This window comes from Massilia aurea (assembly GCF_024753205.1).
Classification (GTDB): Bacteria; Pseudomonadota; Gammaproteobacteria; order Burkholderiales; family Burkholderiaceae_D; genus Telluria; species Telluria aurea.
This window is the reverse complement of sequence record NZ_JANUGZ010000001.1, coordinates 1,092,124-1,147,970: the sequence shown is the minus strand read 5'-3', so window position 1 is coordinate 1,147,970 and position 55,847 is coordinate 1,092,124. Positions and strand designations below refer to the sequence as shown.

58 protein-coding genes (1 of these 58 running past the window's edge) are annotated in these 55,847 nt (G+C 63.6%); 42 read left to right on the top strand and 16 right to left on the bottom strand.

Annotation, left to right across the window (positions count from 1 at the left end; all coding sequences use genetic code 11):
- The first annotated feature begins 138 nt into the window (after positions 1-138).
- The 13 genes from iscR (at position 139) to NX775_RS04855 (ending at position 10,763) form a co-directional block, all read left to right on the top strand.
- Complete coding sequence (gene iscR / locus NX775_RS04915; RefSeq protein ID WP_183555382.1) at positions 139-615, top strand: Fe-S cluster assembly transcriptional regulator IscR; 477 nt, start codon at positions 139-141, stop codon at positions 613-615.
- A gap of 19 nt (positions 616-634) precedes the next feature.
- A complete protein-coding gene (locus tag NX775_RS04910) occupies positions 635-1,891 on the top strand; it encodes an IscS subfamily cysteine desulfurase (protein WP_183555381.1) in 1,257 nt (418 codons plus the stop codon).
- A gap of 47 nt (positions 1,892-1,938) precedes the next feature.
- Positions 1,939-2,349 (top strand): Fe-S cluster assembly scaffold IscU, encoded by a 411-nt coding sequence (gene iscU / locus NX775_RS04905; protein ID WP_183555380.1) that lies wholly within the window; start codon positions 1,939-1,941, stop codon positions 2,347-2,349.
- Between the two features lie 35 nt (positions 2,350-2,384).
- The gene (gene iscA, locus NX775_RS04900) at positions 2,385-2,708 is read left to right on the top strand and encodes an iron-sulfur cluster assembly protein IscA (protein WP_183555379.1); all 324 of its coding nucleotides are present in this window, start codon (positions 2,385-2,387) and stop codon (positions 2,706-2,708) included.
- 6 nt (positions 2,709-2,714) lie between these two features.
- Complete coding sequence (hscB, locus tag NX775_RS04895; RefSeq protein ID WP_258834961.1) at positions 2,715-3,233, top strand: Fe-S protein assembly co-chaperone HscB; 519 nt, start codon at positions 2,715-2,717, stop codon at positions 3,231-3,233.
- 2 nt (positions 3,234-3,235) lie between these two features.
- Positions 3,236-3,742, top strand: coding sequence for a hypothetical protein (locus tag NX775_RS04890; protein ID WP_258834960.1), 507 nt, complete (start codon positions 3,236-3,238; stop codon positions 3,740-3,742).
- Positions 3,739-4,116 carry a hypothetical protein gene (locus NX775_RS04885; RefSeq protein WP_258834959.1) on the top strand — a complete coding sequence of 126 codons (378 nt, stop codon included), beginning with the start codon at positions 3,739-3,741 and terminating at the stop codon, positions 4,114-4,116. Before NX775_RS04890 ends, NX775_RS04885 begins: the two co-directional genes overlap by 4 nt.
- A gap of 8 nt (positions 4,117-4,124) precedes the next feature.
- Positions 4,125-6,014 carry a Fe-S protein assembly chaperone HscA gene (hscA, locus tag NX775_RS04880; protein ID WP_258834958.1) on the top strand — a complete coding sequence of 630 codons (1,890 nt, stop codon included), beginning with the start codon at positions 4,125-4,127 and terminating at the stop codon, positions 6,012-6,014.
- Between the two features lie 42 nt (positions 6,015-6,056).
- Positions 6,057-6,398, top strand: a complete 342-nt coding sequence (gene fdx / locus NX775_RS04875; RefSeq protein WP_258834957.1) for an ISC system 2Fe-2S type ferredoxin — start codon at positions 6,057-6,059, stop codon at positions 6,396-6,398.
- A 5-nt stretch (positions 6,399-6,403) separates the two neighbouring features.
- Positions 6,404-7,300 (top strand): class I SAM-dependent methyltransferase, encoded by an 897-nt coding sequence (locus NX775_RS04870; RefSeq protein WP_258834956.1) that lies wholly within the window; start codon positions 6,404-6,406, stop codon positions 7,298-7,300.
- A gap of 8 nt (positions 7,301-7,308) precedes the next feature.
- Complete coding sequence (gene ltaE, locus NX775_RS04865) at positions 7,309-8,343, top strand: low-specificity L-threonine aldolase (RefSeq protein WP_258834955.1); 1,035 nt, start codon at positions 7,309-7,311, stop codon at positions 8,341-8,343.
- Positions 8,340-9,029 (top strand): RNA pseudouridine synthase, encoded by a 690-nt coding sequence (locus NX775_RS04860; RefSeq protein WP_258834954.1) that lies wholly within the window; start codon positions 8,340-8,342, stop codon positions 9,027-9,029. Before ltaE ends, NX775_RS04860 begins: the two co-directional genes overlap by 4 nt.
- Before the next feature lie 93 nt (positions 9,030-9,122).
- Complete coding sequence (locus tag NX775_RS04855; protein WP_258834953.1) at positions 9,123-10,763, top strand: choice-of-anchor I family protein; 1,641 nt, start codon at positions 9,123-9,125, stop codon at positions 10,761-10,763.
- Here the strand turns inward: NX775_RS04855 and NX775_RS04850 are convergent.
- From NX775_RS04850 to NX775_RS04815, 8 genes are all read right to left on the bottom strand, one after another.
- The gene (locus tag NX775_RS04850; RefSeq protein WP_258834952.1) at positions 10,760-11,014 is read right to left on the bottom strand and encodes a hypothetical protein; all 255 of its coding nucleotides are present in this window, start codon (positions 11,012-11,014) and stop codon (positions 10,760-10,762) included. The genes NX775_RS04855 and NX775_RS04850 overlap by 4 nt on opposite strands.
- Entirely contained in the window at positions 11,011-11,772 is a 762-nt protein-coding gene (locus tag NX775_RS04845) for an SDR family oxidoreductase (protein WP_258834951.1), read from the bottom strand. The genes NX775_RS04850 and NX775_RS04845 overlap by 4 nt, the downstream gene beginning before the upstream one ends.
- 183 nt (positions 11,773-11,955) lie before the next feature.
- Positions 11,956-12,843, bottom strand: coding sequence for a hypothetical protein (locus NX775_RS04840; protein ID WP_258834950.1), 888 nt, complete (start codon positions 12,841-12,843; stop codon positions 11,956-11,958).
- 134 nt (positions 12,844-12,977) lie between these two features.
- Positions 12,978-13,826: a phosphodiester glycosidase family protein gene (locus NX775_RS04835; RefSeq protein ID WP_258834949.1), complete on the bottom strand. Its 849-nt coding sequence runs from the start codon at positions 13,824-13,826 to the stop codon at positions 12,978-12,980.
- Between the two features lie 230 nt (positions 13,827-14,056).
- Entirely contained in the window at positions 14,057-14,617 is a 561-nt protein-coding gene (locus tag NX775_RS04830) for an RDD family protein (protein ID WP_258834948.1), read from the bottom strand.
- Positions 14,604-15,395 carry a DUF3106 domain-containing protein gene (locus NX775_RS04825; RefSeq protein WP_258834947.1) on the bottom strand — a complete coding sequence of 264 codons (792 nt, stop codon included), beginning with the start codon at positions 15,393-15,395 and terminating at the stop codon, positions 14,604-14,606. The genes NX775_RS04830 and NX775_RS04825 overlap by 14 nt, the downstream gene beginning before the upstream one ends.
- Positions 15,392-15,793: a DUF3619 family protein gene (locus tag NX775_RS04820; protein ID WP_258834946.1), complete on the bottom strand. Its 402-nt coding sequence runs from the start codon at positions 15,791-15,793 to the stop codon at positions 15,392-15,394. Before NX775_RS04820 ends, NX775_RS04825 begins: the two co-directional genes overlap by 4 nt.
- Positions 15,790-16,362: an RNA polymerase sigma factor gene (locus tag NX775_RS04815; protein ID WP_183555366.1), complete on the bottom strand. Its 573-nt coding sequence runs from the start codon at positions 16,360-16,362 to the stop codon at positions 15,790-15,792. The genes NX775_RS04820 and NX775_RS04815 overlap by 4 nt, the downstream gene beginning before the upstream one ends.
- Before the next feature lie 221 nt (positions 16,363-16,583).
- Between NX775_RS04815 and NX775_RS04810 the strand changes: the two genes are divergently transcribed.
- From NX775_RS04810 to NX775_RS04795, 4 genes are read left to right on the top strand one after another with little or no spacing between them, the layout of a single operon-like run.
- Positions 16,584-17,459, top strand: a complete 876-nt coding sequence (locus NX775_RS04810) for a TauD/TfdA dioxygenase family protein (protein WP_258834945.1) — start codon at positions 16,584-16,586, stop codon at positions 17,457-17,459.
- 18 nt (positions 17,460-17,477) lie between these two features.
- Positions 17,478-18,482, top strand: a complete 1,005-nt coding sequence (locus NX775_RS04805) for an ABC transporter substrate-binding protein (RefSeq protein WP_258834944.1) — start codon at positions 17,478-17,480, stop codon at positions 18,480-18,482.
- Between the two features lies 1 nt (position 18,483).
- Positions 18,484-19,317: an ABC transporter ATP-binding protein gene (locus NX775_RS04800; protein WP_258834943.1), complete on the top strand. Its 834-nt coding sequence runs from the start codon at positions 18,484-18,486 to the stop codon at positions 19,315-19,317.
- Positions 19,314-20,174 carry an ABC transporter permease gene (locus tag NX775_RS04795; RefSeq protein ID WP_258834942.1) on the top strand — a complete coding sequence of 287 codons (861 nt, stop codon included), beginning with the start codon at positions 19,314-19,316 and terminating at the stop codon, positions 20,172-20,174. The genes NX775_RS04800 and NX775_RS04795 overlap by 4 nt, the downstream gene beginning before the upstream one ends.
- An 18-nt stretch (positions 20,175-20,192) precedes the next feature.
- Here NX775_RS04795 and NX775_RS04790 read toward each other — a convergent pair whose 3' ends face one another.
- Together NX775_RS04790 and NX775_RS04785 are read right to left on the bottom strand one after the other, a co-directional pair.
- On the bottom strand, positions 20,193-21,530 hold the full coding sequence (locus NX775_RS04790; protein ID WP_258834941.1) for a chemotaxis protein CheW: 1,338 nt from the start codon (positions 21,528-21,530) through the stop codon (positions 20,193-20,195).
- Between the two features lie 3 nt (positions 21,531-21,533).
- Positions 21,534-22,871 carry a methyl-accepting chemotaxis protein gene (locus NX775_RS04785; RefSeq protein ID WP_307732069.1) on the bottom strand — a complete coding sequence of 446 codons (1,338 nt, stop codon included), beginning with the start codon at positions 22,869-22,871 and terminating at the stop codon, positions 21,534-21,536.
- A 624-nt stretch (positions 22,872-23,495) separates the two neighbouring features.
- Between NX775_RS04785 and NX775_RS04780 the strand changes: the two genes are divergently transcribed.
- The 4 genes from NX775_RS04780 (at position 23,496) to NX775_RS04765 (ending at position 27,829) form a co-directional block, all read left to right on the top strand.
- A complete protein-coding gene (locus NX775_RS04780; protein ID WP_258834940.1) occupies positions 23,496-25,223 on the top strand; it encodes an acetolactate synthase 3 catalytic subunit in 1,728 nt (575 codons plus the stop codon).
- The gene (ilvN, locus tag NX775_RS04775; protein ID WP_183555358.1) at positions 25,224-25,715 is read left to right on the top strand and encodes an acetolactate synthase small subunit; all 492 of its coding nucleotides are present in this window, start codon (positions 25,224-25,226) and stop codon (positions 25,713-25,715) included.
- A gap of 49 nt (positions 25,716-25,764) precedes the next feature.
- Positions 25,765-26,781: a ketol-acid reductoisomerase gene (gene ilvC, locus NX775_RS04770; RefSeq protein ID WP_183555357.1), complete on the top strand. Its 1,017-nt coding sequence runs from the start codon at positions 25,765-25,767 to the stop codon at positions 26,779-26,781.
- Positions 26,782-27,058: 277 nt separating this feature from the next.
- Positions 27,059-27,829: an SIMPL domain-containing protein gene (locus tag NX775_RS04765; protein WP_258834939.1), complete on the top strand. Its 771-nt coding sequence runs from the start codon at positions 27,059-27,061 to the stop codon at positions 27,827-27,829.
- 37 nt (positions 27,830-27,866) lie between these two features.
- On the opposite strand, the gene NX775_RS04760 is transcribed toward NX775_RS04765, so the two are convergent.
- The gene (locus NX775_RS04760) at positions 27,867-28,841 is read right to left on the bottom strand and encodes an IS1595 family transposase (RefSeq protein ID WP_258834938.1); all 975 of its coding nucleotides are present in this window, start codon (positions 28,839-28,841) and stop codon (positions 27,867-27,869) included.
- Positions 28,842-29,046: 205 nt separating this feature from the next.
- On the opposite strand from NX775_RS04760, the gene pssA reads away from it, so the two are divergent.
- Positions 29,047-29,913 carry a CDP-diacylglycerol--serine O-phosphatidyltransferase gene (pssA, locus tag NX775_RS04755; protein WP_258834937.1) on the top strand — a complete coding sequence of 289 codons (867 nt, stop codon included), beginning with the start codon at positions 29,047-29,049 and terminating at the stop codon, positions 29,911-29,913.
- Positions 29,914-29,931: 18 nt separating this feature from the next.
- On the top strand, positions 29,932-30,822 hold the full coding sequence (locus NX775_RS04750; RefSeq protein ID WP_258834936.1) for an alpha/beta hydrolase: 891 nt from the start codon (positions 29,932-29,934) through the stop codon (positions 30,820-30,822).
- 20 nt (positions 30,823-30,842) lie between these two features.
- On the opposite strand, the gene bamE is transcribed toward NX775_RS04750, so the two are convergent.
- Positions 30,843-31,334: an outer membrane protein assembly factor BamE domain-containing protein gene (gene bamE, locus NX775_RS04745; protein WP_258834935.1), complete on the bottom strand. Its 492-nt coding sequence runs from the start codon at positions 31,332-31,334 to the stop codon at positions 30,843-30,845.
- A gap of 164 nt (positions 31,335-31,498) precedes the next feature.
- On the opposite strand from bamE, the gene rpsO reads away from it, so the two are divergent.
- The 3 genes from rpsO to NX775_RS04730 all read left to right on the top strand — a co-directional run bounded on the left by rpsO (position 31,499) and on the right by NX775_RS04730 (position 36,166).
- Positions 31,499-31,768, top strand: coding sequence for a 30S ribosomal protein S15 (gene rpsO / locus NX775_RS04740; RefSeq protein ID WP_183555352.1), 270 nt, complete (start codon positions 31,499-31,501; stop codon positions 31,766-31,768).
- Positions 31,769-31,946: 178 nt separating this feature from the next.
- On the top strand, positions 31,947-34,049 hold the full coding sequence (gene pnp, locus NX775_RS04735) for a polyribonucleotide nucleotidyltransferase (protein ID WP_258834934.1): 2,103 nt from the start codon (positions 31,947-31,949) through the stop codon (positions 34,047-34,049).
- Positions 34,050-34,318: 269 nt separating this feature from the next.
- On the top strand, positions 34,319-36,166 hold the full coding sequence (locus tag NX775_RS04730) for an ABC transporter ATP-binding protein/permease (RefSeq protein ID WP_258834933.1): 1,848 nt from the start codon (positions 34,319-34,321) through the stop codon (positions 36,164-36,166).
- 16 nt (positions 36,167-36,182) lie between these two features.
- On the opposite strand, the gene NX775_RS04725 is transcribed toward NX775_RS04730, so the two are convergent.
- Positions 36,183-37,013 carry an SDR family oxidoreductase gene (locus NX775_RS04725; protein WP_258834932.1) on the bottom strand — a complete coding sequence of 277 codons (831 nt, stop codon included), beginning with the start codon at positions 37,011-37,013 and terminating at the stop codon, positions 36,183-36,185.
- A 100-nt stretch (positions 37,014-37,113) separates the two neighbouring features.
- On the opposite strand from NX775_RS04725, the gene NX775_RS04720 reads away from it, so the two are divergent.
- From NX775_RS04720 to NX775_RS04670, 11 genes are all read left to right on the top strand, one after another.
- Entirely contained in the window at positions 37,114-38,058 is a 945-nt protein-coding gene (locus NX775_RS04720) for a LysR family transcriptional regulator (protein WP_258834931.1), read from the top strand.
- 33 nt (positions 38,059-38,091) lie between these two features.
- Positions 38,092-38,448 carry a hypothetical protein gene (locus NX775_RS04715; protein ID WP_258834930.1) on the top strand — a complete coding sequence of 119 codons (357 nt, stop codon included), beginning with the start codon at positions 38,092-38,094 and terminating at the stop codon, positions 38,446-38,448.
- An 82-nt stretch (positions 38,449-38,530) separates the two neighbouring features.
- On the top strand, positions 38,531-39,799 hold the full coding sequence (locus NX775_RS04710) for a TolC family protein (RefSeq protein ID WP_258834929.1): 1,269 nt from the start codon (positions 38,531-38,533) through the stop codon (positions 39,797-39,799).
- On the top strand, positions 39,796-40,986 hold the full coding sequence (locus NX775_RS04705; RefSeq protein WP_258834928.1) for an efflux RND transporter periplasmic adaptor subunit: 1,191 nt from the start codon (positions 39,796-39,798) through the stop codon (positions 40,984-40,986). The genes NX775_RS04710 and NX775_RS04705 overlap by 4 nt, the downstream gene beginning before the upstream one ends.
- The gene (locus NX775_RS04700; protein WP_258834927.1) at positions 40,976-44,152 is read left to right on the top strand and encodes an efflux RND transporter permease subunit; all 3,177 of its coding nucleotides are present in this window, start codon (positions 40,976-40,978) and stop codon (positions 44,150-44,152) included. The genes NX775_RS04705 and NX775_RS04700 overlap by 11 nt, the downstream gene beginning before the upstream one ends.
- Before the next feature lie 127 nt (positions 44,153-44,279).
- Positions 44,280-45,146, top strand: coding sequence for an STAS domain-containing protein (locus tag NX775_RS04695; RefSeq protein ID WP_258834926.1), 867 nt, complete (start codon positions 44,280-44,282; stop codon positions 45,144-45,146).
- Between the two features lie 10 nt (positions 45,147-45,156).
- The gene (locus NX775_RS04690) at positions 45,157-45,513 is read left to right on the top strand and encodes an STAS domain-containing protein (protein ID WP_183555342.1); all 357 of its coding nucleotides are present in this window, start codon (positions 45,157-45,159) and stop codon (positions 45,511-45,513) included.
- Positions 45,513-45,980: an anti-sigma regulatory factor gene (locus NX775_RS04685; RefSeq protein ID WP_183555341.1), complete on the top strand. Its 468-nt coding sequence runs from the start codon at positions 45,513-45,515 to the stop codon at positions 45,978-45,980. The genes NX775_RS04690 and NX775_RS04685 overlap by 1 nt, the downstream gene beginning before the upstream one ends.
- Positions 45,968-46,996, top strand: a complete 1,029-nt coding sequence (locus tag NX775_RS04680) for an ATP-binding SpoIIE family protein phosphatase (protein WP_258834925.1) — start codon at positions 45,968-45,970, stop codon at positions 46,994-46,996. Before NX775_RS04685 ends, NX775_RS04680 begins: the two co-directional genes overlap by 13 nt.
- Positions 46,993-48,369 (top strand): ATP-binding protein, encoded by a 1,377-nt coding sequence (locus tag NX775_RS04675; RefSeq protein WP_258834924.1) that lies wholly within the window; start codon positions 46,993-46,995, stop codon positions 48,367-48,369. The genes NX775_RS04680 and NX775_RS04675 overlap by 4 nt, the downstream gene beginning before the upstream one ends.
- Positions 48,366-50,261, top strand: coding sequence for an ATP-binding response regulator (locus tag NX775_RS04670; RefSeq protein ID WP_258834923.1), 1,896 nt, complete (start codon positions 48,366-48,368; stop codon positions 50,259-50,261). The genes NX775_RS04675 and NX775_RS04670 overlap by 4 nt, the downstream gene beginning before the upstream one ends.
- Before the next feature lie 12 nt (positions 50,262-50,273).
- On the opposite strand, the gene modC is transcribed toward NX775_RS04670, so the two are convergent.
- The 3 genes from modC to modA are packed head-to-tail and all read right to left on the bottom strand — an operon-like array spanning position 50,274 to position 52,778.
- Positions 50,274-51,350, bottom strand: a complete 1,077-nt coding sequence (gene modC, locus NX775_RS04665) for a molybdenum ABC transporter ATP-binding protein (RefSeq protein ID WP_258834922.1) — start codon at positions 51,348-51,350, stop codon at positions 50,274-50,276.
- The gene (gene modB / locus NX775_RS04660; protein ID WP_258834921.1) at positions 51,347-52,030 is read right to left on the bottom strand and encodes a molybdate ABC transporter permease subunit; all 684 of its coding nucleotides are present in this window, start codon (positions 52,028-52,030) and stop codon (positions 51,347-51,349) included. The genes modC and modB overlap by 4 nt, the downstream gene beginning before the upstream one ends.
- Positions 52,031-52,034: 4 nt before the next feature.
- The gene (gene modA / locus NX775_RS04655; RefSeq protein WP_258834920.1) at positions 52,035-52,778 is read right to left on the bottom strand and encodes a molybdate ABC transporter substrate-binding protein; all 744 of its coding nucleotides are present in this window, start codon (positions 52,776-52,778) and stop codon (positions 52,035-52,037) included.
- A gap of 61 nt (positions 52,779-52,839) precedes the next feature.
- Here modA and NX775_RS04650 point away from each other — a divergent pair, with 61 nt between their 5' ends.
- The 5 genes from NX775_RS04650 to NX775_RS04630 form a co-directional block, all read left to right on the top strand.
- Positions 52,840-53,646 carry a TOBE domain-containing protein gene (locus tag NX775_RS04650; RefSeq protein WP_258834919.1) on the top strand — a complete coding sequence of 269 codons (807 nt, stop codon included), beginning with the start codon at positions 52,840-52,842 and terminating at the stop codon, positions 53,644-53,646.
- 47 nt (positions 53,647-53,693) lie between these two features.
- Entirely contained in the window at positions 53,694-54,302 is a 609-nt protein-coding gene (locus NX775_RS04645) for a PH domain-containing protein (RefSeq protein ID WP_258834918.1), read from the top strand.
- A gap of 43 nt (positions 54,303-54,345) precedes the next feature.
- Positions 54,346-54,801, top strand: a complete 456-nt coding sequence (locus NX775_RS04640) for a hypothetical protein (protein WP_258834917.1) — start codon at positions 54,346-54,348, stop codon at positions 54,799-54,801.
- Between the two features lie 103 nt (positions 54,802-54,904).
- A complete protein-coding gene (locus tag NX775_RS04635; protein WP_258834916.1) occupies positions 54,905-55,234 on the top strand; it encodes a DNA-binding transcriptional response regulator in 330 nt (109 codons plus the stop codon).
- A gap of 117 nt (positions 55,235-55,351) precedes the next feature.
- Positions 55,352-55,847, top strand: the start of a protein-coding gene (locus NX775_RS04630; RefSeq protein ID WP_258834915.1) for a Gfo/Idh/MocA family protein. Its footprint extends 746 nt past the window's final position; 496 of the gene's 1,242 nt are visible here — the first part of the coding sequence; the start codon lies at positions 55,352-55,354; its stop codon lies beyond the right edge, outside the window.

Genomic DNA, 55,847 nt, shown 5'->3' with positions numbered 1-55,847 from the left:
CATTGCGATTTGCTATACTTGACTAAATCGTTCAACTAATCAGGTCTTTCCCCGCTCTCAGAGGGAAACGTGCTGCAGGATGCGGCGCCGACTTGGTACTTGGACAAGAGAAATATTTTATCATTCACCGGGGTTGAAATGCGTCTGACCACCAAAGGCCGTTTTGCTGTCACTGCGATGATCGACCTTGCCATGCGTCAAGGCAATGGTCCTGTCACGCTGTCGGGCATCAGCCAGCGCCAGGCCATTTCGCTGTCGTACCTCGAGCAGCTGTTTGGCAAGCTGCGCCGCCACGAGATCGTCGAATCGATCCGTGGTCCGGGCGGCGGTTACAGCCTGGCGCGCGCGGCGGGCAAGGTGACGGTGGCGGACATCATCATCGCTGTCGACGAGCCGCTCGATGCAACCCAGTGCGGCGGTAAAGAGAACTGCCATGGCGCCCATACCGACGGCGCCCGGTGCATGACCCACGAACTGTGGACCACGCTGAACGAAAAAATGGTCGACTACCTCGATTCGGTATCGTTGCAAGACCTGGTCGACCAGCAGCGCCAGAAAGAACAGAACGTCGTGCACGTGCACCGCGGCGCCCCCGCCGCAGTCGGACAAAACTAAAGTTACCGGAGTAAATCAGATGAACGCGCCAATGGACAAGACCACCGAGCAGAGCTTCGCGCCAGCTCCACATTTCCCGATCTACATGGATTACTCGGCCACGACGCCGGTCGATCCACGCGTCGCCGACAAGATGATTCCGTTCCTGCGCGAGCAGTTCGGTAATCCTGCGTCGCGCAGCCACGCCTACGGCTGGAACGCCGAAGCGGCCGTCGAAGAAGCACGCGGCCACGTTGCCGCGATCATCGGCGCCGATCCGCGCGAAATCGTCTGGACCTCCGGCGCGACCGAAAGCAACAACCTGGCGATCAAGGGCGCGGCCCAGTTCTACAAGACCAAGGGCAAGCACATCATCACGGTCAAGACCGAGCACAAGGCCGTGCTGGATACCGTGCGTGAACTCGAACGCGTCGGCTTCGAAGCGACCTACCTCGAGCCGCAAGCCAACGGCCTGATCACCGTCGAGCAGCTGGCAGCGGCGATCCGCCCTGACACCATCCTCGTGTCGGTCATGTTCGTGAACAACGAAATCGGCGTCGTGCAGCCGATCGCCGAAATCGGCGAACTGCTGCGCTCGAAGGGCATCATCTTCCATTGCGATGCGGCCCAGGCCGTCGGCAAGGTCGAGATCAACCTCGAAGTGCTGAAGGTCGACCTGATGACCTTCACCGCGCACAAGGCCTATGGCCCGAAAGGCATCGGCGCGCTGTACGTGCGTCGCAAGCCGCGCGTGCGCCTCGAAGCGCAGATGCACGGTGGCGGTCACGAGCGCGGCATGCGTTCGGGCACGTTGCCGACGCACCAGATCGTCGGCATGGGCGAAGCATTCCGCCTGGCCAAGGTCGAGATGGACAGCGAGCTGGCGCGCGTGCGCGCACTGCGCGATCGCCTGGCCCGTGGCCTGATGGAGATCGAAGAAGTCTATATCAACGGCGACATGGACCACCGCGTGCCGCATAACCTGAACGTCTCGTTCAATTATGTCGAAGGCGAGTCCCTGATCATGGCGATCAAGGACCTGGCCGTGTCGTCCGGTTCGGCCTGCACCTCGGCCAGCCTGGAACCATCGTACGTGCTGCGCGCCCTGGGCCGCAGCGACGAGCTGGCGCACAGCTCGATCCGCTTCTCGATTGGCCGCTTCACGACCGAAGAAGAAATTGATTTTGCCGTCAACCTGCTCAAGAGCAAAGTTGGCAAGCTGCGTGAACTGTCGCCGCTGTGGGACATGTTCAAGGACGGGATCGACATCAGCTCGATCCAGTGGGCTGCACACTGATCTGCTCATACCGAGCGCGCATTTTCTAAACATACTGGAGCATCACCATGGCATATTCGGACAAAGTACTGGACCACTACGAAAACCCACGCAACGTCGGCGCGTTCGACAAGGGCGACGATGACATCGGCACCGGCATGGTCGGCGCGCCGGCCTGCGGCGACGTCATGAAGCTGCAGATCAAGGTCAACGACCAGGGCCTGATCGAAGACGCAAAGTTCAAGACGTACGGCTGCGGTTCGGCCATCGCATCGAGCTCGCTGATCACCGAGTGGGTCAAGGGCAAGAGCCTGGACGAAGCACTGGCGATCAAGAACACGCAGATCGCCGAAGAGCTGGCACTGCCTCCGGTCAAGATCCACTGCTCGATCCTGGCAGAAGACGCGATCAAGGCCGCTGTGGCCGACTACAAGGCAAAGCACGCCGATAAAGCAGTTGCAGCAGTCGCAGCGGCGTAATTCCTGGTAATAGAACTGAGCTGGAGAAGCACAACATGGCAATCACCCTGACCGAAAAAGCTGCAAAGCACGTCAACCGTTACCTCGAACGCCGGGGCAAGGGCATTGGCTTGCGTTTCGGTGTGCGCACCACCGGCTGCTCCGGCCTGGCCTACAAGCTCGAGTACGTCGATGAAAGCGCGAACGAAGACAGCGTCTTTGAATCGCATGGCGTGCAGGTATTCGTTGACCCGAAAAGCCTGCCGTACATCGATGGCACCGAGCTCGATTTCGCCCGTGAAGGCCTCAATGAGGGCTTCCGCTTCAATAATCCGAACGTCAAGGACAATTGCGGCTGCGGCGAAAGCTTCCGCATCTGATCGCGCATGCAGAATCACTTCGAACTGTTTCAACTGCCGGCCCGTTTTGAGGTCGACCAGCATGCCCTGGATGCCGCCTACCGCGAGATCCAGGGCCGCGTCCATCCTGACCGGTTTGTCGGCAGCAGCGACGGCGAAAAACGCGTGGCCATGCAATGGGCCACGCGGGCCAACGACGCCTACCAGACCCTGCGCAACCCGCAAAAGCGCGCGCAGTATCTGTGCGAACTGAATGGCGTCGATCTGCAGACCGAATCGAATACCGCGATGCCTACTGCGTTCCTGATGCAGCAGATGGAATGGCGCGAAGAACTTGGCGATGCGCGTGCTGGCAAGGATGCTGCCGCGCTCGACGCCCTCGATGCGCAGGTACGCGCCGAACGCAAGCAGATGCTGGTCACCGTTGGCCAGCAGCTCGATGCGGGCGACTACGCCGCTGCCGCGCAGGGCGTGCGCTCGCTGATGTTCCTCGACAAGTTCGGCGAGGAGTTACACCGAATATTCGATGATATTCTTGAACGATAAACGTGTTGTCAATATTTTATGGTGGATGGAGCTGGTTTCAGCACTTCCTAACTCAAAATTCTGCTACTTTACATAACCTCGCGGAATTTGTAAAAGTCGTTGGCTCATTTGCCTCTTTTTATGCGGTCTATCGATTATCTAGGATTGAAAAACGGTATGTTTTCAAAGCAACCGTACCTTTAATTAGTAAAGATATTGAGAAGTCGCTGACTTTGCTGAACAAAGGGATGGCAGACTCCGAGTCATTCAATCCTACTATAAGCGAAGCAGTCCATAAGCTGCACGCTGATGCGATGAGTCTTCGGCGTAAGGTAAATGGGGATTCTAAAGCCTCGGTCGAGGAACTTCTCATCTCCATTCGCACGACTGGTCTTGGGCGACGTTTTTGGCATCGTGCCAATAAAAATCCATATGCGAAATCTGATCTCCTTAATATCTACGGAAAAGGGCAAGGTCTTTTGAGGTCATTGAAAAATGACCTTGGTGACATGAAATGGAGTAACAAATGAATGACGACAAGCTCGAACAGGCTGTATTTCAAATTTTCCAGATGACACACATGGGTAATTTGGCATGGTCTCGTAGGGACGCGCCAAGGTCCATTTGGGGCGGAACCGATTTGGTAATCTCGGCGTATTTTGAAACAGAGCTTAAAGGGCAGAGATTGGCTCTTTTCCAAGAGCGCTATCGCCAATATCACGGCGAGCTCGATAGCGAACGCTGGACAGAGCGCACTGTTCTTGCAATGCTCGATCGATATGATCAGGTTCAATTTGAGTTTCCTCAGTCCAGTCAAGTTTGGGATTTGCTAGAAACAGTCAAATATAAGACTTCAAACGTAGATGGTTTTCTTCAAAGTTTGCTTAAGCCACAAGGATTTTAATTGTAAGTATGGCACTCCTCCAAATCGCCGAACCCGGCATGTCCACCGCCCCGCACCAGCACCGCCTGGCCGTGGGCATCGACCTGGGCACCACCAATTCGCTCGTCGCTACCGTTCGCAGCGGCAGCCCTGAAGTGCTCAGCGACGAGGAGGGCCGCTCGCTGCTGCCGTCGATCGTGCGCTACTTGGACAACGGCCACGCCCACATCGGCCACAAGGCGCGCGCGCACCAGACCACCGACCCAAAGAACACAATCGTCTCGGTCAAGCGCTTCATGGGCCGTGGCCTCAAAGACATCACGCACGCAGAAAACCTGCCGTACGACTTCGTCGATGGCGAGGGCATGGTCCAGCTCAATACCGTCGCCGGCGTGAAAAGCCCCGTCGAAATCTCGGCCCAGATCCTGGCCACGCTGCGCCAGCGCGCCGAAGATTCGCTGGGCGACGACCTGGTTGGCGCCGTGATCACGGTGCCGGCCTATTTTGACGATGCACAGCGCCAGGCGACCAAGGATGCGGCCCAGCTAGCCGGCCTGAATGTCCTGCGCCTGCTGTCCGAGCCGACCGCGGCTGCCATTGCGTACGGCCTCGACCAGGGCAAGGAAGGCGTGTACGCCGTGTATGACCTGGGCGGCGGCACGTTCGACATCTCGATCCTCAAGCTCTCGAAAGGCGTGTTCGAAGTGCTGTCGACCGGCGGCGACTCAGCCCTGGGCGGCGACGATTTCGACCATCGCCTGTTCTGCTGGATCATGGAAAAAGCGCGCCTGGCGCCCCTGTCGGACCAGGACACCGCAACGCTGATGGTCAAGGCCCGCCAGGCCAAGGAACTCTTGTCGACGAACGAAGAAACGACGATCGAGGCGATCCTGAAATCGGGCGAGCTGGTGCAGGTGACGATTACGGCCGTCGAGTTCGTCGAGATCACGAAGCATCTGGTCGGCAAGACGATGAATGCGATCCGCAAGGCGATGCGCGATGCCGACACGAGCGTCGAAGACGTTGATGGCGTGGTCATGGTCGGCGGCGCGACGCGCATGCCGCACGTGCGCCGGGCGGTGTCGGAATTCTTCCAGACCATCCCGCATGCCAATATCGATCCGGACCGCGTGGTAGCGCTGGGCGCGGCGATCCAGGCCAATCTGCTGGCCGGCAACCGCGCCGACGGCGAAGACTGGCTGCTGCTGGACGTGACCCCGCTGTCGCTCGGCATCGAGACGATGGGTGGCCTGGTCGAGAAGATCATTCCGCGCAACTCGACGATTCCGGTCGCGCGCGCGCAGGAATTCACGACCTTCAAGGATGGCCAGACGGCGCTGGCGGTGCACGTGGTGCAGGGCGAGCGCGAGCTGGTGTCGGACTGCCGCTCGCTGGCGCGCTTCGAGCTGCGCGGCATCCCGCCGATGGCGGCCGGCGCGGCGCGCATCCGCGTGACCTACCAGGTCGACGCCGATGGCTTGCTGGCGGTAGCTGCGCGCGAAATGCGCTCGGGCGTCGAGGCATCGATCACGGTCAAGCCGTCGTACGGCCTGGCGGACGATCAGGTGGCGCGCATGCTGCAGGATTCGTACACGTCGGCCTCGAGCGACATGCAGATGCGCGCGCTGCGCGAAGAGCAGGTCGAGGCCGAGCGCATCCTGCTGGCGACGCAGTCGGCGCTGGACAGCGATACCGATCTGCTGTCGCCCGACGAGCAAGCCACGATTGCCGCGCAATTGCAAATGGTGCGCGACGCGGTGGCGATGTCGAACGACACGACGCTCGAACCGGGTTTGCGCCAGAACGTGGTGCACGATGCGGTCCAGGCGCTGGCGCATGGCACCGAAGAATTCGCGGCGCGCCGCATGGACAAGAGCGTGCGCAAGGCATTGTCGGGCAAGTCGCTGGACGAAATCTGATCTGCACACCGCAAACTACAACAATCAACCGAGGTAACCCAAGTGCCACAAATCGTCATCCTTCCCCATCCCGTGCTGTGCCCAGAAGGCGCCGTGCTTGAGGCGCCTAGCGGCAAATCGGTCTGCGACGTCCTGCTCGAAAACGACATCGACATCGAACACGCGTGCGACCGCGTCTGCGCCTGCACCACCTGCCACGTGATCGTGCGCGAAGGCTTCAATTCGCTGAACGAACAGCAAGAGCAGGAAGAAGACATGCTCGACAAGGCCTGGGGCCTGGAGCCCAATTCGCGCCTGTCGTGCCAGGCGATCGTCGCCGACGAAGACCTCGTTGTCGAGATCCCGAAATACACGATCAACCACGCCGCCGAAAAGAACCACTGATCTTCATGAAGCGTGTCGAGAACGTCAAGAAAGCCCCGGCTGTAACGGAGTTGCCACCCGAGGTTCGCCCGGGCCAGTCGATCGAGCTGCTGAAAGAGCTGCACATCCTGACCCGCGACGGCAAGTTGAACCAGGACAGCCGGCGCAAGCTCAAGCAGGTCTACCACCTGTACAACTTCATCGAGCCGCTGCTGCGCGACGTGCAGGGGGAGAAGGGCAGCGTGTCGCTGGTCGATCATGGCGCCGGCAAGTCGTACCTTGGCTTCATCCTGTACGACCTGTTCGTCAAAGCCCAGCAGGTTGAGGAAAACGGCGGTTCGCACATCTACGGCATCGAGACGCGCGAAGAACTGGTCACCAAATCGACCGAGCTGGCCGCGCGCCTGGGTTTCAAGGGCATGTCGTTCCTGCCGCTGTCGGTGGCCGAATCGACCACGTCGAGCGCGCTCCCTGAATCGATCGACATCGTCACCGCGCTGCATGCCTGCAATACCGCCACCGACGACGCCATCGACTTCGCGCTCAAGAAGAACGCGAAGCACATGGTGCTGGTGCCGTGCTGCCAGGCCGAAGTCGCCACCGTCCTGCGCAAGAACAAGGGCAAGGACGTGAAACGCAGCGCGCTGACCGAAATCTGGCGCCACCCGATCCACACGCGTGAATTCGGCAGCCAGATCACCAATGTGCTGCGCTGCCTGCAGCTCGAGGCGCATGGCTACCAGGTCACCGTGACCGAGCTGGTGGGCTGGGAGCACTCGATGAAGAACGAGCTGATCATCGCCACCTACAAGAACCTGCCGCGCCGCCGCCCGACCGAACGTCTGCACGAGGTACTGGGCGAACTGGGTCTGGCAGAGATGACCGAACGTTTCTACGCCCCACAAGCCGCCACCACGGAGTGACAACAAGCATGAGCGACAACACGCAAGGCTGGATCGACCTGCGCAGCGATACGGTGACGCAGCCGAGCGCCGCGATGCGCGCCACGATGGTGGCTGCCAACGTCGGCGACGATGTGTATGGCGACGACCCCACCGTCAACCGCCTGCAGGATTACGCGGCGGAGCTGTTCGGTTACGAGGCCGGCATGTTCGCCCCGAGCGGCACGCAGACCAATCTGATCGCGCTGATGACGCACTGCGGCCGCGGCGATGAATACCTGGTGGGCCAGGAAGCGCACACCTACAAGTACGAAGGCGGCGGCGCGGCAGTGCTGGGCAGTATCCAGCCGCAGCCGATCATCAATCAGCCGGACGGCTCGATCCTGCTGGCCGACATCGAGGCCTATATCAAGCCCGACGACATGCACTTCGCGCGTACCCGCCTGCTGGCGCTGGAAAACACGATCGGTGGCCGTGTGCTGAGTCAGGAGTACGTGGCCGCGGCCACGACACTCGCGCACGAGAAGGGCCTGGCCACGCACCTGGACGGCGCGCGCATCTGCAATGCCGCCGTCAAGCAGGGCATCAGCCTGGCGGACGCCGTCAAGGGCTTTGACACCGTCTCGGTCTGCCTGTCCAAGGGCCTGGGCGCGCCGGTCGGCTCGGTGTTGCTGGGCCCGAAGGCCTTCATCGAGCAGGGCAAGCGCTGGCGCAAGATGCTGGGTGGCGGCATGCGCCAGGCTGGCGTGATCGCCGCTGCCGCGCACTACGCGCTCGAACACAATGTCGCGCTGCTGGCGCAGGACCATGACAACGCCGCCGAACTGGCGCGCGGCCTGGCCCTGATCCCGGCGCTCACCGTCAGTACCCCGCAAACGAATATCTTCTGGATCGACGTGCCGGCTGGCGCCTGCGCACCGCTGCGCGCGGCGCTCGAACGGGCGCAGATCCGCGCCACGGTCGGCCCCAGAATGCGTCTCGTGACGCACCTCGATGTCTCCGCGCGCGATGTTCAGCGCACGGTCGACGTCTTCACCGCATTTTTTACTGATTGGCGTGCATGACAACTGAAGAAGCAATCCGCCTGGCCAAGCGCGTGGCCGACGTGGCAGGGTGCTCGCGCGCCGATGCCGAGCGTTATATCGCCGGCGGCTGGGTCAGCGTCGACGGCACCGTGGCCGAAGATCCCGCCACCCGCGTCACGCCGGAGCAAAAGGTCGAGCTGCTGCCCGGCGCGACGCCGGTTGAACCGGATCCGGTGACGATCCTGATGCACAAGCCGGCTGGTATCGAAATCGAAGCGGCGCTCGCGAGCATCACCGCCGAGAACCAGGTACTGGAACACGGGCGCGGCAAGCCGTTCCTGCGCCGGCACCTCTTCAAGACCACGGCTGCCACGCCGCTGGAAACCATGGCCTCGGGCCTGATCGTGTTCAGCCAGGATTTCCGCGTGATTCGCAAGCTGGTCGACGATGCATCGCGCAACGAGTCCGAATACGTCGTCGAGGTCGATGGCCAGATCGCCGACAATGGCATGGCCAAGCTTGGCCGCATGTTCAAGGCCAGCTGGCAAAGCGAGCAGCGCCTGCGCATCGCTGGCAAGAACATCCAGCGCGGCCAGATCGAGCGCCTGTGCGGCGACGTGGGCTTGCGCGTGACCGCACTGCGCCGCCTGCGCATCGGCCGCATCTCGATGGGCCCGATGCCGGCCGGCGGCTGGCGCTTCCTGCGCGACACCGACCAGTTCTGATACGGTGACGGGGGACGTGTTGATGACATGTCATGCTGCTGTCATCGGCGCGTCCTATGCTGGCGGTTTTTCATCCCTGGAAAACCGACCATCATGCTGCGCAGCTCCCGTCCTACCAACCGCTACCTTCCAATGATTGCCACGATTGCGCTGGCCTGCACGCTTGCTGCCTGCGGCGGCGACCATGACGACGAACCGACGCCCACCACGCTGACGTTGGAAAAAATCGGCAGCTACAACGGTGGCGCCGTCGGCGCAGCCGAGATCACTGCATACGATGCTGCCAGCAAGCGCCTGTTCGTCGTCAACGGCGCCAATGGCACCGTCGACGTGCTGGACCTGAGCGCACCGACTGCACCCAAGCTGCTGGGCACGATCAGCGTGGCGGGCCTCGGCAAGGCCGTCAACAGCGTCGCCGTGTACGACGGCCTGGTGGCGCTGGCGATCGAAGCGGCGGTCAAGACCGATCAGGGCACCGTGGCGTTCTACAATGCGGCCGACCTCAAGCTGATCAACAGCGTGAAGGTAGGCGCGTTGCCCGACATGCTGGTGTTCACGCCGGACGGCAGCAAGGTGCTGGTCGCCAATGAAGGCGAGCCAAGTGGCTATGGCGTGGCCGGGACGAGCGACCCCGAAGGCGCGGTCAGCATCATCACCGTGAATCGCGGCGGCGCCCCAAGCGTTGCCACCGCCGACTTCCGCAGCTTCAATGGCCAGGAAACGGCGCTGCGCGCGCAGGGCATCCGCATCTTTGGCCCCAAGGCCACGGCTGCGCAGGACTTCGAGCCGGAATACATCACCGTCAGCGAAGACGGCAAGACGGCCTGGGTCACGCTGCAGGAAAACAATGCGATCGCCATCGTTGACGTGGCCAGCGCAAAGGTCACATCGATCAAGCCGCTCGGCTTCAAGGACCACAATGTCGCCGGTTTCGGTCTGGACGCGTCGGACGAAGATGGCGGCACCAATACCAACAGCGGCACGCCGGCCACGAAGATCGGTCCGCAGCCTGTGAAAGGCATGTACCTGCCGGACGCGATTGCCGGCTACACGGTCGATGGCAAGCATTACCTGCTGACCGCGAATGAGGGCGATGCCCGCGCCGACTGGCCGGGCTTCAATGAAGAGACGCGCATCCGCGCACATTGCACGGCAGGGCTGGATCCGAGCGTGTTCCCGAACGCCGGTAGCGCGACGTTCGACTCGAACCTGGGCCGGCTGCGCGTGACGACGACGCCCAACGGTGGTGGCATGACCGGCAAGAACGCCGCCGGCCAATGCACCGAGCTGTACACGTTTGGCGGCCGTTCATTCTCGATCTGGGACACGGACATCAAGCGCGTCTACGACTCGGGCGACGAATTCGAGCGCCGCACCAGCACGCTGCCGAATGCGCGCTTCAACGCCAGCAACGACAACAACAATCTGGAAGACCGCAGCGCCTCGAAAGGCCCGGAGCCGGAAGGCGTCGTGGTCGGCAAATTCGGCGACAAGCAGTATGCGTTTGTCGGCCTGGAGCGCATCGGCGGCGTGATGGTCTACGACATCACGAAACCGGCGTCAGCGTCGTTCGTGACTTACCTGAACACGCGCGATGGCGACAAGGGCGACCTGGGACCGGAAGGCTTGACGTTCATCCCGGCGCACAAGTCGCCCAACGGCAAGCCGTTGCTGATCGTCGGTAACGAAGTCAGCGGAACGACTGCCGTCATGCAGGTCAATCTGACGTATTAATTGTCAGAGCGTTTGCCCAGCAAGGAGAGGCCGACGGCGGCCGCGATCAGCACGGCGCCCACGGCGAGCGTGTTGTCATTCGATGGCACGCGAGGCTGCACGTCGCGCCGCGGTCGAGCAGGGGCAGAGGCAGGGCGCTTCACCATGCCGCTGTGCACGCCGCTGGCGCCCTGCTGCGGCTCGTACAGCGCGCCCACCGTGTCTTCGGTGGGGTCAGCGCGTTTGGCCCAGGTTTCCATGAAGCGGTTCATGCCGGATGCCAGCAGGTCGGGCGCAGTTGCGTGAGCTTCTTGGTCACGTCGGGCGCGCCCAGCAGCGTGACTGAGCGCGGCTTGCGCACCAGGGCGACGACAGCGTTGGCCACTTTCTCGGGGGCCAGCACGCCTGGCGGATACGACAGCTTGGCACCCGTATAGTTGGCAGCGTGCTTGAAGCCCGGCGTGTCGACGAAGGACGGGTAGATGTCGCACACGTGGATGTCGCGTTTCTTGCCCAGTTCGGCGCGCAGCGCCTCGCTGAAGCCGCGTAGGCCAAATTTGCTGGCGCCGTAGGCCGCCGCGTACGGCGTGGCAACAAAGCCGCCCGACGAAATCATGTTGACCCAGATGCCGTAATCCTGTTCCAGGAAAATCGGGATCACGGCGTGCGCGTCGTTCATGTGCGTGATCAGGTTGGTCTCGATGACCTGGCGATGGTGCGCGATCGGCACGTCGGCGAACTTGCCGACGACGCCACTGCCCACATTGCTGAACCAGAGGTCGATCTGACCGAGAAGGTCGCGGGCGTCCTGCGCAAACGCGGCCACCGCGTCGGCATCGGTAGCGTCGACGACCAGCACGTCGGCATGGCCGCCGGCCTGGCGGCAGCGCCGGGCGATGTCGTCCAGGCCAGCCTTGCCACGCGCGCCGAGCACGAGGTGAGCGCCCTGGCGGGCGAAGGCGATGGCAGTGGCGGCGCCGATGCCGCTGGAGCCGCCCATGATGACGACGCGAAGATGTGATTGCTTCATGAAATCCCTTTCGGATTGATTGACAAGATTGTCTGGTAATCAATTATTAAGGGATTCGGTCAGCTACGTATTTCGTATTCCGCGAGACAATTTTTGTGTTCGCAACATGGGTGGCGCAGTCTGGAAAAATATCCACACTGACGGCCTCCGCGCAACACGACCAAGTGCTCGGCCTCCGGTCACTCACGGTTGAGTACGCGCAACTGCATAGAACGTGGAATAACTTGTATTTCTCCATCCAACAAAGTTTCTTGCTTTACATGGATAGATGGGATCGACGAACGTATTTTGCGTGATGGAGCGATCGGCGACGACCGCCCATGCACATGCCGAGGTGATTTCGATCAGATTCGGCGTCTCTGCCTTTGTTATATAGGGTCCTTCAACTCGCCAGGCTTTTGTTTTATCTGCTGATCTGTAGAGCCATGCCCTGAACGTCGTTCCATCTTTAAAGCCGTCGACTATTTTCTCCGTCCCACGTTCAGTAGTGCCTAATGAGAATTTGCCAGTGATTTTCGCTTTTTTGTTTTGACTAATCTGCATTTGCCCTTGTTTTCCGTCGATTTCGATGATCCACTCACCGGATAAATCGTATTGCTTGTTGCCTGTGCTATCCAGAAAGGGTGTCACGTAACCGGGTTCAGTTGGTAATATCGTGACAATAACCTTATTCGAACGATGTTCGCCGTACTTCGTTTTAAGGGTGATCGACATCGTGCTCTGGTATTCTTTTTCCGGGATCTGTTTTGGATAGAGAACGAAGCGTCCTTCGTTGAGCATTCGACTCTCCGCTATTTCCGCCGTATTGAATCCACTGGGCGTATCTTTGGACAGAACAAAAACGGAGCGATCGTAATCAAGCTTAAGGAAACCTTTTTCAACAGGAGTGGATGCATCAGGCGTCGCATGGATGAGGATTGATATCGGTTGCGACAGCGACATGATACAAGTGCCGCAATCGAGTGTGATATCGACCTTCTCCGGGTAGATCCAATGCAAAAAATCGTTTTTTAGTGGTTCAAAAAATGGCATGAACCAGACAAGCAGGCTAGCTCCGGTAATGCCGAACATTTAGGAGATTTTTTTGATGCTCGAACTCAGCCACCCGGCGATATTCGCCATAGTGGATTGGACTGACGGCGCTTTGCCGCCAGAATTGATTTGCCGTAGTCGTCCGGGGCGGGATCGATAGGGCATGATTTCTTCTACCGGGAGATGACCACTAAGTTGGGAACGTAGTTTTTTCCTGGGTCGCCATAGTGTAGCTTGAGTTGCGGTATGTAAATTTGCGAGCCCGGACCGCCATCCATCGCAATCGCAGTAACAGGTCGCTCACCTTGGGCGGACTCGATCGACGTCACCAGTTGCGCGAATTCGTACAGCGAAACTGCTCGCCCGAAACTCTCGAATGCACCAGCAACAAAAATTCTCCCTGATGGAAAGACACCGAAAGCTGTCCGGTTGAAGCGCTCTTTGTCATCCGAGTAGATGGCGACTTGAGAATCTTCGACGATGAGCGGTTTGCTCTGCACTGCCTGCAGAATGCCGGAGCTTACCTTGAATTTTCTTGCCTTCGTGATTTTTGCGTGCTCGCCCTTTTTTTGTAGAAGAATACCTCCCCCTGACCAGGCAATCTTTCGGTTCACGATTGTTCCGTCAGAAATCACCAGGCCCAAGGGAATGTAGCGCTTGTTGGCGTCGTAGCCAAAAAATCCACCATTAATTGAAAGCAAGGCATTGGCTGGGGTTTCTGATTTGTAAATCGAATAACTATCATCAAAGCGAAGCACCTCTTTTACCAGAATGTTTTTCTTTACGTTGTCGAATTCGACCCACGCAAATGTTAGTCCGGCACGGCTGCCGAGTGGGCTGGACGTCATTTCATGCACGGTGATTGTATGATCGCGCGTCTGCACGATACGCTCGGGTGCGGTGTTTACACCTAGTTTCTGCCAAGCTGAATTTGTTGCGGCGAAACTGATAGCACTGATCAAAAACAGGCTGTTAAGGATGAAAAAGCATTCTAGATAGTTTTTTTTAGTAAAAAGGTTCATGCGTCTTCCCTGGAAAGGTCTGAAAGCAGGCTATCTGGATGACGTACCTGTAGCCTCGGCGCATGGTGTGGCCGTTTCAGATTGGACAGCCTGTCGACTGTCAGGTTCCGAAAATGCACGAATTTTCAGCAGTGGTGAGCGACGACGTCGCATGGCGGATCGATTAACTGCTCACCAGATCGGAATCAATGGCACGACTTGAGGAGATGACCTGATTGGCAGAGACCAGGCTATGACGTCGGTGCGGATTTGCCCGAACGTCTTTTCGGCAAGCAAATCAAACGCGTCCCCATCAGCCGGTCATGCAGGAATTGCCGGTCGCTGTCGAACCACGCGGTCAACGCCCAGGCAACGATACCGATCGCGAGCGCGAGCGCGATCTGGCCGCGGGCATGCAGCCCGAACACCGCGCACACAATCAGCGCCGGCGCAAACCAGCCCCATGCCAGCAGATAGCGCACGATCGCCGTACGCCACGGCAGGCGTGCGTGCCCGGGCTGCACGACCTTGACGCGCCATGTCTTCATGGCCAGCGTGTGGCCGCTGTCGCGCCAGCACCAGGTGAAGTACAGGCCCGTGATCACGAACAGGTACACCTTCAGGCCGTGCTGGAAGAGGGGATCCTGGCGGTTGCCGGTAACGAGCAGATACAGCAGGACGGCCAGCATCTCGACCGCGAACAGAAGAAGGAATTCATAGACCATCACGGCAAGGCGCCGCTTGACTGTAGGCGTGGTGGCGATCGCCGGCGTGGCCCCGGGAGGCGCAACCGGCGGCTCAGTTGCCTGCATTGGCGGCCTGGGCATCGCGCGCTTGGCCACCCGGTGTGGCGACAGCGCCGCCGTTTATGGCGGCTGGTGACACCGCGGAATTCGGTGACGATGGCGCTGCCGGCGTCGTCACTGCAGGCGCGACCGGCCCTGGCATGACGGCAATGGCCGACGGCGGCGGCGTATCGGGCGTGCCGATCAGCACGCACTCGGCGCCCCGGCGCGTCGTGTTCGCCGCGCACGGCATCGGCACGACCAGCAGCGGCGTGTCGGGCAGCGCGATCGGCGCGCTCTTTTGCAGCGTGGCCGGCTTGCTGGCCAGCTTGCGCTTTTCCTCGGCCGACAGCTGCTTGTAGTTTTCCCAGTTGGCCGCCTTGTCGCCCTGCGCCAGCTTGTTGGTCTTGCTAAAGTTCTCGCGCGCCAGTTCACGCTGCTGGGGCGTGAGTTTCATCCATTGGCGCATGCGTTCCTGCACGCGTTGCTGTTCGGCCGGGGCCATCGAGGCAAAGCGCGCCGAGACCTCGATCCAGCGACGCTTGCGCGCGCCTTCCATGCGGTCCCATTCGGGGGCGAGCGGTGCAAGCGCCACCTGTTGCGCACTGCTCAGGTCGCGCCACAGCGGCTTGTCGGGGGCCTTGCGCAGCGGGCGCACGCTCGCGATTGTCTCAGTGGCTGCCGGCAGGATGGATGGTGTCTCGAGGCGATCGACGATCACCCAGGCCAGCGCAGCAGCGGCTACGACGCCGATGACGGTCTTCAGCACGGGGAAGCGCGATCTCGAGACGTTCTTCTTGGTCATTGCTGGCGCTGCTGCGACTCCAGATAGGCGTTGAAACCCGGGTCGAGATAGGCCGTCAGCGGCAGTTCGTCGGCCAGTACGGCGGCGTCGATGTCAGCCAGTGCCGCCAGTTGCTGCTGTTGTTCGTGCTGGTAGAAGCCCCCCATGCCAATCACCAGCGCCATGAGCGGCACGGCGATGGCCAGGCGCGCCACGGTCGGCCCGGCCAGGAACGCGCCTATGCCGCGCCAGCCAGAGCCAGAAGCAAAGCCGAAGCGGGCGGCGTCGGGTTTCTTGCGCGCCATGGCGGCAGCGCGTGCGGCGGCCAGCCGGTCGACGGTCGAAGCCGGCAGGTGGTCGAGCTGTTCGTCCAGCGCGTGGCGTATCTTGTACGCCAGATTGATGTCGTCGGTGTTCATAGTGTGATTCCCTTGGCCTGGAGCGCTGCCGCGAGGGCGTGGGTGGCGCGCGAGCAATGCGTTTTGACGCTGCCCTCGGAGCATCCCATTGCTGCCGCCGTCTCGGCGACGTCCATATCTTGCCAGTAACGCATGAGGAAGGCTTCCCGTTGACGCGTGGGGAGCTTTTGTACTTCGTCATCGATCAGGCGCAAGGTCTGGGTACGCTCGACCTGGTCCGCGCTCGACTCTGCGGCCGCCGAACCTTGCTCGGCCTCGAGTGAGGCGAGTATATCAAAGTCATCGTCGTCGTTTCCGTCGCCCCGCCCGAAGCCCGAGAACAGGCTGACCCAGGTATTGCGCACTTTTTCGCGGCGGAAGTAATCGAGAATCGTCGTCTGCAGGATGCGCTGGAACAGCATCGGCAGCTCGGCGGCCGGCTTGTCGCCGTATTTTTCGGCGAGCTTGATCATCGCGTCCTGCACGATGTCCAGCGCCGATTCGTCCTTGCGAACCGCATAGACCGCCTGCTTGAACGCGCGCCGTTCGACATTCTGCAGAAAGTCGTTAAGTTCTTTGTCTGTGGCCATGCAGGTTCAGGGGGAGGCGCGCAAGTGGGTCGTGCTTTAGGGAAAACTGTCGCATCCTAGCAAAAAACCACCCGGCCTGCATCGGAATCGCTCAGGGTGGACTCCCGCCATGCCAGTTGCATGGGGTGCAAAAAGTGCATGACGATAGCTGAAATCATTCGTTGTTGGGGCTGACAGGCGTGGCTATCGTAACAACACGATCATTCAGCCACGCCAACGCCATGCCACTCGATTCTGCCCGCCAGTCCTTTGCCATCCATCCGTTTCCCGGCGCGCCACTGGGCGCCGAAGTCATCGGTCTCGACCTGTCCCTGCCGCTGGCCACGTCCGATCTTGCGCGGCTGCACCGCGCGCACCTCGATTATCACGTGCTGGTGTTTCGCGACCAGCACATCACGCCCGCGCAGCAGGTGGACTTCAGCCGCCACTTCGGCGCCCTGCAGATCCACGTGTTGCGCAATTTCCAGCTGCCCGAGCAACCCGAGGTGCTCGTCATCTCTAATATCCAGCAGGACGGCAAGCCGGTCGGGCTGGGCGACGCCGGCCACTTCTGGCATTCCGACCTGTCCTATAAAGAGACGCCGAGCCTGGGCTCGATGCTCCATGCGCAGGAGTTGCCGGCCGAGGGCGGCGACACGCTGTTCGCCAACCAGCACACGGCGTGGGATGCGTTGCCCGATGACCTCAAGCGCGAAGTCGAAGGATTGCAGGCCGAGCACTGGTACCTGGCGCGCTATGAGGAACTGCGCCAGCGCAACCCGTACCGGCCGCAGCTGACCCAGGCGCAGATCGACGAAGTCAGGCCGGTCAGCCATCCGGTCGTGCGCACGCACCCCGAGACGGGGCGCCGCGCGCTGTTCGTCAGCGAGCATTTCACCACGCGCATCCTGGGCGTGTCCGAACAGCGCAGCCGCGAACTGCTCGACCTGCTGTTCGATTACGGCACGCGCGCCGCGCATGTCTACCGCCATCAATGGCAGCCACACGACATGGTGTTCTGGGACAACCGCTCGCTGATGCACCTGGCCGCCGGTTGCCCGGACCACCTGCGCCGCAAGCTGTACCGCACGACGATCGAAGGCGACGTGCCTTTCTGACCTAATTCCAGGAAACCCATGAATCTCAATACAAAGTTGTTGGCACTGGCTGCAGCGCTGACGTTGGCGCTGCCCTCAAAGGCGCAGGCCGAAGGCAAGATCCGCGTGGCCGAGCAGTTTGGCGTTGTGTATTTGCTGCTGAACGTGGCGCAAGACCAGAAGCTCATCGAAAAGCATGGCAGGAAGCAGGGGATCGATGTCGACGTGGACTGGGTCAAGCTGTCGGGCGGCGCCGTCGTCAACGATGCGCTGCTGTCCGGTTCCATCGACGTGGCCGGCGCCGGCGTCGGCCCGCTGATGACGATCTGGGATCGCACGAAGGGCCGCCAGAACGTGCGCGGCATCGCGTCACTGGGGAGCTTTCCGTATTACCTCGTCAGCACCAATCCGGCCGTGAAGACGATTGCCGACTTCAGCGCGAAAGACCGGATTGCATTGCCGGCCGTAACGGTATCGGTGCAGGCGCGCATCCTGCAGATGGCGGCAGCGAAACAGTGGGGCGTGGCCGGGTTCAAGAAGCTCGATCCGCTCACGCAGACGGTGCCGCATCCGGATGCGGCCGCTGCCCTCATCGCCGGCAAGACCGAGCTCAACGGACACTTCGCCGCGCCGCCGTTCCAGCAACTCGAGCTGGCGGGCAACCCTAATGCGCACGTCGTGCTCGATTCGTACCAGGTGCTGGGCGGGCCGTCGTCGGCCACGGTGCTGTATGCCACCGAGAAGTACGTGAAAGACAATCCGAAGACCTACCGCGCCTTGATTGATGCGCTGGCCGAGGCGGCCCAGTATATTGCGGCCAATCCGGAAGGCGCGGCCGATGCCTATCTGCGCGTGAACAAGGGGAGCGTCGACCGGGCACTGCTGCTTAAGGTCATCAAGGACCCGAAGACGCAGTTCAGCGTGGCGCCGCAAAACACGCTGGGACTGGCGCAGTTCCTGCACCAGGTCGGCGCCATCAAGAACAAGCCGGCATCGTGGCGCGATTACTTCTTCGCGCATCCGGCCATCGCCAACGGAAGCTGATATGCGCGCCATTGCCCCCTTCAACCTGGTGCCGCCGGAACCGCTGCTGCGCGCCCAACATGTCACGCTGGAATACGCCAGCGAGCGCGGCGTCGTGCGCGCGACCGACGATGTGAGCTTCGACGTCTACCGGGGCGACCGCTTCGTGCTACTGGGGCCGTCGGGCTGCGGCAAGTCGACGCTGCTCAAAGCCATCGGCGGCTTTATCGCGCCGCGCGCGGGCAGTCTGCACCTGGGCGGCACGCCCGTCACGGGGCCGGGCCCGGACCGCATCGTCGTGTTCCAGGAATTCGACCAGCTGCCGCCGTGGAAAACGGTGAAGCAGAACGTCTTGTTCCCGATGCTGGCCGGTGGTGTTGCGCGGGCCGAGGCCGAGGTGCGCGCCCGCCACTGGCTCGGCAAGGTCGGGCTGGCGCGGTTTGCCGACGCTTACCCGCACACGCTGTCGGGCGGCATGAAGGCGCGGGTGGCGATTGCCCGCGCACTGGCGATGCAGCCGGCCGTGCTGCTGATGGATGAACCATTCGCCGCGCTCGATGCGCTGACCCGGCGCAGCATGCAGGAAGAACTGCAGGCGCTGTGGGACGAGATCGGCTTCACGATGCTGTTCGTGACGCACTCGATCGAAGAGGCGCTGGTGGTGGGCAACCGCATCCTGCTGCTCTCGCCGCACCCGGGCCGCGTGCGCGCCGAACTCAATAGTCATCAGTTCAGCCTGGCCAGTGCGGGCAGCCACGAGTTTCAGGCTGCCACGCAGCGCATCCATGCGCTGCTGTTCGGTGCTGACGCCGATGGGCCCGCTGTGCAACCACAACCCGCACAGGTGCAACCATGAGCGCCGTGCACGAACCGCCGGTCCGGCCGGAATACGTCGCGCCGCAGCGTGCGGCGCCCGACCCCGCCCTGGTCAGCACTGGGTCGGTTGACCGCTTGAGCTGGCTAAACAAGCCTGCGATCCTGCTGGCGCTGGTCATCCTGTGGGAGTTGCTGGCGCGCTGGGTCGACAACGATTTACTGTTGCCAGGCGCGCTGCAGACGGCTCGCGCATTCATCGACGGCATCGCGTCGGGCGAGCTGATCGGTTATGTGACGGTGTCGCTGGCCATCCTCGTGCAGGGATTCCTGTTGGGTGTGGCGATCGCGTTCCTGCTGACCTGGCTGGCCGTGTCGAACCGCTTCGGGCGCGAGCTGATCGACACGCTGACGTCGATGTTCAATCCGCTGCCGGCCATCGCGCTGCTGCCGCTGGCGCTGCTGTGGTTCGGTCTGGGCAAGGGCAGCCTGCTGATGGTGCTGGTCCATTCAGTCGTGTGGCCGCTGACGCTCAATGCCAGTGCCGGCTTTCGCGCCGTGCCCGAGACGCTGCGCATGGCCGGGCGTAACTATGGCCTGGGCGGCTTGCGCATGGTCCTGCAGATCCTGGTGCAGGCGGCGCTGCCGTCGATCCTGTCGGGCCTGAAGATCGGCTGGGCCTTTGCCTGGCGCACGCTGATCGCGGCGGAGCTGGTCTTTGGCAGCACGTCGGGGCAGGGCGGCCTGGGCTGGTACATCTTCCAGAACCGCAACGAGCTGTTGACCGATAAGGTCTTCGCGGGCCTGGCCACGGTGATCCTGATTGGCCTGGCGATCGAGCGCTGCGTGTTCCAGACGCTGGAGCGCGTGACGGTGCGGCGCTGGGGCATGCAGCGCTGAAGCGCAAGGTGGCCGGGGTCAGCGCGCCGCTTGCAGCGCGCTTAGAGTCGCAATGCGGTAGGTGGCTTCCTGTCCACCATCGTCGGTCGTGATGAACGCAGTGCCGTTGGCGCCCATGTTGAACATGCGCCCGGCCCCGGCCGGAATCAGCGACTGCACGCGGCGCACGACGTGACCGGCCAGCCCCTGCGCGCCCTGCGCCACCAGTACCGTGCCATCCGCGCCATCCGCGCCGGGTGCCTCCCCACGCAGGTCGATCAGCGGGATCGCCGCGCCCTGCCAGGCCATGGTGGCGCCCAGCGGTCCATCCAGCGGCACGATCTGCTCGATTGCGGCGAGCGGCAGCGCCTGCAGGCCGGCGGCATCGAACACGACATAGGCTTCGGCATTGCTGGTGCTGGCGCTTGTGCTGGTGCTCGCGCTGGCCGTGACGCTGTCGCCGCGCGCCAGGGCCGCCTCGGGATGCCGCGCCAGCAGACGCGTGACGTCGACCAGCAGCACCGTGTCCCCGCTGGCGTCAATCGCATTCTCGCCAACGCCGTCCGTGCTGGGCACGCCGGGACCGAATTCCTCGAGCCGCAGCACGGCCTGCACCGGCACACCCAGCGCCAGGTCGGCGTGCTGCAACACGGCGAGCAGGGGCGCAGCAGCGACGCGCGTCTCGACGCCAGGCGCCTGGAACAGCGCTGTGCTGGCAATCAGCGCAAGCTGGCTGTCGTGCCAGCGGCACCAGGCGCTGCTGCCGATATGTGTCAGCGGCGGCAAGGCAAGCACTTCGGCCAGCGCGGCCGGCGGCACGCCGATCAGGCCGTGGCCGGTGTCGAGCAGCGCGTAGCAGGTGCGTTGCAGCGGGTCGGCCACGGGCGGGGCAGCGGACTCAGCGGGCGCAGCGGCCGTCGGCGCCGTGCTCCAGCACTGTGCCAGATCGGCCAGCCGGGTCACTTCCAGCAGGCTCAGAAGCATGCCATTCCCGCTTGGTGCGGCGCTGTGGAACACGTCGTCCGGATCGTCGCCGTGATGGAGGCGCTGCAGCGCCGCTGCCTCGACCTCGACCAGCTCCTCGAGCGCATCCACGCGCAGGCCGACGGTGCGGTCACCGTCGCGCAGCAACAGCAGTTGCGGGACGGCGCCCGCCGGCGCTGCGCCGACGTCGAGCCAGCGCGCCAGGTCGACCACCGGCACGGCCATGCCGTCGTGCTCGACCATGCCGAGCAGGGCGTGGGTGCGCAGGGGCAGGCGACTGAACGTCTCTGGCAATGGCAGCGCCTGGAGCACGGTTTCGATCCGTATGCCGATCCCGACTTCGCCAATCCGGATGCGCGCCAGCGTCAGCTGCGCGCTGCAGGTGGCCGGCATGGCCTAGCGCGCTCGCGCCACTGCCTCGAGCTCGGCCAGCAGGCGCGAAGCGTCGCGGGTGGAGTCGGCCTGATGGTGGGTGGCGCTGCCGATGCCGGCGATCGAACTGCTGGTGGCGGCGACCGACTCGAGGATGCGCTCGAACGCATCTTCCACATCGCCGGCCAGGCGGGTGCCTTCGTCGACGCGGCTGACCGTCTCGTTGATCAGCTTGGAAATCTCGCGCGCTGCCAGTGCCGACTTTTCGGCCAGCTTGCGCACCTCGTTGGCCACCACCGAAAAGCCGCGCCCATGCTCCCCCGCGCGCGCCGCCTCGATCGCAGCATTGAAGGCGAGTAAATGGGTCTGGCCGGCGATGCTGGTGATGGTGTCGATGATCTCGCGCACGTCGCCGGACGAGGTCTGGATGGCTTGCATGGCGCCCTTGGAGCGTTCCAGCAGGCGGCTGCCGCTGGCAGCACCGTCCTGGGTACGCGCCGCCATCGCGGCTGACTCACGCGCGCCGTCGGCGATCGTGGTGATCGAGCGGCCCAGGCCGTCCAGTGCGGTACCGATGGCGTCGATCTTGGCGCTCACCAGTTCTTCGCGCCGCACCTGGGCCGTCACGTCCATCGCGAACTTGACGACCTTGTACGGTTTGCCGGTGGCATCGAGGATCGGATTGTAGGTGGCCTGGATCCAGATGTCGGCGTCGTGCTTGCCACGGCGCTGGAAGCGTCCGGCCTGGAACCGGCCCTGGCCCAGGTCGGCCCAGAAGTGCCGATATTCGGCGCTTTTGGCCAGTTCCGGGTCGCAGAACAGTGTGTGGTGGGAGCCGACGATCTCGTCTTCGGTATAGCCCATGGTGCGCAAGAAATTCTCGTTGGCGGACAAGACATTGCCGCGCATATCGAATTCGATGACTGCCTGTGAGCGTCCGATCGCGTCGAGCTTGCCGCGCGATTCGGCGGCCAGCAGCTTCTGCTCGGTGATGTCGGTGGCGAACTTGACCACCTTGACCGGCTTGCCGTCGGCGTCGAAGATCGGGCTGTAGGTGGCCTGGATCCAGACCGGTGCGCCATCGCTGCGGATGCGCTTGAATTCGCCGGTGTGGAACTCGCCCTTGGCCAGGCTGTGCCAGAACATCTTGTATTCGGGCGAACGCTGGTAGGCAGGTTCACAGAACATCGCATGCTGGCGCCCGATGACCTGATCCTGCTCGTAACCGAGAGTGAGCAGGAAATTGCGGTTGGCGTGCAGGATACGGCCTTCGAGATCGAACTCGATCACCGCCTGTGCGCGGTCGATGGCCGTCATGGCGGCCATGGCCATTTCCTGGAGATTGTCGTTGGGCGCTTGCATAGCTGAATCCGGAACAGAAGGTGAGCAAAAAACTGGATCTTCAAAGAAATAATCTTAAGCGTTTTTTCTTTGAAGGTCGATTTCCATGTGGCAATAAACTGGATTGTACTGTGGTGCGCCGGATTTACAACACACGCACTGTGCGTGCACCAAAAACGAGCGGGTCAGAGCCTGCGCGCTGCGCCGCAGTGCGGTGGGTTGCCCCCAGCGCCTACCTGGCAGCCGCACCGTGCCAGCTATAGGCGCCAACAAGGTCGCATCTTGTCGAAAGACAAAGCTTGACCAGAATGGTGCGGCGCGGTATGGTGTTCCTCACGCTTTGCACCCTCAAAGCATCAACGTCATGCGGGAGTCGCCCACAACGCCCCGTCCGCCATGGCACGCTTTCATTTGTAGGCAGTTTGCTCCGACCCGTGCCACAAGCGCGAGAGATGCGTCCAACCGCTACAAACACTCAAGCCTAACGAGTTGCGCCCAGCGTCAATGCGTACGGTCCCTACGGCGACCCGAACCATCGACGTGCACGCAGAAAGAAGTGGAGCCTGAGGGTTGTAAGCGCAGCACGCATATCGCCAGGAACGAGCATCCGATCAATCAACCCTATGGGTTTTGAAAGGAATGGTTATGAGTTTCGATCCAACAGTCCCTATCACGGGCGCTGAAATCGTTGTCCGTTGTCTGGCAGAAGAGGGCGTCAAGCACGTTTTCGGTTATCCGGGCGGCGCGGTTCTGTATATCTACGACGCGATCTTCCAGCAAGATAAATTCCAGCACGTTCTCGTTCGCCACGAACAAGCCGCGGTGCATGCCGCCGATGCCTATTCGCGCAGCTCGAACACCGTGGGCGTCGCCCTCGTCACGTCCGGTCCGGGCGTCACCAATGCCGTCACCGGCTTGTCGACCGCCTATATGGATTCGATCCCGATGGTCGTGATCTCGGGCCAGGTGCCAAGTCACGCGATCGGCCAGGATGCATTCCAGGAATGCGACACCGTGGGCATCACCCGCCCGGTGGTCAAGCACAACTTCCTGGTCAAGGACGTGCGCGATCTGGCCTCGACCATCAAGAAAGCCTTCTTCATCGCCCGCACCGGCCGGCCCGGTCCCGTGCTGGTCGATATCCCGAAGGACATCACGGTTAACAAATGCCTGTTCGAGTACCCGCGCGAAGTCGACATGCGCTCGTACCGTCCGGTCGACAAGGGCCATGCCGGCCAGATCCGCAAAGCGGTCGCGCTGCTGCAGAACGCCGAGCGGCCGATGATCTATGCGGGCGGCGGCGTCATCCTGGCCAATGCCTCGAATGAGCTCAACCGCATGGTCGAGTCCACGGGCTTTCCGATCACGAATACGCTGATGGGCCTGGGCGCGTCGCGTTCGTCCGATCCGCACTTCGTCGGCATGCCGGGCATGCACGGCACCTATGAAGCGAACATGGCGATGCAGCACTGCGACGTGTTGATCGCCATTGGCGCGCGCTTCGACGACCGCGTGATCGGCAACCCGAAGCACTTTGCCTCGCATCCGCGCAAAATCATCCATATCGACATCGACCCGTCGTCGATTTCCAAGCGCGTGAAGGTGGATATCCCGATCGTCGGCAACGTCAAGGACGTGCTGATCGAACTGCTCACGCAGCTCGAGGCCGGCAATGGCCACGCGAATGCGCCTGCGCTGCAATCGTGGTGGAAGCAGATCGCCGAATGGCGTGGCCGCGATTGCCTGGCGTATGCGAGCTCCGACACGCTGATCAAGCCGCAGTCCGTGATCCAGCAGCTGCACAAGGTGACCGATGGCGACGCGTTCATCACGTCCGACGTCGGCCAGCACCAGATGTGGGCCGCGCAGTACTACCCGTTCGACAAGCCGCGCCGCTGGATCAATTCCGGTGGCCTGGGCACGATGGGTGTCGGGCTGCCATTCGCGATGGGCGTGCAGATGGCCAATCCGGATGCCACCGTAGCTTGTGTTACCGGCGAAGGCTCGATCCAGATGTGCATCCAGGAGCTTGCCACCTGCAAGCAATATCACCTGACGCCGAAGATCATCCTGCTCAATAACCGCTTTTTGGGCATGGTCCGCCAGTGGCAGCAGATCGATTACGGCTCGCGCTATTCCGAGTCGTACATGGATTCGCTGCCCGACTTCGAAAAGCTGGCCGAGGCCTATGGCCACGTCGGCATGCGCATCGAAAAGCCGGGCGATGTCGACGGCGCGCTGCGCGACGCATTCGCCATGAAAGACCGCCTGGTGTTCATGAACTTCATCACCGACCAGAGTGAAAACGTGTGGCCGATGGTCAAGGCGGGCCGCGGCCTGAACGAAATGCTGCTTGGCTCGGAGGACCTGTAAATGCGCCATATTATTTCTGTCCTGCTGGAGAACGAAGCCGGCGCGCTCTCGCGCGTGGTCGGCCTGTTCTCGGCGCGCGGCTACAACATCGAAACGCTGACCGTGGCGCCGACCGAAGACGCGACGCTGTCGCGCATGACGATCGTGACGTCCGGCTCGGACGACATCATCGAGCAGATCACGAAGCACCTGAACCGGCTGATCGAGGTCGTCAAGGTGGTCGACCTGACCGAAGGCCAGCACATCGAGCGCGAACTCATGCTGATCAAGGTGCGGGCGGTCGGCAAGGAGCGTGAAGAAATGAAGCGTACCGCCGATATCTTCCGGGGCCGCGTCATCGACGTCACCGAAAAGACCTACACGATCGAGCTGACCGGCGCCAAATCGAAGCTGGATGCCTTTATTGACGCCATCGACCGCGCCTCGATCCTCGAGACGGTGCGTACCGGCGGCTCGGGCATCGGCCGCGGCGAACGCATTCTGAAAGTTTGAGCAAAACGCTCAACATCACACAATTCAAATTAAATAACAGGATAAAAAAATGAACGTTTTCTACGACAAGGACTGCGACCTCTCCCTCATCAAGGGCAAGAACGTTGCCATCATCGGTTACGGCTCGCAAGGCCATGCGCACGCACAGAACCTGAGCGAATCGGGCGTCAATGTCACCGTCGGCCTGCGCCGCGGCGGCGCCTCGTGGGGCAAGGTCGAGCAAGCCGGCCTGAAAGTGGCGGAAGTCGATGAGGCAGTCAAGAACGCCGACGTCATCATGATCCTGCTGCCGGACGAAAACATCGCCGAAGTCTACAAGCAGAACATCGAGCCGAACGCGAAGCAGGGCGCCGTGCTGGCCTTCGCCCACGGTTTCAACGTGCACTACGGCCAGGTCGTTCCACGCGCCGACCTCGACGTCATCATGGTCGCGCCGAAAGCGCCGGGCCACACGGTGCGCGGCACCTACACGCAAGGTGGCGGCGTGCCGCACCTGATCGCCGTGTACCAGGACAAATCGGGCGCCGCCCGTGATATCGCCATGTCGTACGCAATGGCCAACGGCGGCGGCCGCGCCGGCATCATCGAAACCAACTTCCGCGAAGAAACCGAGACCGACCTGTTCGGCGAGCAGGCCGTGCTGTGCGGCGGCGCGGTCGAGCTGATCAAGGCGGGCTTCGAGACGCTGACCGAGGCCGGTTACGCGCCGGAGATGGCGTACTTCGAGTGCCTGCACGAACTCAAGCTGATCGTCGACCTGATCTATGAAGGCGGCATCGCCAACATGAACTACTCGATCTCGAACAACGCGGAATACGGCGAATACGTGACCGGCCCGCGCGTCGTGACCGAAGACACCAAGAACGCGATGCGCCAGTGCCTGAAGGACATCCAGACCGGCGAATACGCCAAGAGCTTCATCCTGGAAAACAAGGCCGGCGCACCGACCCTGATCTCGCGCCGTCGCCTGACTGCCGAGCATCCGATCGAGGAAGTCGGCGCGAAGCTGCGCGCGATGATGCCGTGGATTGCGAAGAACAAGCTGGTGGATCAGTCGAAGAACTAAGCTCGTGGCCAGACCATCGCGTGCGGTGGTGTGGCGTTGGCGATCGACGCGTGGACGGCAGAGCCATCCACCCTACGAACATGTGTGCCGTGAAAAACCGGTCGCGCGCACCTCGTAGGGTGGACGGGTTCTCCCGTCCACGCGTTCGTCTGACGGTGCTAACACGTTTCAAAAGCTACTCATTTGCAACTGTCCATTACAAAATACCGATGTTTTCCCTGTGCAAGGTATCGTATAACCAAGTCGGACATACGTCGCAACTCACAGGAGAACAACAATGGCATTCACCAAATCCCTCGTCGCTGCCGCCCTCGTGCTGGCCTTCAGCGCTGCCCAGGCGCAGACCGCGCCGTCGACCGCGACCACCGGCACCATGGTCATCGTCCCCGCCTTTGGCGAAGTCAAGCACGCGAATGACGAAGCGACGATCACGTTCGCCGTCGAAGAGCACGACAAGGACAAGAACGCCGCCGCCGACCGCGTCAATCGCAAGATGAAAGAGGGCACCGAGATCGTGCGCCGCGCCGATCCGAAAGCCGAACTGAAAACGCAGGGCTATTACACGTACCCGGTGTATCCGGAAGTGCAGCCACAGCCGGTCGGCCGCGTGGTCGCGCCCGTCAAGCCGGTGCCGATCGCCTGGCGTGTTGGCCAGTACCTGGAAGTCAAGACCACGAACCTGGCCGCGCTGCCGAAAACGGCTGCTGCCGCGCAGAAGGTCCTGCAGATCAATAACATCAACTTCGGCCTGACCCCGGCGACCGAGAAGCGCCTTGACGACCAGCGCATCGCCGCCACGTATCAGAACCTGAACGAGCGCATCGTCTCGATCGCCAAGGCAATGGGCCGCCAGCCGGGCGACGCCGTGCTCGATACGGTCGACTTCGAAGGCTCGGGCAATTATGCGGGCGACGCCCAGGCCGCGCCGGCCATGATGATGCGTTCGAGCGCCAAGCGCGAGATGGATGATGGCATGGCTGAACCGAGCTTCGAGCCAGGCGAAACCACGCTGCAAATGCGTCTGGTGGGCAAGGTCAAGTTCAAGTAATCGCGCCATCCGGCACGGTCGTGTTCAAGTGGCGCAGTCAGCGTTGTCTGTTGATGACGCCGATTGCGATGCAAAACAATTGTTCAGCTGAACTGATCCGCCCGCCATCCAGTGCCCAGCGCCACCCCAGGTAGTTGGGCAGATAGCGCGATGCCACCCCGCGAAAGCCCAGTAGCCAGGCCTTGAAGCGACCGTGGTAGGCGTTCACGTTCTGTACGTGGATGGCGCGGCTACCCGAATGCCTGACGCGCACGCCGGCGCGCAGATTGACTGTCTCGTGCGCAATTCTGTGCTTGCGTGCAAAGGCCCGGTACGCGGCGTGGCTGTCGCTGACCAGGAGTGCCTGCGGATCAAGTCTGGGCAGCAAATCGCGTTCGAGTTGCGCGGCCGTCAGTGCGCCACGGCCAGTGACGGCATCGATGGTGCGGCCATTCCGGTCGCGTGCTACCAGGATGCAATCGAGATGGCGGGAAATGCCCCGCATGGGCGCGCGGCCGCCCCGTCGGCGTGGCGGGCGGTCGAGCGTGCGTGATCCTTTTTGCGATTCGAGCAGGAATGTCTCGTCGGCCTCCACGATGCCGTTGAGCGATGCAGGCCGGTCGAGCTTGACCCAATCGAGAAAGCGGTGACGCCACCGGAATGCCGTGTTGCGGTGTACGCCGACCCGGTCTGCGCCCTTGCGTACAGACAGTGAATCGATCAGCACCTGCGAATACGCGAGCCATTTGGCCTTGTGCCTGAGTCGCGCCAGCGGCGTGCCGCTCAGGTCGTTGAACGTGCGGCCACAGGCGCAGCAGCGAAAGCGCTGCAGGTCGTTGGCAAACCCGTGCCGATTGCAGCGTTGGTTGCCACAACTGGGGCAGCAGCGTGCTGGCGCTCTGGCCTCCGCGATCAGTGCAACCACCTGGTCGAGACCAGCTGCGGGATGCAGGGCGTCGAGCACTTGCCGGCCCTGTGGCGGATTCAGCGCTGACAACCTGGCAAACCAGTTCTTGAAACGGGGCGCTTTCATGCGCGACTCCTGATGCTGGCGACAGGCGTTGGACCACGAAACCGCTCATCAGTTCACGGCTCGGCTCTATTTAATGTTGACTGCGCCGTTCAAGTAGGCGACATGCAATTGCCAGCCGGGTTAGCGTAGTGTTTCGCTAACACGGGTCCCGCCTCTATAATGGTTGGGAACAGTCGCTCGGCGGCTCACTTGAATACGATTGCTTATGCCAACTTTTCCACGAAGAAGAAAGCCAGGGACCCCGCCCAAAGGTCCACGATTCTCCCGCCTGAAAAAGCGTTTCGCGCCCCGTACGCAAGGACGGGCTGCCGGTGAGCGCAGCCGCGGCATCTACCTGCTGCCCAATGCCTTCACCACCGCCGCGCTGTTCTGTGGGTTCTACGCCATCGTCATGGCGATGAACCAGCGTTTCGACCAGGCTTGCTGGGCCGTGTTCATCGCGATGATCCTCGACGGCCTGGACGGGCGCATCGCCCGCCTGACCAATACCCAATCCGAATTCGGCGCCCAGTACGACAGCCTGGCCGACATGGTTTCGTTCGGCGCCGCGCCGGCGCTGGTGATGTACGAATGGTCGCTCAACGGCCTTGGCAAGGTCGGCTGGGTCGCCGCCTTCATCTACTGCGCCTGCGCCGCCTTGCGCCTGGCACGCTTCAATACCAATATCGAAGTGGTCGACAAGCGCTTCTTCCAGGGCTTGCCCAGCCCGGCTGCAGCGGCGCTGGTGATCGGCTTCATCATGATGATGATCGATCCCGATATCAGCGTCATCCCGCGCAAGGTCGAGTGGGTGTCGTGGGGCATCACGGTCTTCGCCGGCCTGACGATGGTGTCGAACGTGCCGTTCTACAGCTTCAAGGACATCAACTTCCGCAAGTCGGTGCCGTTCATCGCCGTGTTCCTGATCGCGCTGGTGCTGGCGCTGCTGGCGATCGATCCGCCCAAGGTACTGTGGCCGATCTTCGTGATCTACGGCCTGTCGGGTTACGCCGTGTACGTGTGGCAGCGTGCGAAGGGCAAGCGGGTCAGCATCATCCCGCTCGACGACGCCGACGACGACCTCCACCGCTGATCACAGGCTGCCCGAACCATGAGAGCTCCTTACTTCGCGGCCTGCGCCGCCACCGTCCTGCTGCTGTCGGGGCTGCTCGCGGCCTGCTCGCCGCTGTCGCTGGTCAACGCGGTCTCACCGAGCGGTGCCACGCGCACGGTGGCCTCGGCTGCCTATGGCACCAATCCACGTCACGTACTCGACATCTACCGGCCCGAAAACTGGACCGGCCCGGCGCCCGTCATCGTGTTCTACTACGGCGGCAACTGGGTCAATGGCGAGCGGGGCGACTATGCCTTCGTCGGCCGCGCGCTGGCGGCGCGTGGTTTCGTGGTGGTCATTCCCGACTACCGCCTGTATCCGCAGGTACGCTACCCAGATTTCCTGACCGACAGCGCCGAAGCACTGGCCTGGACGTCGCGCCGGATCAAGGCCTATGGCGGCGATCCGAAGCGCATCTACGCGATGGGCCACAGCGCCGGCGCGTACAACGCGGCGATGCTGGCGCTCGATCCGCGCTGGTTGCGGGCACAGGGCACGGCGCCGAGCATCCTGCGCGGCTGGATCGGCATGGCCGGCCCCTACAACTTCCTGCCCGTGGAAAATGAAACGACGCGCCCGGTGTTCCTGTACCCGAATACGCCGCGCGATTCGCAGCCGATCAACCACGTGACGGTCAATGCGCCGCCCGCGCTGTTGATCGCGGCGCGCAACGATTCGACGGTCGATCCCGAGCGCAACACGGGCGCGCTGGCGGACCGGCTGCGCGCGACCGGCGTGCCGGTCCGCGAAGTGAGTTTTACCGGCGTGAACCACGTCACGCTGCTCGCAACGCTATCGAGCTCGCTGCGCCGCCTGGCACCGTCGCTCGATGCGATCGAAGACTTCGTGCACAGCGACGGCGGGCGCAAGCTGCCGCCGGCGCGCTAACCCGCCTCATACCGCAGCCCCTACCAGGAGCTGCGGTCCCTCGGTTCGTACATCGGGTCAGGCCCGTTCATCATCTGGCGCACGACGCCTCCCTCGTCGAAGTGCACGTGCATCAGCGAGTTCCAGACGCCGGCCTCCTTGTAGCGGTACGACCAGACCTCGTAGTTCTGCATCGCCACACGCGAGCGTTCGGCAGGGCGCCCGATCGTGCGCAAGACCTGCTCCTTGGTCGCTTGGTCGACCTTGAGCGTGGCAAATTTTTCACCAGTGAGCACCTGCTCGTAGGCCGTCAAGCGGCCATCGGGGTCAAGGCGTGCCATCCACGTGTATTGACCCATCGGCCCCGTCGCGTATTCGAGCGAGCGCGCCGCGCCATTGCCATCGACATAGATGGACGTCGGCTTGCCGAGCTTGGCCTGGACCACGTCGGCCGTTTCGCCCGGCAACGGGGCAGGGCGCGTGGCGCACGCTGCCAGCAACAGCGTGGCAGCCAGCGTTGTTATTTTCATCATCCGGTGCATTATTTTGTCCTTTACTTGGCGGCAGGGCGGGCAAACGCTGGTCGGTACCCGCGTTTTGCACTATACTTGCCGGTCTGTCCGAATCCGGGCAGGCATTTTAATCAATCACGGTGCGCTGGGTTGCGACTCTTGCACCGCATGTGAAAGGTAACATCATGACCGTAGAAACTCTGAACAAAGCCGCGATTATCGCGGACAACGCACGCGGCGAAAAAGACACCGGTTCGCCAGAAGTGCAAGTTGCACTGCTGACCGCACGCATCAACGACCTGAACGGCCACTTCAAGGCCCACCAGAAAGATCACCACTCGCGTCGTGGTCTGATCATGATGGTCAACCGTCGTAAGAGCCTGCTGTCGTACCTGAAGAACAAGGATCTGAACCGTTACCGCGACCTGATCGCCAAACTGGGCCTGCGTAAGTAATTCGTTTGCGCCAGACGGTTTAAGTCTGAAGATGCCTGCGCCAGTTCTCTGTCGCGGGCATTTTTCGTTTTTGAGCGGTTTGTTTGTTGTTGCAAGGCTGTTCTGCTCGTGAACGGCCCGTGGTGAGAGGTGAACGACAGCACCTGAAAATCTGTCGGCAAAATGAAAGGGATACCCCATGTTTAACAAAGTTACGAAAACCTTCCAGTACGGTCAACACACTGTCACCCTGGAGACGGGCGAAATCGCGCGCCAGGCAAGCGGCGCCGTCGTGGTGTCGGTCGAAGATACCGTCGTGCTGGCAACCGTGGTCGCACGCAAGGATGCCAAGCCGGGCCAGGACTTCTTCCCGCTGACCGTCGACTACCTCGAGAAAACGTATGCTGCGGGTAAAATCCCGGGCGGTTTCTTCAAGCGCGAAGGCCGTCCTTCCGAAAAAGAAACGCTCACCTCGCGTCTGATCGACCGTCCAATCCGTCCGCTGTTCCCGGAAGGCTACCTGAACGAAGTCCAGGTCATCATCCACGTGCTGTCGGTCAACCCTGAAATCGATCCGGACATCCCTGCGATGATCGGCGCTTCGGCTGCCCTGTGCATCGCCGGTATCCCGTTCAGTGGCCCGATCGGCGCAGCGCGCGTCGGCTACGCGAATGGCCAGTACATCCTGAACCCGACCACCACCGAGCTGAAGACGTCGCAGATGGACCTGGTCGTGGCCGGTACCGAAACCGCCGTCCTGATGGTCGAGTCGGAAGCCAAGCAACTGTCCGAAGAAATCATGCTGGGCGCCGTCGTGTTCGGCCATGACCAGATGAAAGTCGTGATCGATGCGATCCACGACCTGGTCGCCGAAGGCGGCAAGCCGGAAGTCGAATGGGCGCCGGCGCCAAAGAACGAAGAGCTGATCGCCCGTATCGGCGAACTGGCCGGCGCGAAAGTGCGCGATGCGTACCAGACCCGCGAAAAATCGGCGCGTCAGCAAAAGCTGAAGTCGCTGTCGTCCGAAGTGATGGCTGACCTGAGCGCCGCTGGCGTCACGGCCGATGCTGGCGACGTCGGCAACATCCTGTTCGACATGGAAGCCAAGGTCGTGCGTTCGCAGATCCTGGAAGGCGAGCCACGCATCGACGGTCGCGACACCCGCACCGTGCGTCCGATCTCGATCCGTTCGAGCGTGCTGCCACGTACCCACGGTTCGGCCCTGTTCACCCGCGGTGAAACGCAGGCGCTGGTCGTTGCTACGCTGGGCACTGCACGCGACAGCCAGAAGATCGATGCACTGATGGGCGAGTACACCGATTCGTTCATGATGCACTACAACATGCCTCCGTTCGCCACCGGCGAAACCGGCCGCGTCGGTACGCCGAAGCGCCGCGAAGTCGGCCACGGCCGTCTGGCCAAGCGCGCGCTGATCGCTGCGCTGCCGGATCCGGAAGACTTCAGCTACTCGGTGCGCCTGGTCTCGGAAATCACCGAGTCGAACGGTTCGTCGTCGATGGCCTCCGTCTGCGGCGGCTGCCTGGCACTGATGGACGCCGGCGTGCCGATGAAATCGCACGTGGCCGGTATCGCCATGGGCCTGATCAAGGAAGGCGGCAAGTTCGCCGTGCTGTCGGACATCCTGGGCGATGAAGATCACCTGGGCGACATGGACTTCAAGGTGGCCGGTACCGCAGCAGGCATCACCGCGCTGCAGATGGACATCAAGATCCAGGGCATCACCAAGGAAATCATGCAGGTGGCACTGGCGCAAGCCAAAGAAGGCCGTCACCACATCCTGGGCGAAATGCAGAAGGCCATGCCAACCGTGAAGACCGAACTGTCGGACTTCGCGCCACGCCTGATCACCATCCGCATCAATCCAGAGAAGATCCGTGACGTCATCGGCAAGGGCGGCGCCGTCATCCGCGCGCTGACCGAAGAGACCGGCACCCAGATCGACATCAGCGACGAAGGCGTGGTCACGATCGCGTCGGTCGACGCTGCTGCCGGCCAGGAAGCCAAGCGCCGCATCGAAGAGCTGACCGCATCGGTCGAAGTGGGCAAGACCTACGACGGCACCGTGCTGAAACTGCTGGACTTCGGCGCGATCGTCCAAGTCATGCCAGGCAAGGATGGCCTGCTGCACATCTCGCAGATCGCCAACGAGCGTGTCAACGCTGTTGCCGACTACCTGAAAGAAGGCCAGCAAGTGCGCGTCAAGGTCCTCGAGACCGACGAGCGCGGTCGTCTGAAGCTGTCGATGAAGGCGGCTGATCCGGTCGAAGGCGCAGCGGTGTAATCACGCTGCAGGCAACGGAAGCGGTTCGCCGCTTCCGCGCTAAAAAAGAACCGCCAGTGCGTGAGCCTGGCGGTTTTTTTATTGCATGATTATGTCTGTTTCCGCACTGAATAGTTTTACACGCAACCGTATGCTGGGCGCGTGAATTGGGTAAATACAATTCACGGGCCTGCAGACATGGGCGCCTAACCTGCCATGTCTGCAAGAATTATCGTAATACCGGACGAGCCGCCGCGGTCGGACGTCCCAGAAACAGGCATTGCAGAATCATGACGGCCCAGAAACAGACGCACGACGACGGAATGACCCGCGACATTCCTGGCAACACGAAGAAAAAGCGCAGAGGGCCGCCCTTGTCGGTGGCTGCATGGAAACAGTTCGTCAGCGTCGCCAAGCCGTACTGGCTGGGCGACGAGCGCAAGCGGGCCTGGCTGCTGCTGGCGCTGTTGATCGTGTTGATGCTGGTGGAAACCAAGCTCGCCGTGATGCTGAACGACCAGGCCGGCGAGCTGACCTCGGCGCTGGCCGGCAAGGACCGGAACCGCTTCTGGGGCGCGGTCCAGGCATGCCTGATCGTGCTCGCGTTCGCCGTGCCGATCTACGCGTTCTACTACTACATGCGCGACCTGTTCGCGAACAAGTGGCGGCGCTGGCTGACGCGGCGCTTCCTCGATGGTTACGTGGGTGGCCGCAAATACTACGAGCTGGGCTCGAACCAGGAGATCGACAACCCCGACCAGCGCATCTGCGAGGATGTGAACACGTTCACCGGCCGCTCGGTGCACTTCATGCTGATCTTCCTGGGTTCGCTGATGCAGCTGGTGGCCTTCAGCGCCGTGCTGTGGTCCATTTCTCACGTGCTGGTGGCGGTGCTGGTAGCCTACGCCGTGCTGGGTACAATGATCGCGCTGCTCGTCTTCGGCAATCCGCTGATTCACCTGAATTTCTGGCAGTTGCGACGCGAAGCCGATTTCCGGTTCAGCCTGATTCGCCTGCGCGAGAATGCCGAGTCGATCGCCTTCTATGGTGGCGAAGCGCAGGAGCGCGCGCACATCGACAGCAAGTTCAACAAGGTCATCCATAATTTTTCGCGCCTGATCAAGAAGCAGCGCGCGCTCAACCTGTTTCAGCGCACCTTCAGCCAGCTCACGCTGGTGCTGCCGTTCGTGATCCTGGCCGATGCCGTCCTGTCGGGCGAGCTCGAAGTGGGGCGTGCGGTGCAGGCGGCCGGCGCGTTCACGGCAGTGCTGACAGCGGTCGGCGTCATCGTCGACAACTTCGAGAGCCTGAGCCGTTTCGTCGCCGGCATTGGCCGCCTGCAGACCTTGTCAATGCATGTGATGCCCGAGCCGCCGGCTGGCAATCCGTGCGACGTGCAGGCCCGCATCACGCGTACCCCTGGCGACCGTCTTGCACTCGAGTCGCTGACCTTGTGTCCGCCACAATCCGACCGCGTGCTGATCAAGGATCTGACACTGTCGCTGAGGCCGGGCGACGCGCTGCTGATCAACGGCGACAGCGGCTGCGGCAAGAGCTCGCTGCTGCGCGCCATTGCCGGGCTCTGGCACAAGGGCAGCGGGGTGATTCATCATCCGCCGCGCGAGGATTTCTTCTTTTTGCCACAGCAGCCGTATCTGCAACCGGGCACGCTGCGCAGCCAGCTGATTTATCCAAGCACCCGCACGTCGCTGAGCGACGAGCAATTGACCGCCATCCTCGAGCAGGTGCACCTGCCGTATCTGGCCGAGCGCGTCGGAGGTCTGGACGCCACGCTCGACTGGGAAAAGCTGTTGTCAATCGGCGAGCAGCAGCGCCTGGCGTTCGGCCGCGTGCTGGTGCACGAGCCAGCCATCGTGATCCTGGACGAAGCCACCAGCGCGCTCGACTCTGCCAACGAGTCGTCGCTGTACAAGCGCCTGCGCGACAAGGGCACGACGCTGGTCAGCGTCGCGCACCGCGCCGGCGTGCTGCGCCACCATACCCATGTGCTGTGGCTGACGGGTGACGGCGGCTGGGAAGTGCATGCGGCGGCCGATTATCAGTTCGATGTGCCGGTGCCTGCGCGCAGCGGTGCGCAGCCTGTACCGCAGTCGCGCGCGAGCTTGCTGGTGGATTAAGCGGCCAACCCATCCTTTACGTTTTCAGGTCCGCGTTCAATGCGATGTCCTGTTGCGCTTCGAGCCTGGCTAACCGGTCCGTCAGCGCTGCGTGGATTGACCGGTAGGCAGTCGACCCCAGCGCGATGCGGCGCGGCGCCGGCGACTGGTCGGCCGAGTCGATCATGGTTCGCACCATCTGTACCGGGTCGCCGCTCAACCTGAAGCTGCCGTCGGCCAGCGCGCGCCGCACCGCGCCCGATGGCGTTGCGTCGTAGTCCGCCATGGCCGGCGCAGTATCCATTCCAGCGGCAAAATTGGTGGGCGTCGGCCCCGGCTCGGCCAGCGTGAATTCGATGCCGAACGGCGCGACCTCTTGCGCGACCGCTTCGACAAAGCCTTCGATGCCCCATTTGGTTGCGTGATACACGCTGAAGTTCGGGTAGGCGATCTGCCCGCCCTCGGATGACACCTGGATCACGCGGCCACCGCCCTGCTTGCGCAGCCAGGGCAGGGCGCTGCGAATGAGCTGGATCGAGCCCAGCAGATTCGTGTCGAGCTGGCGCCGCACCTGCGCGGCTGTGAGTTCTTCGGCCGCGCCGAACAGTCCGTAGGCGGCATTGCTGACGATGACGTCGATCCGTCCCAGCTCGGTGAAGGCGCGGGCCAGCACGGCATCGATCGCCGCATCGTCGGTGACGTCCAGTTGGGCCACCCATAGCTGCTGCGGATAGCGCGCCTGCAGGTCGGCGAGCGCCGACGGTGTGCGCAATGTGGCCGCGACGCGGTCGCCGCGCGCCAGTAGTTGTTCGGTCATGATGCGGCCAAAGCCGCTGGACGTGCCGGTGATGAACCAGGTGCGTTGCATGCTGTTCTCCTGTCAGGGTAAATGGAGCCACCACGATAGCGAACTACTCTGCTGCTATCATCGGATGAATCTCGCATGCATTCGTGAAGGATCGCCAACAATGCCCCAGCCCGACCTCGATGATCTGCGCGCCTTTGTCGCCATTGTCAACCGCCGTAGCTTTCGCAAGGCAGCCGATGAACTGGGCGTATCGCCATCGACGCTGAGCCACATGATGCGCGTGATGGAAGAAAAGCTCGGCGTGCGCCTGCTCCATCGCACCACGCGCAGCGTCGCGCCGACCGAGGCGGGCGAGGGGTTCCTGCGCCGCATCGAGCCGGTCCTGCGCGAACTGGGCGCGGCCTGCGAGGCCGTCAACGGTGTCGGTCAGCAGCCCGGCGGCCTGCTGCGCATCAACACGGCCGAGCCGACCGCGCACTGGTTGCTTCAGCATGCGGTTCCCGTGTTCCAGGCGCGCTACCCGGCCGTTTCGCTGGACCTGTTCGTCGACAACGGCCTGGTGGACATCGTCGCCGGCGGCTTCGATGCCGGCGTGCGCCTGGCCGAAGCGGTGCCGCAGGACATGCACCTGGCGCGCTTTGGTGCGCCGGTGCGTTTCATGCCGATGGCCTCGCCCGCCTACCTGAAAGAGTATGGTATCCCGGTCGTCCCGGACGACCTGCTCGGCCACCGCTGCATCCGCATGCGCATGCAAAGCGGGAAGATCTACCGCTGGGAGTTCACGCGCCACGGCCAGGCGATGGCGCTCGACGTGCCAGGCACGCTCATCCTGAACCAGGTCGGCCTGATGGTCGACGCGGCGCTGGCCGGCCAGGGCATCGCCTACGTGCCGGACACCAGTGCACGCGACCATCTGGCCGCCGGCCGCCTGATGCCCCTGCTGCATGAGTGGTGCGCACCGTCGAGCGAGCTGGCCTTGTACTATCCCGGCCACCGCCATGTGCCTGCTGCATTGCGCGCGTTCATCGATGTGCTGCAGGAAGTCTTCCAGCCGGAAGCGGGCCAAAAACGGGACGGCAGACGCCGGGCCGTCGATAGTGCTTGACCCTCCAGCGGCTACAGGGTATTTAATACACCAATGCGCCGTCTTTTCCTCATCCTGCTGCTGTTTGCCATGCCTTTCCAGGCCGCCTGGGCGGCGGGTGCTGCCTATTGCACGCACAATGAAAAGACGATGCACCCGGGCCACCACACCCACAAGCATGCTTCGTCGACCACGTCGTCATCCACGGCTGCAAGCCAGGACGACGCCAGCCCGGCCGACCCCTGCAACGACTGCGACGCCTGCCACCACTTGTCGGCCAGTGCGGTCCTGTCGTCACAACCCAATCTGCCCCTGCCCAAGGGGGCGCCGCACCTGCGCGGCGAAACACGGCGCTACGTCTCGCACGTGCCCGACCTGATTCCGCCACCCGACCGCCTGCTGCGCATCTAGCGCGGCGAACCTCCATCGCCGGCCCGCCACGCGCGGCCGCCCGATTGCCTTCGCCGGACATTCACCCGTTCGGAGCACCATCATGAAACACCGTTTGACACCGCCGCTGGCGGCGTTCGCCTTGGCCAGCGCGCTGGCCTCCATTGGCCTGCCACCTGCAGTCCATGCCGCGCCCATCTCAACCAGCATGCAGCCCTTGACGCTCGACGCCGCCATCGCGCTGGCCCTGCGTTTGAACCCGACGCTGCGCGCGGCCGGCCATGAGGTCGCCGCGCAACAGGGCTCACTAGCCCAGGCCGGGGCGCGCCCGAATCCCGAACTCGAGCTGCTGCGCGAGGGCACGCGGGGCGACAGCCGCACGACCACCGCGCTGTTGACCATTCCGGTGGAGCTGGGCGGCAAGCGGGCCGCGCGCATCGATGCGGCGCGCCAGGAAGGCCAGCTGGCGGCGCTGGCGCTGAACGCCGAGCAGGCGCGCGTGCGCGCTGACGTGATTGCTGCGTTCCACGACGTCGTGGCTGCGCTGGCGCGCGAACGCATGTCGCAGGAACTGGTGCATCTCGCGGGCCGCGCGCTGGAGGCTGCTGGCAAGCGGGTCGATGCCGGCACCTTGTCGCCCGTCGAGCAGACCCGCGCCCGCGTGGCGCAGGGGGGAGCGCGCATCGAGGCGCTGCAGGCGGCGCGCGCGCTGGAAGCCTCGCGGATCCAGCTCGCAGCGCTATGGGCGGGTGACGCGCGCGGACTCGTGGTCGTCGAGCCGGACACCGTCACGCTGCCCGTGCTGCTGCCGCTCGACCGCTTGCTGGCGCAACTGGACGCCGCGCCCGGCATGCGCCAGGCCGGCGCACACCTGAAGCACCGCCAGGCGCTGGCCCGGCTCGAACAGGCGCGCCGCACGCCGGACGTGAGCATGATCGTCGGCGCCCAGCGCGAAGGGCCGGATGCCCGCAACCGCACCGTGCTGGGCCTGTCGGTGCCGCTGCCGCTGTTCAATCGCAACGACGGCGCCGTCCTCGATGCGCTGCGCCGCGTCGACAAGGCGCAGGACGAACAGGCCGCGCAAGCTGCCCGCCTGCGCGCCGAACTGGGTCAGGCCCATGCGCGCCTTGCTACAGCGCTGGCCGAATGCGCGCTGATCGCGACCGACATCCTGCCCGGTGCGCAGGACGCGCAGCGCGCTGCTAGCCGCGGCTTCGAGCTTGGCAAGTTCGGCCTGATCGACGTGCTCGACGCCCAGCGCGTGCTGGCGCAATCCACCTACCAATACCTCAATGCCGTCGCCGAGAGCCATCGCGCGCAGGCCGATATCGCACGCCTGCTGGGACAAGCAGCCGTGCAGGAGAACCCATGAACAAGCAGCAAACCCGCATCATCGTCATCATGCTGGCCATCGCGCTGGCGCTTGCCGCCTTTGTCATGCTGCGCGACCGCGCGCAGCCGGCAGGCGATGAGCATGACGAACACGCCGAACAGGGCGAGCACGCCGAAGAAAAAGAAGGGGCGCACGCCGACGACGGCGTCATTCACTTCACGCCGAACCAGATCACCGTGGCCGGCATCACGGTTGCCACAGCTGGCCCGAAGCACCTGGACACCTTCATCCGCATGCCGGGCCAGATTGCGCTGAACGAAGACCGCACCGCCCACGTGACGCCGCGCGCGGCCGGCTCGGTGCGCGACGTCAGCGCCGACCTGGGACAGCAGGTGCGCAAAGACCAGGTACTGGCCAGCATCGCCAGCGCCGACATCGCCGGCCAGCGCGGCGCGCTGACGGCGGCGCAAAAGCGCGTCGACTATGCGCGCAGGATTGTTGCGACCGAGCGCACGCTGTGGGAAGAAAAGATCACGGCGCGCCAGGATCTGCTGAAAGCCGAGCAGGAACTGGTCGAGGCCGAAGTCGCGCGCGACACCGTGCGCCAGCAGTTGCAGGCGCTGGGCGCCGCCGGTGGCGGCGGCTCGAACCTGCTCGCCATCCGCGCCCCGTTCGACGGCATCATCGTCGAAAAGCACATCACGCTGGGCGAAGTGGTGGGCGCCGATACGCGCGTGTTCACGCTGACCGATCTGTCGACCGTATGGGCCGATGTGGTGGTGCCAGCGCGCGACCTGGACATCGTGCGCGTCGGCACGAGCGCCGTGATCCGGTCGATTGCCTCGGATACGACGGCGCCCGGCAAAGTGAGTTTTGTCAGTTCGCTGGTGGGCGAGGCGTCGCGTTCGGCCAAGGCGCGCGTGGTGCTGGCCAATCCGGGCGCTGCGTGGCGGCCAGGCCTGGCCGTAAACGTCGACATCGTCACTGGTTCGAGCGACGTGCCGGTGGCCGTCGCGCGCGAAGCGATCCAGACCGTCGATACCCGGCAGGTGGTCTACAAGCGCGTCAAGGAAGGCTTCATCGCGCAGCCTGTCAGCACCGGGCGTGCGGACGGCCGCTTCATCGAGATCACGGCCGGCCTGAATCCCGGCGACACCTACGCCGCCAGCGGCAGCTTCACGATCAAAGCCGAACAGGGCAAGGGTGAGGCCAGCCATGAACACTGACCTGCAAGCTTCCACCTGGTTCGACCGCCTCATTGCGCTCAGTATCGAACGGCGCTGGCTCGTGCTGCTGGCCGTGCTGGCGATGGCCGCCATCGGCATCTACAACTACGGCCGCCTGCCGATCGACGCCGTGCCCGACGTGACCAACGTCCAGGTGCAGATCAACACGGCAGTGCCAGGCTACTCGCCGCTCGAGGTCGAGCAGCGCATCACCTACCCGGTCGAGGCGGTGCTGGCCGGTCTGCCGCACCTGGAAACCTACCGCTCGCTGTCGCGCTACGGCCTGTCGCAGGTGACGGTGGTGTTCGACGAGGGCACCGACATCCACTTTGCGCGCCAGCTCGTGAGCCAGCGCCTGCAGGATGCGCGCGAGAATCTGCCGGCCGGCGTGGTGCCGGCGCTGGGCCCGATCGCCACGGGCCTGAGTGAAATCTACCAGTGGACCGTCGAGAGCGAGCCGGGGGCGAAAAAGCCCGATGGCACGCCCTACACGCCGACCGACCTGCGCGAGATCCAGGACTGGATCATCAAGCCGCAACTGCGCACGGTGCCGGGCGTGACCGACATCAATTCCATCGGCGGCTTCGACAAGGAATACCTGGTGGCCCCGAACACGGCCACGCTGTCGTCGTACGGGCTGGAACTGATCGACATCGTGCATGCGCTCGAGCGCAACAACAGCAATGTCGGCGCCGGCTACATCGAGCGCGAGGGCGAGCAGTACCTGGTGCGCGCACCGGGCCAGGCCGCGTCGATCGATGACATCGGCAATATCGTCGTCACCAGCGTCAACGGGATTCCCGTGCGCGTGCGCGATGTCGCCGAAGTGGGCATCGGGCGCGAGCTGCGCACTGGCGCGGCGACGGAGAACGGCGTCGAGGTGGTGCTGGGCACCGTCGTCATGCTGATCGGCGAGAACAGCCGCAAGGTGGCGCAGGCGGTCGACGCGCGCATGCTCGAGATCAACCGCAGTCTGCCGAAGGGCGTCAAGGCGGTCACCGTGTATGACCGCACGGTGCTGGTCGAGAAGGCGATTGCCACCGTGCGCAAGAACCTCGTCGAGGGCGCGATCCTCGTCATCGCCGTGCTGTTTTTCTTTCTGGGTAATCTGCGCGCGGCGTTGCTGACCGCGCTGGTGATTCCGCTGGCGATGCTGTTTACGTTCTCCGGCATGGTGGCCGGCGGCGTCAGCGCCAATCTGCTCAGCCTCGGTGCGCTCGATTTCGGCATCATCGTCGACGGCGCCGTCGTCATCGTCGAGAACTGCGTGCGCCGGCTGGCTGGCGCCCAGCACCGGCTCGGGCGCCTCCTGAGCCGCGAAGAGCGCTTTGCCGAAGTCTTCGCCGCCGCGCGCGAAGCCAGGCGGCCCCTGATCTATGGCCAGTTGATCATCATGATCGTGTATCTGCCGATCTTTGCGCTCACCGGCATCGAGGGCAAGATGTTCCACCCGATGGCGTTCACGGTGGTGTTCGCGCTGCTGGGCGCGATGATCCTGTCGGTGACGTTCGTGCCGGCCGCCGTGGCGCTGTTCATCGGCCGCAAGGTCGACGAAAAGGACAGCCGCGTCATGCTGGCCGCGCGCCGCTGGTACGCGCCCGCACTCGATTACGCGCTGGCCAACCGCGCCGTGGTGCTGGTGTTTGCTGGCCTGGTGATCGCGCTGGCGGTGCTGATGGCCACGCGCCTGGGCACCGAATTCGCACCGAATCTCGACGAGGGCGACATGGCCGTGCTGACGGTGCGTGTGCCGGGCACGAGCCTGACCCAGTCGGTCAGGATGCAGCAGCAGATCGAGACGACGCTGATGCGCGAGGTGCCCGAGATCGCGCGCGTGTTTGCGCGCATCGGCACAGCCGAAATCGCGTCCGACCCGATGCCGCCCAGCGTGGCCGACAGCTTCATCATCTTCAAGCCCGAATCCGCGTGGCCCAAGCCGAGGCGTTCGCGCGCCGCTGTGCAAGAGGCGATCCGCACGGCGCTCGAACGCCTGCCCGGCAACAGCTACGAATTCAGCCAGCCGATCCAGCTGCGCGTGAACGAGCTGATTTCGGGCGTGCGCAGCGACGTCGCCGTCAAGCTGTTCGGCGACGACCTGGCGGTGCTGGAAGCGACCGCCGGCCAGATTGCGGCCAGCCTGCGCACGGTGCCTGGCGCCGCCGAGGTGCAGGTCGAGGCGACGTCCGGCCTGCCGATCCTGCAGATCCGGGTCGACCGCGAGCGCGCCGCGCGCATGGGCCTGAACATCGGTGACGTGCAGGAAATGATCGCGACCGCCACCGCCGGGCGCGTGGCCGGCACGCTGTTCGAAGGTGACCGCCGCTTCGACATCGTCGTGCGCCTGCCGGAAGACAGGCGCTCCGACATCGACGCGCTGCGCCGGCTGCCGGTGGCCTTGCCTGGCACGAAGGAGGGCGGGCACAGCTTCATCACGCTGGGTGAAATCGCGACCTTCGACGTCGCACCGGGCCCGAACCAGCTCAGTCGCGAAGAGGGCAAGCGCCGCGTGGTCATCACCGCCAACGTGCGCGGGCGCGACATCGGCTCGTTCGTCGCGGCGGCGCAGGCGCGTATCGCGCAAGATGTTCGCATTGCGCCCGGCTACTGGACGGCCTGGGGCGGCCAGTTCGAGAACCTGACAGCCGCCGCCGAGCGTCTGCGCCTGATCGTGCCGGCCTCGCTGCTGCTGGTGTTCGTGCTGCTGTACCTGGTCTTCAACAACCTGCGCGATGGCCTGCTGGTGTTCACCGGCATTCCGTTCGCGCTGGCCGGCGGCGTGGCCGCGCTGTGGGCGCGCGGCATCCCGCTGTCGATGTCGGCGGCGGTGGGCTTCATCGCGCTCTCCGGTGTGGCGGTGCTCAATGGCCTGGTGCTGATCGCGTTCATCCGCAGCCTGCGCGAGGAGGGGGTGGCGCTACCCGAGGCAGTGCGCGATGGCGCCCTGGCGCGCCTGCGGCCGGTGCTGATGACGGCGCTGGTGGCGTCGCTGGGCTTCGTGCCGATGGCGCTGGCGACGGGCACCGGCGCCGAGGTCCAGCGCCCGCTCGCCACGGTGGTCATCGGCGGGGTGTTGTCGTCGACCGTGCTGACCCTGTTATTGCTGCCTGTGCTGTATGAATGGGCCCATCGCGCAAGAGTGCGCGGGGTGCGCAAAAATATCCTCTAGCCAACAGAACAAGGAGGATTGTCTACATCGGAAATGGTATAGTTGGATTTTTACCAGCACTCTGCCACAGCAGCCCGGAATGAGCGGGATATTGTGCGGCGCCACCTAATATTTGAGGACACGACAGATGAGCATGAACGAATATGCGGACCGGATCAGCCAGGCGATTCTTGCAGAAGAATCGGGTATTGGCGCAGAATGGCTCGCCCAGCTGGAGTCGATCACGGTGCGCAGCAGCGGCGCGGCGCGCGAGCAGTTGCGCGCCCATTGCCAGCAGCTGCTCAAAGCGTTCGCTGTCGCGACCCGCAGCGGTGAACTCGAGAACATCGAGCACCGTTCGTGGGACGAAGTGCGTGACCTGCTCAGCGAAATCTCGGCCACCCGCGCCAAGGCTGGCTCCACCCCGGCCGAAACGGCAACGCTCGTGTTCTCGCTCAAGCAGCCGCTGTTCGCGCGCCTGCGCGACGTGTTCGAGACCGATGCCGATGGCCTGGCGATCGCTTCGTGGACCGTCAACACGCTGATCGACAAGCTGGGCCTGTACACGATCGAAGTGTTTCAGAAGACCAAGGACCAGATCATCGTGCGCCAGCAGCAGGAACTGCTCGAGCTGTCCACGCCTGTGGTCAAGCTGTGGAACGGCATCTTGGCGCTGCCGCTGATCGGCACCCTCGATTCGGCCCGCACCCAGGTGGTGATGGAAAACATCCTGCAAAAGATCGTCGACACGGGCGCCATCATCGCCATCATCGACATCACCGGTGTGCCGACCGTCGACACGCTCGTCGCCCAGCACCTGATGAAAACCATCGCGGCCGCGCGCCTGATGGGCGCCGACTGCATCATCAGCGGCATCCGGCCACAGATCGCGCAAACCATCGTGCACCTGGGCGTGAACCTGGAAGACGTGATCACCAAGGCCACGCTGGCCGACGCCTTCCTGGTCGCGCTCGAGCGCACCGGCGCGTCGATCATGATCAAGAACGCAGCCTGAGGCGAGTACTATGGAACGTATCCCGATCCTGCGCATGGGCGACCTGTTGCTGGTGACGATCCAGGTCGACATGCATGACCGCCTGGCGATGCAGCTGCAGGACGACCTGACCCAGCGCATCGTCAGCGACAGCGCCAAGGGTGTCCTGATCGACATCTCGGCGCTCGACCTGGTCGACTCTTTCATCGGCCGCATGATCAGCAATACCGCCGCCATGGCGCGCGTGCTCGATGCACGCACCGTGGTGGTGGGCATGCAGCCGGCAGTGGCGATCACGCTCGTCGAACTCGGATTGACTCTGCATGGCGTTCAGACGGCGCTCAATGTCGAGAAGGGCATGGCCCTGCTCGGAAAGAGCTATCGATAATGGTCGACGCGCAAACCCAGACGGTGCTGTTCGAGACACCGTTGCTGGAGCATCGCCGCGCGCAGCGTACCGGCCGCGTGACCTTGCGCCTGCGCTCGGATGAAGACGTGGTGGGCGTGCGCAAGCAGGTGCGCGAACGCGCAGTGGCGATCGGTCTCTCGCTGGTCGACCAGACCAAGCTGGTGACGGCGGCCAGTGAACTCGCACGCAATACCATCAAATACGGCGGCGGCGGCGAGGTGCATCTCGATGCCTTCGACGACGGCGCGCGCCTTGGCGTCGGGCTGTTGTTCGTCGACGCCGGCCAGGGCATCCCGAATATCGAGAGCGCACTGCGTGACGGTTTCACCACTGGCGGCGGCCTGGGCCTCGGCCTGGGCGGCTCCAAGCGGCTGGTCGACGAATTCGACATCGACAGCCGTCCGAAGGAGGGCACCGCGGTGCTGATTATCAAATGGAAACGCTGATCAGTTCTCAGTCGTCGCACTTCGTCTTCAACCTCACCCATGCCAGCGATGTCGCGGCCGTGCGCCGCGCCGGCCAGAAGGTGGCCGACTCGCTGGGCTTTAATGAAGTCAAGGCCGGCCAGCTGGCCCTGATCATCACCGAAGCGGCCACCAATATCCTCAAGCACGCCGGCGAAGGTGCGATGCACGTCGGGCCGGCGCAGTCGCCGGCCGGCATCGGCGTGGACGTGCTGGCGCTCGACAAGGGCCCCGGTATCGCCGACATCGACAACTGCCTGCTCGATGGCGTCTCGAGCGCCGGCACCGCCGGCACCGGCCTGGGCGCGCTGCTGCGCCTGTCCGACGAATTCGACGTCTACACACGGCGCGACGAAGGCACCGCGTTCTTCATGCGTCTGTGGCGCGACGAGCCGGCCCCGCACCCCAGCGGTGTGGAAGTGGGCGCGCTGTGGGCGCCGATTGCCGGCGAAGACGAATGCGGCGACGGCTGGGCCGTCTCGTGCGGCGACGACGGCGCGACCATCCTGGCGTGCGATGGCCTGGGCCACGGCCCGAATGCGGCGGCCGCCACGAATGCGGCGATCGATGCGCTGGCCGAGCGCGGCCCGGTCGGCGCCGGCGAGATGGTGCACGTGGCGCACGAAGCATTGCGCGGCACACGCGGCGCCGCGCTGGCGGCGGCGCGCGTCGACTTCTACAAGGATGAACTGAGTTTCGCCGGTGTGGGCAATATTGCTGGCGTCGTGATCGATGACGACCGGCGCGCGTTGGTCTCGCACAACGGCATCGTCGGCGCCAATATGCGCAAGGTGCAGGAGTTTTCGGTGCCGTTTCCGCCCGGGGCACTGTGCATCCTGTGCTCGGACGGTATCCAGACCCAGTGGGATCTGCACAAGTATCCGGGCCTGCACGGGCGCGCGCCGGCGCTGATCGCCGCCGTGCTGATGCGCGACTTCATTCGTGGGCGCGACGACGCCATGGTCGTCGTCGTGCGCCGGGCAGCGGGCCTCGCATGACATCCCTGCGCATCCTCAGCGTTGGCCTGGACAGCGAGCAGGATGTGGTGCTGGTGCGCCAGCGTGCGCGCCAGATCTCGGCCATGCTGGGATTGTCGCAGCAGGACCAGGTGCGGGTCGGCACGGCGGTGTCCGAAGTGGCGCGCGGCGCCAGCTACCAGGGCCCCGGCGGGCGCGCCGTGTTCCAGCTGTGCGAACGCGACGGGCGCCAGCATCTCGAAGTGCTGGTCAGCGCCGGGCGGCCGCGCAACGGCCGTGCGGGCGACGCCACGTTCGGCGAAATAGGCCCCGAGTCGCTGCGCGAACTGGCGATCATTACCGCCCATCGCCTGATGGACGCGTGCGAAGTCGACCCCGGTGAAACCGGCGCGGCCAATGTCACGGTGCGCAAGGCGCTGCCGGCGCACGAGCGCATCACGCCGGCGCGGCTGGCTGAAATCGGCGCGCGCCTGGCCGACAGCCCGGACGCCAGCCCCCTGCACGAGCTGCAGATGCAGAACCAGGAGCTGCTGTCGACACTGGCCGAGCTGCGCGAACGTCAGGAAGACCTGATGTCGCTCACGCGCGAGCTGGAGGACACCAACCGCGGCATCGTGGCGCTGTACGCCGAGATCGAGGACAAGGCCGAGCGCCTGCGCCGCGCCGACGAAATGAAGTCGCGCTTCCTGTCCAACACGAGCCACGAACTGCGCACGCCGCTGTCGTCGATCCGCGCGCTGGCCCAGTTGCTGCTCAACCGGATGGATGGCGATCTGACCGAAGAGCAGGAGCGCCAGGTGAGCTTCATCGCCACCGCGGCCAACGATTTGTCCGAGCTGGTGAATGACCTGCTCGACCTGGCCAAGATCGAAGCGGGGCGGGTGCGGGTAGAGGTCGAGCCGGTCGTGGTCGAGAACCTGTTCCGCGCGCTCAAGGGGATGCTGCGTCCGCTGGTGGACGAGGCGCGCGTCGAACTGGTGTTCGAACCGTCCGGCGTGACCGAGCCTCTGTATTCCGACGAAGGCAAGATTTCGCAGATCCTGCGCAACTTCATTTCAAACGCGCTGAAATTCACCGAGCAGGGCTCGGTGCTGGTGTTTGCCGCGCATGATCCCGAGGCAGACACGATCGCCTTTGCCGTGGCCGATACCGGCATCGGCATCAGCCACGAGAACCTGCAACTCATTTTTGAAGAATTCAGCCAGATCGAGCATCCGCTGCAACGGCGCAGCAAGGGCACCGGTCTCGGTCTGCCCCTGTGCCGCAAGCTGGCCGAGCTGCTTGGCGGGCGCGTCGACGTGGCCAGCACCGTCGGTGTCGGTTCGACCTTCACGCTGACCCTGCCGCGCAGCCTGGCGCCGACGCCATCAGCATTTGACACCACAGGATCATGAACTCCCATCCGACCCAGATTCTCAACGTTGACGACAACGACGGCGCCCGCTACGCCAAGACCCGCATCCTGCAAAGCGCCGGCTTCGAGGTGCTGGAAGCGGCCAACGGCACGGACGCGCTGGAAATCGTGCGCAACACATTGCCCGCGCTGGTGCTGCTGGACGTGAAGCTGCCCGACATCAACGGCATCGAAGTGTGCCGCCGCATCAAGGCCGAATCGGACAGCAGCACGGTGCTGGTGCTGCAGACATCGGCCGCGCTGACGGGCCGCGCCGACAAGATCCGCGGCCTGGAAGGCGGCGCTGACAACTACCTGGCCGCGCCGATCGAGGCCGATGAACTGATCGCCAACGTCAACGCGCTGCTGCGCATGCGTCAGATCCAGGTCGACCTGCGTGACAGCGAAGAACGCTTCCGCCAGCTGACCGACAATATCGACGACGTGTTCTGGATGTTCTCGGTGCCGGCGCGTGAGGTGGTGTATGTCAGCCCGGCGTATGCCACCGTGTGGGGCCGCAGCGCCGAAGCGCTGGGCCAGCAGCCCGATGACTGGCTCGCCGCCGTGCACCAGGACGACCGCGCGCGCATGGCCGCGCGCTGGGAGCGCGTGGCATTTGAAGCCCACTATGACGACGAGTTCCGCATCGCCGGCGCCGACGGCCAGGTGCGCTGGGTACGCGACCGCGTGTTCCCGGTGCGCGATGCGCGCGGCCAGGTGGTGCGGGTGGCGCGCGTCACCAGCGACATCACGGGCCGGCGCGAAATGGAGGCGCTGCTGCGCGCCGCCGACAGCAACAAGAACCAGTTTCTGGCGACGCTGGCGCACGAGCTGCGCAATCCCCTGAGCCCGATCCGCAACGCGGCCGCGCTGCTGGGCGCCATCGGCGAAGGGGCGGCCGAGCGCCAGGCGCATGCACGCGACGTGATCACGCGCCAGGTCGATCACCTGGCGCACCTGGTCGACGACCTGCTGGACGTGGCCCGCATCTCCGAAGGAAAAATCGTGCTGCGCAATGAAGAAGTCGACATCAACGGCGTGATCGCCCAGGCCATCGAGACGGCCGCGCCTTTGATCAACGCGCGCGGGCACCACCTGAGCGTCGAGCAGCCGGACCACCAGATCTGGGTCTCGGGCGACCCGGTGCGCCTGGCCCAGTCGGTCGGCAACCTGCTGCACAACGCCGCCAAGTTCACGCCCACCGGTGGCGAAATCCACCTGGCCGTGCGCGTTACCGACAGTGCGCGCGTGTGCATTTCGGTGCGCGACAACGGCATCGGCATCGCCAAGGACAACCTGCCGCGCATCTTCGGCATGTTCACCCAGGTCGAGGTGCCGCCCGACCGCGCGCCGGAAGGCCTGGGCATCGGCCTGTCGCTGGTGTCGCACCTGCTCGAACTGCATGGCGGCCACCTGTCGGCCACCAGCGACGGCATCGGCCTTGGCAGCACGTTCACCGTCGACCTGCCGCTGCTGCATGTCGGGGCCGGCGCGGACGATGCGGCGGCAACGCAACCAACCCCCGAGTCGCAGAGCGGCGGCATGCGCGTGCTGCTGGTGGACGACAACGTCGATGCGATGGAGATGATGGGCTTCCTGCTGGCCGAGATGGGCTACGAGGCGCATACCACGGCCGACGCCAACGAGATCGAAGAGCTGGCCGCGCGCCACGAGCCGCACGTGATCGTGCTCGATATCGGCTTGCCGGGCGTGGATGGTTATCAGGTCGCGCGCCGCATCAAGAGCAATCCGCAACTGGCGCATATCCGCCTCGTGGCGCATACGGGCTACGGCTCGCCGGAAGACCGCCGCCGCGCGCACGAGGCCGGGTTCGATGCGCATCTGGTCAAGCCGGCCGAGTTGTCGGATCTGGAAGCGGCGCTCCGGGGCTAACCCGGTTCAGGTTCAGGCCAGCAGCGCCACGGCCTTCACCTGCGCCCACAGCGCGCATCCCGGCGCGATCGCCAGTTCGCGCCGCGAACGCTCCGTGATCCGCGCCAGCAGCGCCGTGTCACCAACCAGCAGGCGCACCAGCACCTGGCCAGGCGTCCCGCTCGGACCCACGGCGTCGACCCGCGCCGGCAGGATGTTCGTGATGCTGCTGCCGCGTGGCCGTTCCAGCGCCAGGCTCACATCGCGAGCGTGAATGCGGCAGCGTACGCGGGTGCCGACGGCGGCGTTACGCTGGCCCACCAGCAGCACGCCGCCGGCAAATGCCAGGTGCGACAGGCCATCGTCATCGTGCGCTTGCAGCGTGGTCTCGATCATCACGCCGGCGTCGTCCTGAAAATTTGCCGCCAGGTCCAGCCGCGCGAGCGTCGCGGCCAACGGGCCGCTGGCCAGCACCCGGCCTTCTTCCAGCACCACCAGATGATCGGCCAGGCGCGCCACTTCGTCGGCCGCGTGGCTGACATACACGACCGGCAACGCCAGTTCGTCGTGCAGGCGTTCGAGGTAGGGCAGGATTTCGAGTTTGCGCCGCATGTCGAGCGCAGCGAGCGGCTCGTCCATCAACAGCAGGCGGGGGGAGGCGAGCAGCGTGCGCGCAATGGCCGCGCGCTGGCGCTCGCCGCCTGATAGCGTGGCGGGGCTGGCATCGAGCAGCCGTTCGATGCCGAGCAGCTCGGCCACCGCCATCAGGTCGAAGCGGCGCTCGGCGGGCTTGAGGCGCTTGCGTCCAAACTCGAGATTGGCGCGCACGGAGAGGTGCGGGAACAGGCTCGCTTCCTGGAACACATAGCCGATGCCGCGTTCGTGGGTCGGCACGAACACCTTGCGCGCGTCGTCCTGCCACACCTCGTCGCCCAGCGCGACGCGGGCGCCGGCCACGCGCTCCAGGCCCGCCAGCACGCGCAATAGCGTGGTCTTGCCGGAGCCCGAGTGCCCGAACAGCGCGGTCACGCCGCGCCCGGGCAGGGCCAGGTCGACATCGAGATTGAACGCGCCGCGGTCGATCCGGCATGCGAGCGAGATGGGCGTCATCGCTGCGTCCCCCGCATCGACTGCGGATACAGCGTGTACAAGGTGAGCAGCACGACAAAGCTGAACACCAGCATGCCGCCGGCCAGCCAGTGGGCCTGCGCATACTCCATCGCTTCGACGTGATCGTAGATTTGGGTGGAAACAACGCGCGTCTTGTCGGGGATGTTCCCGCCGATCATGAGCACGACCCCAAATTCGCCGATCGTGTGCGCAAAGCCCAGGATCGCACCGGTGACGAAGCCGGGGCGCGCCAGCGGCACGACCACCGACCAGAAGGTGTCCCATGGCCCGGCGCGCAGCGTGGCGGCCACTTCGAGCGGGCGTTCACCAATGGCTTCGAAAGCATTCTGCAGGGGCTGCACGACGAAGGGCAGCGAATAAAACACCGACGCGATCACGAGGCCCGTGAAGGTGAAGGCAAGCGTACCCAGGCCCAGCGCGCCGGTGAGCTGCCCGAGCGGGCCGTTCGGCCCCATCGCCAGCAGCAGGTAGAAGCCGATCACGGTCGGGGGCAGCACGAGGGGCAGGGCGACGAGCGCGCCGACGACGCGCTTGGCGCGCGAGCGGGTGCGCGCCAGCCACCATGCCAGCGGCGTGCCAAACAGCAGCAACAGCAGCGTGACGAGGGTCGCAAGCTTGAGCGTCAGCCAGATCGCGGCGAAGTCGGACGCGTCCAGCATGTGCCTAGACTTCGTAGCCGTAGGCGCGGATCAGCGCTTTGGCCTTGTCGCTGCGCAGATAATCCAGCAGCGCCTGCGCGGCCGGGTTCTTCGCGCCGCGGGTCAGCAGCGCGGCATCCTGGCGGATCGGCGCATGCATCGCCGCGGGGACGATCCAGCCCGAGCCGGCCGTGAATTTACCATCGCGCCAGACCTGCGCCTGCGCCACGAAGCCCAGTTCGGCGTTGCCCGTGCTGGCGAACTGGAAGGCTTGCGCGATGTTTTCGCCCTGGACCAGGCGTGGTTGCAGGCGCGCGGTCAAGTCCAGCTTGTCGATGACGGCGACTGCCGCCGCGCCGTACGGGGCCGTCTTTGGGTTGGCGATGGCCAGGTGCGTGAAGTCGCCCGTCTTGAGCACGGCGCCGCCCGCATCGACGTAGTTGGCCTTGGCCGACCACAGCACGAGGCGCCCGACCGCGTAGGTGAAGCGGCTCTTGGCGACGACCTGGCCTTCGGCTTCCAGCCGCGCCGGCGTTTCATCATCGGCCGACAGCAGCACCTCGAACGGCGCGCCGTTGCGGATCTGCGCATAGAATTTGCCGGTGGCGCCACTGGCGACGACGGCCTTGTGGCCCGTGTCCTTCTGGAATTGCGAGGCCAGCTTTTCCATCGGGCCGGCGAAATTGGCGGCCACCGCCACCTGGACTTCGCCAGCATGGGCCGTTCCCAGGCAGGTCACCACGGCAAGCACACTGGCAAAGAATTTCATGTCGTCCTCGAGTCGTAAAAAGCGCTATAGTCGCAAGTATATAACGGATTCTGGAGCGCACATGGATGACAGGCACATCGCTCTCGAGGGCACCGTCTGGATGACGGTCGGTGGCGAGCAGCTCGGCGGCACGAACCGGGTCGGCTTGCTGGCGGCGCTTGCGCAATGCGGATCGATTACGGCGGCCGCAAAACAGGTCGGCTTGAGCTACAAGGCGGCGTGGGAAGCGATCGACACGATGAACAACCTGGCCGGCGAACCGCTCGTGCAGCGCTCGACGGGCGGCAAGGGCGGTGGCGGCACGCGGCTGACGGCGCGCGGCGCGCAACTGGTCGAGAACTTCACCATGGTCGAGCAACTGCACCATGATTTTCTGGAACGGCTCAATCGGCAGGCAGAGGGCGTGGCCGACGATGTCGCCCTATTCACGAGGTTCAAGATGCGAACGAGCGCACGTAATCAGTTCTTTGGCACGGTCACGCGCGTGGTACCGGGCGCGGTCAATGACGAGATCGAACTTGCCATCGCCGGCGGGCAGAAGATCGTCGCGATCGTCACGCGCGAGAGCACCGACAACCTGGCGCTGGCGCCGGGCCGGCAAGTGTTTGCACTGATCAAGTCATCCTCGGTGATCGTCATGATGGCCGGCGAGGGCGTGCGGCTGTCGGCGCGCAACCAGCTGGCCGGTACCGTCGCGCGCCTGACACGCGGTGCCGTTAATGCCGAGGTCGTGATTGCACTGGGCGGTGGCGGCACGGTCGCCGCGACCGTGACCAGCGAGAGTGTCGATACGCTGGGGCTGGCGGAAGGGCTGGCTGCAACCGCCTTGTTCAAGGCGTCGAGTGTGATTCTCGGGGTGCCCGAATAAACGGTGGTAATGTATCTTTTTTTTTCTCACCACTCAGGAAGGCGATCATGTTCAAGCGTATGGCGGCAGAAGCACTCGGCATCAGCGATATCGGCGTCATTGTCGGCCCGGCCGACTACGGCAATGTCGATGCGGATGACTACCTGTTCACCGAAGACGGCGAGCAGATCTTCTTTCTCATCAAAAGCAAGAAAGACGAATACTGCTTTACCAATCTTGGCCTGATTCATGTGGATGGCGACTCGGCCATTTCGTCGAAGCGCGCGATCAAGCGCTACGATTACGCGTCGCACCAGATTACCGACGTGACCATCGAAACAGCCGGCACGCTGGATATGGATATCGAGCTCAAATTCAATCTGGACGACACGGCGTTCTCCATCGACGTCAAGAAAGCGTTCATCGAACAGCTCAAGGACATTTATAAAGCCTTGATCTCGATCGGCAAGCAGCAGCAACGCGATGCGGTATGCCGCAATAACGCGCTGCGCACGCTGGACGCCACTGCATCGGTGCACAAGCTCAACATCGCGCCGGGTGCCGGTGGACTCGTGAGTCAATTTGACGAATTGCTGACGGCGTTGAATACCGCGATGCTCGATACCTACACCAAGCGCGATTTCAGCGACGTGTACACCAAGTACATTCATAACTGATCAGGGGCTGACGCCCCTTCGATCCAACTGAGAGGGTGCACGGATGCCAGCAAAGAAACGCCTGACGAATATCGCCAATGGTTTGTGCGGTTCATTCATTAGCCGGAACAATGACCTGGATGGCCATTGGGCGATTGGCAAACTGCGTTCACTGGCCGATCAGCATGGCCAGACCACAGTCGTACTGGACTTGCTGACGTCATCCACGCAGCCTTCGTCTGCACAATGTTCAGATGTGTTCGAGCGCTATTGCCGGCTCCTTGCAACGCTGGCGGAGTGCTCGCGTATCCCGTTCGCGGACATCACCGCCGCACGCATCGTCCTTGACTTTGCACCTCCATCCTGGCCCAGGGCCAGCTATTACAAGCTGCAATGGGGTAATCAGTTCACGGTGACCGTGACCATCGAGGCGGACGGGCGCGCAGCGGGTATCGCACACGACGCGGGTTATTGCCGGCCGCATGATGCGGCCAGAAAGGAAAACTTGCTTATATTCTGAGATCGACCGTTTTTTGCGCGCCATGAGAGTAAGCTCGACCACAACTCATCAAGAAAGCCGATTCATGCGATGCTATGTCTTGATCGTTGAACGAGACCTTCTCATGCGCGAGACCATTCTCGATCTGCTGAAGGCACTGGGCCACTCGGGCCTGGGTGCATCGTCACCCATACGAGGCCTCAAAATGCTTGAGGTGATGGTGTTTGACGCAATGATGATCAGCCCGGGCGCTACATTGCTTGGCGAGCCGAGCTATGCGATCGATGCAAAGAAGATCCAGCCTCATTTGAAAGTGATCATGGCCGCGGCGGTCGAGCTGCCCGAATATTCTGCGCCGCCAATCGACGCGTTCATTCAAAAACCATTTTCACTGCTGTCACTGGAAGCGACATTGCAAAAAATATTGATCGTGGGCGCGCCACCCGATAACTGACGCCGGTGTGCGCTGACAACGCTCATCCAGCTGCGCTCGGTTTTCTTCCCGGCAAGCGAGCGCTGCTGTTCCGAATCGCATGCGAGGATCCATTCCCTCTACGCGAAAGGAATCCTCATGAAGCACGATCAGCCGCCGCGCCGCGATTTTCTGCGCTATGTCGGTACCATGGCCGCCCTGTCCACGCCAGCGCTGCAGGCCGCGGCCAGCGAACAGAACCGGGTCAGCTTTCCGCCCATCTTCGACAAGTCCGAAAAGCCCGAGAAGACCGAGCCGCCGGGCGATTCGTGGGATGAGCGCATAGGCGTCGCCGTGGTCGGCTTGGGCCGCATCGCCATCGACGAGATGCTGCCGGCCTTCCAGCGAAGCAAGCATGCAAAAGTCGTGGCGCTGGTCACAGGGGACCGTGACAAAGGGCTGAAGGTCGCCCGCCAGTACAACATCCCCGAGAGCGCAGTGCTCGACTACAAGGACTACGACAAGCTGGCCCAGATGGCCGACGTGAAAAGCGTCTACATCGCGCTGCCCAACCATCTGCATCTGGAGTACACCGTGCGCGCAGCGCGTGCCGGCAAGCACGTGCTGTGCGAAAAGCCGATGGCCAACAGCGCCG

Coding starts and splice junctions, on each gene's coding strand:
- iscR (WP_183555382.1), top strand. CDS start 139: ATGCGTCTGACCACCAAAGGCCGTTTTGCTGTCACTGCGATGATCGAC.
- NX775_RS04910 (WP_183555381.1), top strand. CDS start 635: ATGAACGCGCCAATGGACAAGACCACCGAGCAGAGCTTCGCGCCAGCT.
- iscU (WP_183555380.1), top strand. CDS start 1,939: ATGGCATATTCGGACAAAGTACTGGACCACTACGAAAACCCACGCAAC.
- iscA (WP_183555379.1), top strand. CDS start 2,385: ATGGCAATCACCCTGACCGAAAAAGCTGCAAAGCACGTCAACCGTTAC.
- hscB (WP_258834961.1), top strand. CDS start 2,715: ATGCAGAATCACTTCGAACTGTTTCAACTGCCGGCCCGTTTTGAGGTC.
- NX775_RS04885 (WP_258834959.1), top strand. CDS start 3,739: ATGAATGACGACAAGCTCGAACAGGCTGTATTTCAAATTTTCCAGATG.
- hscA (WP_258834958.1), top strand. CDS start 4,125: ATGGCACTCCTCCAAATCGCCGAACCCGGCATGTCCACCGCCCCGCAC.
- NX775_RS04870 (WP_258834956.1), top strand. CDS start 6,404: ATGAAGCGTGTCGAGAACGTCAAGAAAGCCCCGGCTGTAACGGAGTTG.
- ltaE (WP_258834955.1), top strand. CDS start 7,309: ATGAGCGACAACACGCAAGGCTGGATCGACCTGCGCAGCGATACGGTG.
- NX775_RS04860 (WP_258834954.1), top strand. CDS start 8,340: ATGACAACTGAAGAAGCAATCCGCCTGGCCAAGCGCGTGGCCGACGTG.
- NX775_RS04855 (WP_258834953.1), top strand. CDS start 9,123: ATGCTGCGCAGCTCCCGTCCTACCAACCGCTACCTTCCAATGATTGCC.
- NX775_RS04850 (WP_258834952.1), bottom strand. CDS start 11,014: ATGAACCGCTTCATGGAAACCTGGGCCAAACGCGCTGACCCCACCGAA.
- NX775_RS04845 (WP_258834951.1), bottom strand. CDS start 11,772: ATGAAGCAATCACATCTTCGCGTCGTCATCATGGGCGGCTCCAGCGGC.
- NX775_RS04840 (WP_258834950.1), bottom strand. CDS start 12,843: ATGTTCGGCATTACCGGAGCTAGCCTGCTTGTCTGGTTCATGCCATTT.
- NX775_RS04835 (WP_258834949.1), bottom strand. CDS start 13,826: ATGAACCTTTTTACTAAAAAAAACTATCTAGAATGCTTTTTCATCCTT.
- NX775_RS04830 (WP_258834948.1), bottom strand. CDS start 14,617: ATGCAGGCAACTGAGCCGCCGGTTGCGCCTCCCGGGGCCACGCCGGCG.
- NX775_RS04825 (WP_258834947.1), bottom strand. CDS start 15,395: ATGACCAAGAAGAACGTCTCGAGATCGCGCTTCCCCGTGCTGAAGACC.
- NX775_RS04820 (WP_258834946.1), bottom strand. CDS start 15,793: ATGAACACCGACGACATCAATCTGGCGTACAAGATACGCCACGCGCTG.
- NX775_RS04815 (WP_183555366.1), bottom strand. CDS start 16,362: ATGGCCACAGACAAAGAACTTAACGACTTTCTGCAGAATGTCGAACGG.
- NX775_RS04810 (WP_258834945.1), top strand. CDS start 16,584: ATGCCACTCGATTCTGCCCGCCAGTCCTTTGCCATCCATCCGTTTCCC.
- NX775_RS04805 (WP_258834944.1), top strand. CDS start 17,478: ATGAATCTCAATACAAAGTTGTTGGCACTGGCTGCAGCGCTGACGTTG.
- NX775_RS04800 (WP_258834943.1), top strand. CDS start 18,484: ATGCGCGCCATTGCCCCCTTCAACCTGGTGCCGCCGGAACCGCTGCTG.
- NX775_RS04795 (WP_258834942.1), top strand. CDS start 19,314: ATGAGCGCCGTGCACGAACCGCCGGTCCGGCCGGAATACGTCGCGCCG.
- NX775_RS04790 (WP_258834941.1), bottom strand. CDS start 21,530: ATGCCGGCCACCTGCAGCGCGCAGCTGACGCTGGCGCGCATCCGGATT.
- NX775_RS04785 (WP_307732069.1), bottom strand. CDS start 22,871: ATGCAAGCGCCCAACGACAATCTCCAGGAAATGGCCATGGCCGCCATG.
- NX775_RS04780 (WP_258834940.1), top strand. CDS start 23,496: ATGAGTTTCGATCCAACAGTCCCTATCACGGGCGCTGAAATCGTTGTC.
- ilvN (WP_183555358.1), top strand. CDS start 25,224: ATGCGCCATATTATTTCTGTCCTGCTGGAGAACGAAGCCGGCGCGCTC.
- ilvC (WP_183555357.1), top strand. CDS start 25,765: ATGAACGTTTTCTACGACAAGGACTGCGACCTCTCCCTCATCAAGGGC.
- NX775_RS04765 (WP_258834939.1), top strand. CDS start 27,059: ATGGCATTCACCAAATCCCTCGTCGCTGCCGCCCTCGTGCTGGCCTTC.
- NX775_RS04760 (WP_258834938.1), bottom strand. CDS start 28,841: ATGAAAGCGCCCCGTTTCAAGAACTGGTTTGCCAGGTTGTCAGCGCTG.
- pssA (WP_258834937.1), top strand. CDS start 29,047: ATGCCAACTTTTCCACGAAGAAGAAAGCCAGGGACCCCGCCCAAAGGT.
- NX775_RS04750 (WP_258834936.1), top strand. CDS start 29,932: ATGAGAGCTCCTTACTTCGCGGCCTGCGCCGCCACCGTCCTGCTGCTG.
- bamE (WP_258834935.1), bottom strand. CDS start 31,334: ATGATGAAAATAACAACGCTGGCTGCCACGCTGTTGCTGGCAGCGTGC.
- rpsO (WP_183555352.1), top strand. CDS start 31,499: ATGACCGTAGAAACTCTGAACAAAGCCGCGATTATCGCGGACAACGCA.
- pnp (WP_258834934.1), top strand. CDS start 31,947: ATGTTTAACAAAGTTACGAAAACCTTCCAGTACGGTCAACACACTGTC.
- NX775_RS04730 (WP_258834933.1), top strand. CDS start 34,319: ATGACGGCCCAGAAACAGACGCACGACGACGGAATGACCCGCGACATT.
- NX775_RS04725 (WP_258834932.1), bottom strand. CDS start 37,013: ATGCAACGCACCTGGTTCATCACCGGCACGTCCAGCGGCTTTGGCCGC.
- NX775_RS04720 (WP_258834931.1), top strand. CDS start 37,114: ATGCCCCAGCCCGACCTCGATGATCTGCGCGCCTTTGTCGCCATTGTC.
- NX775_RS04715 (WP_258834930.1), top strand. CDS start 38,092: ATGCGCCGTCTTTTCCTCATCCTGCTGCTGTTTGCCATGCCTTTCCAG.
- NX775_RS04710 (WP_258834929.1), top strand. CDS start 38,531: ATGAAACACCGTTTGACACCGCCGCTGGCGGCGTTCGCCTTGGCCAGC.
- NX775_RS04705 (WP_258834928.1), top strand. CDS start 39,796: ATGAACAAGCAGCAAACCCGCATCATCGTCATCATGCTGGCCATCGCG.
- NX775_RS04700 (WP_258834927.1), top strand. CDS start 40,976: ATGAACACTGACCTGCAAGCTTCCACCTGGTTCGACCGCCTCATTGCG.
- NX775_RS04695 (WP_258834926.1), top strand. CDS start 44,280: ATGAGCATGAACGAATATGCGGACCGGATCAGCCAGGCGATTCTTGCA.
- NX775_RS04690 (WP_183555342.1), top strand. CDS start 45,157: ATGGAACGTATCCCGATCCTGCGCATGGGCGACCTGTTGCTGGTGACG.
- NX775_RS04685 (WP_183555341.1), top strand. CDS start 45,513: ATGGTCGACGCGCAAACCCAGACGGTGCTGTTCGAGACACCGTTGCTG.
- NX775_RS04680 (WP_258834925.1), top strand. CDS start 45,968: ATGGAAACGCTGATCAGTTCTCAGTCGTCGCACTTCGTCTTCAACCTC.
- NX775_RS04675 (WP_258834924.1), top strand. CDS start 46,993: ATGACATCCCTGCGCATCCTCAGCGTTGGCCTGGACAGCGAGCAGGAT.
- NX775_RS04670 (WP_258834923.1), top strand. CDS start 48,366: ATGAACTCCCATCCGACCCAGATTCTCAACGTTGACGACAACGACGGC.
- modC (WP_258834922.1), bottom strand. CDS start 51,350: ATGACGCCCATCTCGCTCGCATGCCGGATCGACCGCGGCGCGTTCAAT.
- modB (WP_258834921.1), bottom strand. CDS start 52,030: ATGCTGGACGCGTCCGACTTCGCCGCGATCTGGCTGACGCTCAAGCTT.
- modA (WP_258834920.1), bottom strand. CDS start 52,778: ATGAAATTCTTTGCCAGTGTGCTTGCCGTGGTGACCTGCCTGGGAACG.
- NX775_RS04650 (WP_258834919.1), top strand. CDS start 52,840: ATGGATGACAGGCACATCGCTCTCGAGGGCACCGTCTGGATGACGGTC.
- NX775_RS04645 (WP_258834918.1), top strand. CDS start 53,694: ATGTTCAAGCGTATGGCGGCAGAAGCACTCGGCATCAGCGATATCGGC.
- NX775_RS04640 (WP_258834917.1), top strand. CDS start 54,346: ATGCCAGCAAAGAAACGCCTGACGAATATCGCCAATGGTTTGTGCGGT.
- NX775_RS04635 (WP_258834916.1), top strand. CDS start 54,905: ATGCGCGAGACCATTCTCGATCTGCTGAAGGCACTGGGCCACTCGGGC.